Raw genomic sequence first — 57,671 nt, forward strand, 5'->3', positions numbered from 1 at the left:
CAAATTTCATTTGAAATATTCAGTAATTATTCAGGCCCTGGAAGAATAAAAGTGCTTTACAGTACTGATTACACTTCCGGAAGCCCTGAAAGTGCAACCTGGGTTGAATTAACAGATTACGATGCCCAGGCACCTGAAGCAGGATCCAGAACATGGACACCAATAAACCTTGACGTTCAGGGACTGAATGCTGACAAATTTGTTCTGGCATTCCAGTTTATTGAAGCAACATCATCTGCTTCATCTTCATGGGTGATTGATAACCTGTCAATTAATTTGAATTAATATTTATCAACAATCAATAAATTTAAAATGAGAAATCTCAAACACATTTTTACACTTATCATGGCGGTAGCCATTATGATTGGCTGTAAAGAAGAAGAAGCTCCGGTAATACCAGTAGCAGACTTTGTGTCTTCTACATCAATGGTAATGGAAAATTCTACAGGAGGAACAACGATCAGAATCAACCTTGATCCTGAAGCAGGACAAGCTGGTGAGGTGGTAGTTTCCCTTACTCCGGGAGTCAACACAACTATGGATGATTTCACAACTACTCCATCAGCAGTTGATGGAGAAATTATTCTTCCTTTTGACCAGGGGGCGACATCAGTATCATTCACTGTAAGACCAGTTGACAATGATGTTAGAAATGAAGATTTAAGTATATCATTTGCATTAAGCTCAAACTCTTCTCAGGTACAAATGGGTGAAACTATGGAGCACTCATTAACTATCCAGGATGATGAGCCGGAACTTACTATAGTTTCTTTATCAGATCTTAGATCAGTATATGCAAATGACGCAGATAATGATTCAACTTTTGTTGAAGACGTTTACATTGGTGGAGTAGTAATTTCAACTAATGACAACGTAACAAGTAAAAACGTTTTCATTCAGGATCACACAGGAGGTATTGCTCTAAGATTTCAGAGTGATAACACATTAACTCTTGGAGATACTGTTTCAGTAAACATTAATGGAGGTACACTTTCAGATTTCAATGGACTTGTTCAGGTTAACAACCTTCCAAATGCAAATGCAACATCTGAAGGAGCTGGAGTAATGCCAACACCTGCTGTAATCACAATTGAAGAATTAAACTCAGATGCTTACCAAAGTACACTTGTAACTGTACAGGATGTTTACTTTGAAGGTGCTGACGGAACTTCTACTGTAGCTGGAAATACTACTTTTTCAGATGGAGTTAATACTGCTCCTATGAGAGTTGAAAACTATGCTCCGTTTAGTAGTACAGCAATCCCTTATGGCCAAGGTAATTTATCAGGAGTAGCGGGAATCTATTATTCTCCTCAGTTGATTCCAATTTCAGCATCAGATATCTTTGAAAGTAATCCTAGTTCAGAAATAACAGTAACTTCTTCTATTTCTGATTTCGGAACCGTAATAACCAACCAGGTTTCAGCTTCTCAATCATTTACTGTTTCTGGAACTACTTTAATAGGCGACATTACGATCGAAGCTCCAAATAATTTCGAAGTTTCTTTAACAGATGTTAATGAGGGCTTTACTAATCAGGTAACTGTTACAAAAGAAGATGCAGAGGCAGGAGAAGTAACTGTTTTTGTAAGGTTCGCACCTAACACCGCACTTAATCAGGTATTAACTGGAGAAATCGCTATTTCTACCCCAGGTGCTGTAAGCAAATCAATTGCTGTAAGCGGTACTGAAGAAAGTAGGTTTAACACCATCGCATTTACTTCTTTTGAAGAAGGAACTACCAATTCAGGTCGTTATACTGACACATTTGATCCATTAACTGACCATGACCTTATTAATAATGATACTGAGCCATTTGTTGATTATGATGGTTCAGGAAACGAAATGGCTATTGATGCTTATTATTTTAATACGCTAGACAGTGATGGTCTTACTGATGGAGACTACGTTGGTTTTACAAGTTACACTGGAGCTGTTGGTGAATTCGTAGATGGTAGCCAGGCTTATCAATTAAGTGATACAGATGGAATGGTTCAAGTAACATTTGAAACAATTGATGTATCATCTTATGTTGATTCAAGAGTATCATTTTCATATTTCTTAGATGGAACTTTCGGTGAAAATGAATACCTTAAAATCTACGTTGAAACAGGAGATGAAACAATTTCTTTAATCGACACAACTGTTGATGGTTTAGGTGATTTAGGTACCTGGAATGAGTTATCATCTGAATTTAACGGAAAAGCCAGTATCACTTTGGTTGTTGAATTCCAGACTAACGGATCATCAGATGTTTTATATCTTGATAATGTAATTGTTTCGGGAGCAAACTAATCCTGAATACAAAATAAAATAAGTTAAAAGCAGCCTTAATCGGCTGCTTTTTTTATACAAGGGTCTTTTTTATTTGAGCTCAATACACTAATTTTGCAGTTCGTTTAACAAAACCATTAAATTTTATACAAATGGCATTAAAAAGTTTTGAGACAGTATTCATCTTGAATCCCGTTTTATCTGAATCTCAGATGAAGGATGCTGTCGCTAAATTCAAAAAAGTGATCACTGACGGTGGCGCTGAGATCGTAAATGATGAAGATTGGGGACTAAGAAAACTTGCTTACCCTATTCAGCACAAGTCAACCGGATTTTATCACCTGTTTGAATTTAAGGCGGAGCCTTCTCTGATAGACACTTTGGAAACCGAGTACAGACGTGATGAAGCCGTTATGCGCTTCTTAACAGTTAGCCTGGACAAACACGCTATCGAATTCAACGAAAGAAGAAGAAAAGGAGAATTTAACAAGAAAAAAGAGGAGGCAGCAAAATGACACTACAGAACGAACCTATCAACAGAGGAGAAAACAGAAAAAAATACTGCCGTTTCAAAAAACACGGCATCAAATATGTTGATTACAAAGATTCTAACTTCTTATTGAAGTTTGTGAACGATCAGGGTAAAATATTACCTCGTCGTATCACTGGTACTAGTGCCAAATATCAGAAAAAGGTATCACAAGCTGTTAAGCGTGCTCGTCACCTGGCCTTACTACCTTATGTAACTGACTCATTAAAATAATCCAAAGTAATCAAGACAATGGAAATTATATTAAAGAAAGACATAAAAGGATTAGGGTATAAACACGATCTAGTAGACGTGAAGCCGGGATATGGACGTAACTACCTTATTCCACAAGGATATGCTGTTATAGCATCAGAATCAAATAAAAAGATGATGGGCGAAAACGCTCGTCAGGCTGAGCATAAACAAGAGAAGATCAAGCAGGATGCTGAAGCAATTGCTTCTAAATTAGAAGGTGTTTCACTAGAGCTTGGAGCTAAAGCAGGTGACTCCGGAAAAATCTTCGGAACTGTTACTACTCTTCAGATCGCTGATGCTTTAAAAGAAAAAGGATTTGACATCGACAGAAAGCAGATTTCTATTTCTTCTGACGTTAAAAACGTTGGAGAGTACGAAGCAGAAATCGACCTTCACAGAGAGGTTAAGCAAACTATCAAATTTACGGTAGTAGCTGAGTAATCTTTTTACAACAATATTTTAAAAGCACTTCTCAATTCGGGAAGTGCTTTTTTTATTTTCATCTGATGCTGAGTGAATTTATATTTTGTAAATTCCCAAAATGAAGTTCAGAACAGAAATAAAAGCGAAAAAAGCTGATTTTGAATTACTCCCCGGAGAAAAAATTCTTCTGGTGGGCTCGTGTTTTGCTGAAAATATCGGAAAAAAACTGATGGACTACGGTTTCCGGAGTTCAATAAATCCAATGGGCATTATTTTTAACCCGGTATCCCTGGCTAAAATTATTAACAACTCATTATCAGAAGCTTTTCAAATAAATAATGACCACATAATAGAAAGAGAATCTCTTTATTTTAGCCTTGATTTTCATTCTAAGCTTTACGCCAACGATCCTCAAAAATTATTTTTTGAAATCACTAATAAACTCTCTAATCTTAGAGAGGCAGTTACAGGTGCAAAAACCATTTTCATAACATTTGGCACTGCATACATTTACCGGTATCAACCGACAAATAATATTGTGGCCAATTGCCAGAAAATACCTCAATCTTTTTTCACAAAAGCCCTATTAAGGGCAGATGAGATTGTTGAATCCTGGAACTACACTATAAAATCAATTAAAGAAATCAATCCTAATTGCAATATTGTTTTCACTGTAAGTCCAGTAAGACATATTAAAGATGGTTTTCATGAAAACCAACTAAGTAAATCCACTCTTTTGCTGGCTGTAAACAAATTGGTAGAAGAAAACGACTGCTGTTCTTACTTTCCTGCTTATGAATTATTACTCGATGATCTGAGGGATTATCGGTTTTATTCTGAAGATCTGATTCACCCAAATGATCAGGCAGTGGAATATATCAGGGAGCATTTTTGGGAAACCTTTCTCTCTGAAAAAACCATCCAGTTGGTAGGTAAATATGAAAAAATAAAAAGAAGGCTTGAACACAGGCCGCTTCAAAGAGGTACACAGCATTTAACTTTTCTCAAGGAAACAAAGAAAATGCTACTTGTCTTAAACGAACAATTTCCTGTAGAAAACCTTATTGAAGAAGCAGATTATAAACTCAAGAAATATGAGCAACGAGCACACTAATAGTCTTATACACGAATCAAGTCCTTACCTGTTGCAACATGCCCACAATCCGGTAGATTGGGTTCCATGGAGTGAGATAGCCTTTGATGAAGCGAAAAAACAAAATAAACCGCTACTTATAAGTATTGGCTATAGTTCATGTCATTGGTGTCATGTGATGGAAAGAGAATCGTTCGAGGACAAAGATATTGCTGATATGATGAACGAATGGTTTATCTGTGTTAAAGTAGATAGAGAAGAACGACCGGATGTAGATCAACTATATATGGAAGCCGTTCAGGCAATGGGAATAAACGGAGGCTGGCCTTTAAATGTCTTCGTTCTGCCTGACGGCAGCCCTTTTTACGGAGGTACTTATTTCAGACCAGATCAATGGGCCAAAGTTTTAAAAGGCCTTCATGATGGGTTCAATCAACAATATGATGAAATTAGAAAATCTGCCGACAGTCTGAAAAATGCGTTATCAGTTTCTTTACCTGAGAAACTAAACCTGGCACCAATTGAAGAAAAAATACCCCCTTTAAGCAGTTTTGAGGATGGTCTGAACAAACTTTCAGACTTGTTTGATAATGACAGCGGCGGAATAAAAGGTGCCCCTAAATTTCCAATGCCAGTCATCTGGAGATCAATTGTTGCTAAAAACCTTGTGAAAGAAGATCCAAAGCAGTCGGAAAGTACTTTGATCACTTTAAAGAGCATGATTGCCGGTGGCATATATGATCATATCGGTGGTGGTTTTTCGCGTTACAGTGTGGATGGAGAATGGTTTGCTCCTCATTTCGAGAAAATGGCCTATGACAATGGTCAATTATTATCTCTTTACAGTGAGGCTCAACAACTTTACCCCGGGGAGAATTTCAAACCGGTAATCGATGAAACGTTACAATGGATAACTGAAATATTGCTGAGTGAAGAAGGTGGATTTTATACTGCAACTGATGCAGATACTGAAGGTGTGGAAGGTAAATTTTTTACCTGGGAATATGACGAATTAAAATCTATTTTAGATGAAGAAGAATTACAATTTGCAATAGATAAACTAGGCGTAACTGAAAACGGCAATTGGGAAGAGGGAAGAAATATTCTGTATATGAATAAGGAAGCTGTCCTTGATATTCATTCATCTAATGAGACTTTTAATAACATCAGGAAAAAGCTTTATGCTGCTCGTGTACAACGCATCCCTCCCGGCCTTGATAATAAAATTTTATTAAATCAAAATTGTCTTATCAACTCAGGTTTAGTAAAAGCTTACCTGGTTTACAAAGATGATAAGTATTATAAACTGGCTTTAAAAAACCTTCATTACATCAGGGAAAACCTGGCATGGAGTGATAAGCTGATTCATAGTGTAGGTAAAGACACAGAGGCTTTTGCTGATAGCTATGCCCTCTTTATTCTATTATTGCTCGATCACTACAATATAACCCAGGAAGAACATTACCTGAAAGAGGCAGCCCAATATATGAGGCTGGCCTTTAAAAAATTCTACGATACCAAAGAGACATTTTTTAGTTTTTCTGCCGATGATCATAATTCACCAGTAGCTAAACAATTTGAGATCTTTGACCAGGTCATTCCATCGAGTAATTCACTGTTTGCAGAATGCCTCTATAAATTAGGACGCTATTTTGACCAGGAGGACTGGCTTGAAACAGCCTATACGATGGTCGGGAAAGTAGAAAAAATGATTAAAAGTGAATTCCGGTATATGAGTAACTGGGCAAAAGTTTCATTATATATGAATCTACCCCAGGTTGATGTTGTCGTTACCGGAGAGGAAGCTCAGAGTGTAATTGAAAAATTGCAAACTCCTTTTAATCCATTTGTAAATTATATGGCTTCTGATAAAACCGAATCTTCTCTACCTCATTTTGAAGGCAGGTTATCTGATTCAGAAACAAAAATTTATATTTGTAGTGACCGTGTCTGTAAAGCACCGACAAGTAATACAGAAGAAGCGATAGTTCAGTTGTCAACACTTTTTAATAATTAGATTGAGCATAGATCAAAACAGTCATTCGAAATCTTTTGCGGATATAATATTACCGGTACCAATAGGTAAATACTTTACCTACAGAGTACCATTGAGCCTTGAAAATGATATCCAGCCGGGTTGCCGTGTTCTTGTACCCTTTGGAAAAAGAAGAGTGATCACTGGTCTTGTTGTACATCTGCATGGGAGTCCTCCAAAAAAGTACGAGGCAAAATCAATTATTGATCTTCTGGACGAACTACCCATTGCCGAACCGATCCAGTTCCGCTTTTTTGAATGGATGGCAGATTATTATCTGTGTTCCATTGGAGAGGTTATGCAGGCAGCTATCCCTTCCGGATTAAAACTCAGTAGCGAATCTCAAATCCAGCTACATCCGGAATTTAATATCGATAATCATGATAAACCTATTTCAGAAAATGAACAAATAGTTCTGGAAAATCTTTCGGTTGATAAGACACTCACTTATACGGAAGTAAGCGATTTGCTGGGTAAAAAATCAATTCACCCAATTATTAAATCACTGATTCAGCGTGAGGCGATTATTATCTTCGAACAGGTTAAGGAGAAATATAAGCCAAAGAAGGAAAAAAGAATTCGATTAAAATCACCTTTTGATTCAAATACTGATGAACTCGAAGACCTGATGAATTCTCTCGATAGTAAAGAGAAGCAACAAGCAGTATTATTGAGATATCTTCAGAAAGTTCCTGTTTTACATGACAGCAACGCTAATGAAAATGGAATTTTAAAATCAGAGATTACCAAGGATGAGGAACTCAGTAATTCTTCTTTACAAACGCTGATCAAAAACGATGTCTTTGAAGAATATGAAGTGATTATCTCCAGGTTTGATCTTTCGGACAAAGAAGTAGATGATGAACAAAAACTTAGCCTGGAACAGCAAACTGCTTTTGACCAGATCCTTAAAGAATTCGAGGACAAACAAACTGTTTTACTTCACGGAGTTACGGGAAGTGGAAAAACAGCAATATATTCCGAATTAATGAAGTTAGCTCTTTCATCAGACAGACAGGTGTTGTTCATGGTTCCTGAGATAGCCCTTACAACACAGATAGTACAGCGTCTGAAAAAGATCTTCGGCAATAAACTTGGTGTCTATCATTCCCGCTTTTCTGATAATGAACGGGTAGAAGTGTGGCAGGGTGTTAAAAATAAAGCGTACGATATAATAGTCGGTGTCAGATCTTCTATCTTCTTACCCTTTGATAATTTAGGATTAATTATCGTGGACGAAGAACATGATTCGTCATATAAACAACACGACCCTGCTCCACGGTACCAGGGAAGAGATATGGCACATATCCTCGGTCGCTTCCACAATGCTAAGGTTCTCTTAGGTTCGGCTACTCCATCAACAGAAAGCTACCATCATGCGAAGCTTGGTAAATACGGATTAGTATCACTAATGAACCGCTTTGGCGAAAGTCAAATGCCGGACATTGAGTTAGTAGACTTGCGTGATGCCAAGAAAAAGAAAAAAATGAAGGGTGACTTCAGTCTTAAGCTATTAGAAAAGATCGAAGAAACTCTTGCGACTGGTGATCAGGTAATCATTTTCCAGAACAGAAGAGGATATGCACCTTATCTTCAATGTGAAACCTGTGGACACATCCCCAAATGTGAACACTGTGACATCAGCCTGACATATCATCAGTATAAAAAAGAAATGAGGTGCCATTATTGTGGCTATAATGAACCCTTACCACTCGAATGTGATGCCTGTGGTTCGCGAAAATTAAAAACAGTGAGCTATGGTACCGAAAAACTCGAAGAAGATCTCCAGCTATTTCTTCCTGAAGCAAGAGTAGGTAGAATGGATCTGGAAACCACCCGTCGAAAAAATAGTTACGAAACCATAATTAATGACTTCGATAGTGGACAGATTAACATCCTCGTCGGAACCCAAATGGTTACTAAAGGTCTTGATTTCGATAAAGTAGGATTGGTCGGAGTTCTTGATGCAGACAGGATGATGTATTTCCCTGATTTACGCTCATATGAAAGAACCTTTCAATTATTATTACAAGTCAGCGGGCGAACTGGAAGAAGAGAAAAAATGGGTAAGGTCATGATCCAAACCAGTATACCTGAACATCAGATTTTGCACTGGGTTCAAAGCCATGACTATGAAAAGTTTTATTTCAGTGAGATAAAAGAAAGACATTCATTTTTATATCCTCCTTTTTCCAGACTTATAAATATTACTATTAAAAATCCTGATAAACTTAATGCTATCCAAACTTCTGAAGCTATTGCTTTTGCATTGAAGAAAAAGTACGGAAGAAAAGGAATATTAGGCCCCCAGGAACCTCCAGTTAGCAAAATAAGAAATCAGTATCTGATGCAGCTTATAGTCAAAATTGATAGGAAAACTACCAATCTGGGTAAGATAAAGAGTGATATAGACCAAACAATAGCGACTACCCTTCAAGATAAAAACTTTAAAAGGAGTCGTGTAGTAATAGACGTAGATCCTTACTAGGCTTCCTAATTTTATGATCGTTATCCCTCTGTATCTTTAGAATCAATAGCAAAATAGATCTCTTGAGGTATTGCTATATACCTTTCAAAAAATCAAAAAAAAGGAACAAATTACTTAATCTACGAAGTGATTCAATTGATCATGATATGTCTTGATCAGCACTTTAGTGGCTCTCCAATGTGCTGCTCTCAAGCGGAAATTAACTGCACTCTGTGAGATATCCAGAATCTTGGCAATTTGGGACTGTGTAAGACCTTTTAAAGAAAACCAGACAGCTTCAGCGCCCTCATATGACCATCCATCAGTAATGGTATCAACCATAAGAGAAAGAGCCTTCCAGCTAATATTCATTTCTTTAAAAGAGGACCTGAGAGTGAATTGCTGAAATTTACTGAGTTTATCAAGCTCAGTACCGGCAAACCTAAAGGCCTGACCATCTGATGAACCTGCATCTTCACCTAATTGCTCAATAAGTCCGACACCAATTGATACACGGATATCAAGATCAGGTAAAGAATAATACTTTCTGAGCATTTTTATTCTGGCCTTAAGATACAAGGCTACCTCGAGCGCATACTCGGGATTAATCATTACTTTAATGAATGTGTTAGATCGTTGAACCAGAAAATCCAGGTTTTTTTCGTAATCACCGTTCACTTCATCAAATATTTCCCTTAGTGATGAGTCAAAATCTGAACGGTTACTGGAATCAACTCCTGGTGGATTTACCAGATCTCCGATAATAACTGCATGAATTTTACTTATATCTGTCACTATTCCCTCCTATTCCTTGATTACTCTATTAAGTTAACCAAAAATACAGATATAAGTTTATTGACTGCTAATTAATTTTAATAAAAGCTGCCGGAGCTATGGCATCAACCCATAAAGAGTACATTTTAGCAGATGGGTGAAGCTTGTCTGAGGCAATAAGACCCTGATCGAATTCTGCTAATCTACTAATATCAGTGATATCGACATAACTGACACCTTTTGCTAAAGCCTGAGACTTTGCATATGCATTATACTGGTCTAATTCTCTGGCAATTTTTTCGGTATCGCTTGAAGATGCAAAAGGAGTAACTCCATAATCCGGAATGCTTACCACAATTACATTTGAAGGATCTCCTGAAGCAAATTCCACAGCCATATTAAGTAATTGGGTGAATTCTTCTTCATACTGGTTGAACGGATAACCACGATATTGATTATTTACGCCGATTAATAGAGTAACAAAACCGTAGTCAGTAGCAGGATTGTCATCCTCTATAGCTTTTTTAAGTTCATCTGTTGTCCAACCTGTTACAGCAATGATCTTAGGATCTGATATTCCGGCTCCTCTTGATCGTAATTCTTCAACAAGTTGATTAGGGAAATTCAAAGTTGGCTCAACAGCTTCTCCTATTGTATAGCTATCTCCAAGTGCCAGATATTTCGTAGTCATTGGGTTTGAGTTATCAGTTTTTGTTGTCGTTTGTGTCTGTGCATCACTTTCGCATGACAAAAAAGAAGCAATAAGAGTTAATAAGAAAATCAAACGCATAATTTATTTCAGGTTTTTAGGTAAGGTTTTATATACGCAATCATAGGAATGATTTACCAGATCCTTTAGAAATGTATCTGAGCAATCAGGTGACATCTCCACTGTATTCCAGTGTTTCTTATTCATATGATATCCCGGCTTCACAAACTCATACCTTTCCCTCAATTCCAATGCTCTTTCAGGATCGCATTTGAGATTTATCGACTTGAACTCAGATATATCAGTTAAAGCAAAGATCTTTCCGTAAACCCTGAAGGCCAACACGTCTTCTCCAAAAGGCATATCTTCAGAGGTGTGCGGAAGGCTCAAACAATAGGCCCGGAGATCTTCTATGTTCATAACACGTATCTAACAAATAAAATAACCATGCACACAAGAAACATCAATATCGAAATTTTATTGATGGTATGCATCGCTTTCAGATTAAAATTAGAAGGTCTGCTTGGATCTTTCTTTCTGAAAAAATATCCAGCAACCTCTCCCATCTTAAAAAACTCTTTAAAACTATTTCTCTTCTTATCTTCTCCCATAGATCTTAATTTTCAATTGATTGTCCAGGTTCTGTCCACTGACCATCTTCCTTAATTATGTTTATCAGTTCATCTAACGCATGCTCTGAAGGAATATTTCTCTTCATAACATCCTGTCCTTTATATAGAGTAATCTTACCTTTACCCGAACCAACATATCCATAATCTGCATCAGCCATTTCTCCGGGACCATTTACAATACACCCCATAATACCTATCTTCACTCCTTTCAGATGGTCAGTACGCTTTCTGATCATTGCGGTAGTTTCCTGCAAGTCAAAGAGTGTTCTTCCACAACTCGGACAAGAAATATATTCTGTTTTTGTCATCCTCGTTCTTGCGGCTTGAAGGATTCCAAAAGTTGTTTCATTGTGAAACTTAACTGACTTTAATAATGTTTCTTTTTCAGTATAATTTTCCTGATCCCGATTACTGATCATCGCTCCATCACCAAACCCATCGATCAGCAGCCCTCCAATATCAGTAGCCGAATACAACAATAGTTTATCTTCATTTAGATCACCGTAAGTTCTGTGTAAAATCACCGGTGTATCAATACCATTTTCTATCAATTGATAAATAAACCGTCTTTGCTCGGCAAGACCGTGTTTATTTGAGGTGCTTAACAAAACAACAATCGTTTCATCACTTCTCAATAAATCAAGCACTTTATCATCAACTTCAGGCAACGATAACTTTAAAAAGTTTAGTTTCGAATGCTTGACATTAGCCCGATAATAGTCCTCGATTCCAAAAACGGGGAATTTATTTTCCTTATCGTCAAGATCTATATATTTGGTAAAATCAACAATTTCTTTTAGCCCATTAGGCAGCATAAACTGGACAGGGTTGCTACCTGTATAAATATAATCAGCTCCCAGGTCATTCATCGTCCATTTATCTGGTTCAGGCAAATAAAAATGTCCGATTGCTTTAAGGTCAGAAATTTTAATTTCTTTCCTGGCTAAAAATTCAAGGTCTGCTATTACTCTTGGTACGTTATCACCACCAATATTTGCTACTTCCCTGGTTACCCTTCTACTATATCCAAACGGATCCTGAAGAGGGAATTCAACCGGTAATATCTCCTCATGATCTCCCCTGTCATCATATCTTTCAATCAAGGCAGCTGCCACGGGTGCCTCTTCTTCAGGTTCTTCTGTAAGAGAAACTCGGACTGTATCACCTAAACCATCTTCAAGCAAGGTTCCAATACCCACTGCAGATTTGATCCTTCCATCTTCTGCCTCACCTGCCTCGGTGACTCCCAAATGCAATGGATAGGGTTTTAATCCTTCTTCATCGAGTTTTTGAACCAATAATCGATAAGCCTGAACCATCACCTGAGTATTGCTGGCTTTCATACTCAATACAATATTGTAATACTCCATTTCTTCACAAATACGAAGAAATTCCAGAGCAGACTCTACCATACCCAGGGGTGTATCACCATAGCGACTGAGAATTCGGTCAGACAAAGAACCATGATTTGTACCAATTCTCATTGCAGTTCCATGTTCTTTACAGATCTCTACAAGGGGAACAAATCGTTCTTTGATCCTGTCAAGCTCAGCCTGATAGGTTTCATCAGTATATTCAATGGTTTCAAATTTTTTCTTGTCAGCGTAGTTCCCGGGGTTTACCCGAACCTTCTCAACTATTTTGGCAGCTAACTCGGCAGCATTTGGAGTGAAATGAATATCAGCGATCAGGGGAACATCATACCCTCTCTTTCTCAATTCATTTTTAATATTTTCAAGATTTTTAGCATCCTTTATACTAGGTGCTGTAATCCTGACATACTCACAACCGGCTTCGACCATGCGTATCGTTTGTTCAACACTACCCTCAGTGTCCATTGTATCAACAGTAGTCATTGACTGAACCCTGATCGGATTGTCGCCACCCATTTTCACACCGCCTATATTAACTTCAATGGTCTTTCTCCTCTTGTAACTCACCAAGGAGTCGCAGTATTTTTTAAACCTTTCTATTTCAGATGTTACTTGCATAATTCTAATTCCTACCTGATAAACGGATAAACGAGTATAGTGTTTATTAATTCTATGTTATTAAAGATCTCCAAGTTGTGGCCTTAATACAATATCTTCAACTACAGTACCATTAGACATTTTATGTGCTGAAAGGACAGAATTAGCCACATCCTCCGCCTTCATCAATCTGTTTGGATCGATATCTAAACCTTCCCAGCTGGCAGTATAAGTTGCACCCGGCATTACAGCAGTAACTCTGATACCAAATTCCTTAAGTTCTTCGCGGAGATTTTTGCTCATTCCCAGCATTGCGAATTTACTTATGCTATAAGATCCCCCATTTTCATAAGCAGTAATGCTTGCTATTGAACACATATTAAAAATGTGTCCTTTTTTCTGCCTTTTCATTACCGGAACAAGTGATCGGGATAAATGATAAGCACTATACAAATTGGTTTCTACCATTTTTTCCAGCATTCCATCTTCCTCCTCATGGACACTGCCCGGAATAAAAACACCCGCATTATTTACCAGCACTGCAATTGACTGATCTAGAGATTTAATAAATTCTCCAAAGCTTAATACTTCTTCCTTTTTTGATACATCTACAGGTTTAATGTGAACCGTCACCTCGTAAGTTGATTCAACATCCTTTTTGAGACCTTCGAGATCATCAGAGTTTCGACTACATGCTACTATGTCAAGCCCTTCAGAGGCGAAATTTTCAACACACGCTCTTCCTATTCCTTTTGTTGCTCCTGTTACTATTGCTAATTGGTTCATAAAACTCTAAGTCTTTTGTAGTTCTTGTTTTGAAAGTTTCTTATTGAGAAAATCAAACAGATAAAATATTAACATCCCGATTAAATAGCCAGCTAATCCACCACAAATAATATCCAATGGAAAATGTACCCCCAATGCTATTCTGGAATACGCAACAATTGCAGACCAGATGAAAAAATACTTCATCCATGGAAATCTGTCTCTCATAAAAAAGTACCATGAAGAGGCTAATCCAAAGGTTGTTGAAGCATGAGATGACATAAAAGAGAACCTTCCACCACAATAATTATTAATTATGTGAACCATATCTGATAATTGCTCATTATGACATGGTCTCAAACGGCCAAAATAAGGCTTAAAAACACCACTGGCAATCCAGTCTGAAAGACTAACTGAGGCAATAAAGCCCAGAATCATCCACCAGGAATCCTTCTTATACTTCCAGATGGTAAACGCTATTATAAATAAGTATAAAGGAAACCAGGTTTGCTTTTCTGATATTATAAACCAAAACTGGTCACTGATTGGCGAATGGAGTTCGTTAAGTGCTAAAAATAAGGCTGTATCCCACTCTATTAATTTTTCTATCATAACTAAGAATTGATCGCCGTGAAGATAATGAATTGTCAGCCTCTTTTCAATTCGATAATAGTTATTTCAGGTGGCATTCCTATTCTACCAGGATATCCGATATATCCATAGCCGCGGTTCACATATAAATACTGGCCATTATTTTCATAAAGATCTGCCCACTGCTTATACCTATACTGAGCAGGACTCCACCTAAAATCCCCGATCTCTATTCCCATCTGAAAACCATGGGTATGTCCTGCGAACATTATATCTACATCGCTGGTCGGCCTTACTTCTGCATCCCAGTGAGAAGGGTCATGAGATAAGAGTAATTTAGCAGCAGCTTCATCTGTACCCTTTAATGCTTTCGAAAGATCACCGGCTTTCTTAAATCCAAGGCCCCAGTTTTCAACACCTACTATGGCAAGACTATCACCGCTTTCTTTTAATATCCTGTTTTCATTATTTAACAGATCCCAGCCCATATATTCATGAGCATCTTTCAATTTCTGAAGATTAGCTGCCTTTGCTTTCTCACTAGGCCATCTTTTATAATCACCATAATCATGATTACCAAGAGTAGAATATACACCCAATGGAGCTGTTACTCGTTTGAATATCTCTGTATAATCTTTTACCTCATCGGAATCTTCATTAACGAGATCACCGGTAAAGAAAACTACATCCGGCTTTTGATCAAGCAACATTTCTACTCCACCTTCAACTGCTGTTTTATTGAAAAAAGAGCCAGAATGAATATCGGATATCTGCGCGATTCTCAAGCCGTCAAACCCGGAAGGTAAATTCGGTAAGGTGATCACTCTTTTTCTAATGCGATAATCGTGAGCCCCACTCATGATTCCATAGCTCATCGCTGCAAGTGGAACAAGTGAACTGATCACAGCTGATTTAGTTAAAAACTCATTTCTGGAAATACCATCTTCCTTTTTAACAACGCTTTCCGCGACATCTGAAACCTTAGAGCCTCCTCCGTAAAAAACATTATCAACAAGCCAGATCACACCTCTTCTGATATCATCAAAAAACAGGAATAGAATACCTAATACCTTTGATATCACTGTCCCAAAGGCCACCAGAATAATCACTCTTCCCAGTCCATGGCGGTCATTCATGAGAAAAACGTAGATCACTCCTACTGATAAGACAAAAGAAAACATCCAGTAGGTAATTGTGGTGATCCTCTTCGCCACATGTGAACTATCTGCTATTAAGGTCTTTATCGCCTGAAAAAAATATAGATCGATCAACAGCATAAATGCCAGAATGATCAGCAATACAAATATGGTATTCATTATCCGCATTATTAATAGAAAAAACTCCTGCTTCTCATCACAGGTAGCAGGAGTATTTTCTTTAAACTAACGATAAAATTTATATTCGGTTTTTAATACTTCGATAAATGAAATTTATGATTGATCTTATCAAATATCAGGTACATCACCGGTACAATGACCAGGGTGAGGAAAGTAGCGAAGGAAAGACCGAAGATAATTGTCCAGGACATTGGTCCCCAGAAAATAACGTTATCACCACCAATGTAGAAATCAGGCTGATATTCTGTAAAGAACTTGATAAAATCAATGTTTATACCAACAGCCAGAGGTATCAGGCCTAAAACTGTTGTAATCGCAGTAAGGAGTACAGGTCTGAGACGTGTTTTTCCGGCCTCCACGATTGACTCAAGTATATCATGCATACTCAACCTGGCATCGGAATGTAGCTCAGCACGTTTTCTTTCCCTGATAAGTTCAATAAAGTCGATAAGTACAATTGCGTTGTTCACCACGATTCCGGCAAGTGAAATAATACCGATCATAGTCATGATCACAACGAACTTCATATTAAACACGACTAATCCGAGGAATACACCAATAGTACTCAATATCACTGATGTCATAATAATTAATGGAGCAGTGATCTTGTTAAACTGTGCTACAATGATCAGGAAGATCAAAAATACAGCAAGAATTAGCGCACTACTCAGGAACTCCAATTCTTCAGCTTGTTGTTCCTGCTCACCGGTAAACTTGATCTCATACCCTTGTGGTAAATTATATCCCGCAAGAAGATCTTTAAGTTGCTGAGTGATCTCAGTTGCATTATACCCTTGTATTACATTTGAAGTAATAGAAACTACCCTGTCCAGGTTTCTTCTTTTGATTGAACCGTAAGTAGTACTCAGTTCAGCATCCGCAACAGAAGAAATAGGTACCTGATGAATAGAACCGGAAGATTGATCACGGAAAATGATATCCCTGTTCATCAGTTTATTCATATCATACCTGTACTTTTCAGCAAGTCGCAATTCGATATCGTAATCGTCTTCTCCAAGCTTATACTGACCAATCTCTTTACCGAAAATCGATGTTCTCAATTCATTACCTATACTATAAGTTGAAACACCAAATCTTCGTGCCTTATCCCGGTCGATATCAATTATTAATTCAGGCTTACCTGTTTCAAGATCTGATTTTAACTTCTCAATACCTTCAATATCAGAATTATTGATTTTTGTAAGTACATTCTCAGTCACCTCGATCAACCTGTCGTATTCTTCGCCTGAGATCTCAATACTAATCGGTTTACCAACCGGGGGACCATTTCTGTCTTTTGCGACAGTGATTGTCACTCCGGGAGCTATTCCCTTCATTCCTTCTCTTATATCGTTCAGTGCTTCACGAGTATCAATTCCATCTCTGTATTTAAAATCGACAAAATTGACTGTTATCCGTGCCTGGTTAGGAGTTTCGCTCATACTTACGGCAGTAGGGTCCCCAGGATCAGCAGTTCCCTGTCCAACATTAGTTACCACTGATTCTATAATAGGCCGGTATGGCTGAATCAAACTATCAAGTCTCTGATTTACCTTTTGAGTAAACTCGTTGGTTTTTTCAACATCCGTTCCAATTGGAAATTCAATAAAGACGTTGACATATTTTGGTATGTTTTCCGGGAAGAACTCCACTTTTGGCATCTTCCAGGCAAATAGTCCAACAGATAAAATCAATGTGATTATCGTCCCTACAAAGAAGAAAATATAATTATGTCCTCTCAGTGCAAACCTCAATGACCTTTCATAAAAGGCCTCCACTTTTGGCAGGAAGTTCATTTGAAACTTAACTGACAGAGGATTTAATAATAAAATATTGAGCCACAGAAGGACAACTACAAGAATGATCAGGTTTCCTAGGGCTATAGTGACATTGTATTTATCAATAAGTAATCCTGTCGTAATAAGTGCTGCAGCTATACCAACAGCGATCAACGACCGAATTAACATTCTCTTTCTGTTAAATGTCTTTTCCTGTAGCTTCATAAAGGATCCGATGAAAACCGGATTAATAACCAGCGCTACAAATAGTGACGACCCTAAAACAATAATCAATGTGGTGGGGAGATAATACATGAATTCTCCCATGATTCCAGGCCAGAACATTAATGGCAGGAATGCTGCAAGTGTAGTAGCAGTTGATGAAATAATCGGCATAGCAACTTCTCCAACACCATACTTAGTTGCTTCCCATGGGCCATAGCCCTGTTCCATCAACCTGTATACATTTTCAACGACCACAATTCCATTATCCACAAGCATACCCAAGGCCATAATCAGGGCAAAAAGCACCATCATATTAATAGTGATCCCTAACGCTCCAAGGATTGCAAAAGCCATGAACATTGATATTGGAATCGCCATTCCGACGAAAAGAGAGTTTCTGGTACCTAAAAAGAATAATAAAGTCAGGGTAACCAAAATTACCCCAGAGATAATATTATTCTCAAGGTTGGAAACCATATCCTTAGTCATTTTAGATTGGTCATTGGTCAATGTAAGTTCCAATTCAGCAGGATAAGATTCACCTTCCTTATATTCATCCAGAACCTCCATAACCTTCTCAGTTGCAATGATCAGGTTTTCTCCACTTCGCTTCTTTATATCTAATGCAACAACCGCATCTGATTCAAGCCTTGCATAACTGGATTTATCTGCATATTCAAACTGAACGTCTGCAACATCTTTTAGATAAACAATATTGCCTTGCTCACTTTTTACAATGATATCTTCTATCTGTCGGGCACGTTCAAATTCACCGACGATCCTGACGGTTCTTCTAATCTCATTTTGCTTAAGGCTACCTCCTGACATGGTTAGGTTTTCAGCCTTGACAGCATTTTCAATATCTGTAAATGTCACTCGCCTGGCTGCCATTTTATATGGATCAGCAAGGATCTTCATTTCCTTTTCATCTATACCAACAAGTTCAGCCTCAGATATTTCAGAAATATTTTCTATTTCATCTTTAAGATTTTCTGCATGTTCCTTTAATTCCTCCTGGCTAAGATTTCCTGTAAGATTGACCTTCAGAATAGGAAATTCCGAAAAATTGAGTTCAAAAACATTTGGATCCTGTGGCAGATCACCTGGTAACTCTGGTTTGGCTTTATCAACCGCATCTTTTACATCGATAAGCGCCTCCTGTACATCAACATCAGAATTAAATTCTACAATTATGGTAGAATAATCCTGTACAGAGGTAGACCTGATATCCTTGACATCACTAATTGAATTAATTTCCTTTTCAATCGGTCTGGTCACCAGATTTTCAATATCTGCCGGAGAGTTTCCCGGAAAAGGAGTTCCTATGTAAACAGTTGGTAAACTAACCTCAGGGAAATTCTCTTTCGGTAAATTCTGATAGCTCAGAAGTCCCATTACCACTACCAGAAAACTAAGGAAAAAGACTGTCGTTTTATTCTTTATCGCAGCCGTAGTGAGGCCAAAAGATTTCAATACTTCGTCCTTTTTATTTTTTTTATTTTCTTCAGCCATAATTGTAATTACTTAGCAATTTTTACAATACTACCTTCACTTACTTCTCTGTATCCGGTAACTATTACATTATCACCTGCAGAAAGACCTGATTCGATCTCAGCATTACCGTCGAAGGTCTGTCCTACCTCTATATAAACCTTCTCAGCTACAAATTCATCTCCGTCTTTTTTGGCTTTATATACATAAAACCCACGGCTATCTTGTAGGATTACCTTGTCAGGAATTACAACAGCATCTTCATTCTGGTAATCAGCAAGACGAATAGTTGCCATAAGATTTGGCTTTAACAGATCATTATCCTTCGGAAGTTTTACTTGTAAAGAAAACGTTCTGTTAGCCTGGTTAATCACATCTCCAACTGCTGACACAACTGTTTTGTATGATTCATCGAAAGCTGGAAAGAATACTTCCACGCTATCTCCTTTTTTGAAACTACCGATATATCTTTCGGAAACATCCGCTTCGATCTTCAGATCATTTAGATTTACTATTCTGACCATTGGCATACCTGGAGAAGCCACCTCTCCTTCTTTAGCCATCACACCATCAACCTTGCCCGAAAAAGGGGCTGTGATATATGAATTACTTAACTGAGACTTAAGGCTGGCAATTCTTTGTTCAAGTGTCTCTTTTTGAGTCTCAGCATTCAAATAGTCAATCTCACTACCAACACCCTGCTCATATAACTTTTTACGCTTTTCATACATAGTCTTAGCCAGGCTATATGAAGCTTCGGCCTCGCTGATATTGTTACGAAGAACGTCAGTATCTAATACAACAAGGGTTTGTCCTTTTCTAACTCTATCACCTTCAGAGACATTAACCCTTTCAATTTGTCCTCCAGCCTGGGCACTAAGAATGACATTTTTATCGGTAGACACGCTACCATTAATCTCAACAAAATTAGTAAAGGTCTCTTTCTCCAGATCTTTTACCTCGATCTGAATTTTATTGACATTTTTCTCTGCAAATTCAGGATCTTCTTTAATGATCGCATTTTCCAGAGAAGTTATCTTACCCTGAAGTTCGGAAGCTTCCTTTTTTAATTCTTTTAACTCTTCCTTTTTTGCTTCTAAATCCTTTTCACAAGAAGTCAGGGAAATCACTAAAATAAGTGAGAGAAAGGGTATTATATTATTTTTCATTTCTGTATGTGTTTCTTTTATTAGGAAATATTGAATTATAATAGTCCAAGGGCTTTTTCTAGTTCGACCCTTGCCATTAATGCTTCAAAAAGAGCTATATAGTAATTGTTTTGTTCAGTTAGATATTCAGAATTGGCTTCTGTGAGTTCGAGACTTGAACCTATACCTTCTTTGTATTTAAGTTGAGCAGCCTCGTAGACATCTTTTGCCAATTGCATATTCTCTTCCTGGGTATTAAGCGTATTTACAGCATTTTTGACATCGATTTTAGCCTGCTTAATATTCAGGTCAATATTATTTCTCAATATCATTCTGTCTTCATCAAGCTTTTCCAGATCTAATTTTCGTTGCTGTATGATTGAAGACTTTCTCAAACCGTCAAATATTGGAATTGAAATTCTCACACCTACATTTGAATAATCGAACCAGCTTTCTGAAAAATTCATCAAATCGCCAAATTCATTTCTACCCCCTACATAACCATAGTTAGCAAAAGCGTTGATCACTGGTAGATACTGTGCCTTAGTATTTTTCATGTTGTATGTAGTAAGCTTAACCCTGGTATCTAAAATCGAATACTCGATTCTGTCGGTGTATTCAAACTCCTGCATGTTTGACTGTAAAGTCTCAAATTGCATATCCCTGATAGTTTCTTCAATCACCAATTTCTGATCAAGAGGCATACCCATCTGGAACTTTAATAATTCTAATGATATTTCAAGACTTCGCTTATTGTTTTCATATGAAGTTTTAAGGTTGTTATGATTGATCTTTAACCTGCTCACCTCCATCTTCTCAACAAAACCCTCATCATATAACATTTGAGTTTCATTTAAAATTGAATCTACCCTGGAAAGGTTGGCTTTTACCAGGTCTAGTCTTTCAGATGAAACCAAAACAGTATAATAAGCCTTGATCACATTTTCCTTTACATCTACCTGGGTTTTGATATATGATTTATCAGAAAGTTCCTTTAAAGTTTTAGATGCCTGAACCCCACGAAATAACTCCCGTTAAAGATCAATTGAGTCAGTTCAATAGCAGCGTTTCCAGAGTATTTCGTTCCAAGAGCAAAAGTAACGGGTCCATCACCTCCTCCATTTGGTGGAATAAAAGGATTATCACCCTCTACAACCACTTGCTGAAGATTAATGTTATAGGTTAGATTTGCATTCGCATTGATCTGTGGCAACCCCTGGGCAATTACCTCGCTCACCTGTGACTTGGAAATCTCCCTGTCGAGATTTGATTTGATCAATGTCTGATTATGTTCCAGTGCATAATTTATGCATTCCTGTAACGTAAAAACTGAATCAGACTCTGGCTCAGCTTCCTGTTCCTGGGCATGGATAGCTGGCAGGTAAATAATTAAAAATCCGAGTATGTAAATTATTCGATTAGTCACCTCAATTATATGTTTTGTTCTTTCTTAAATTCTTCTACTATTTTTTCGTACCGGTCTGCCCCTTTCTTGGTGAGCAAGCCATGCACGAAAAATCAAATACTTTTATTTGTAAATCAGCCATATTGTACTCCTGAGGGGAAAACTCATCCATATTTAATACAGCATCAAATAGAATCAACCTCAATTTTGATATAACATCTACGTCTATATCGCTTCTGAAATATCCCTGGGAAATCCCCTCTTTTAAAGATCTGATCACTTCCTGTCTGAAGACATTCTCTTTAAAATCCTCAAACAATGCCCATGAATCCGGATAATACTTCTTCATGTCATAAAACATTGTTGGATTCATATATTGAAAACTCTCACGGATATGCCTTGAAACATTACCCATTTCAGTAATCACATCATGATCTGAACCAATACAATCCTTTATTTCAGCTTTTTTTTGAGTCAGCAGATATTTGGTTCCTTCAAATATCAGGTTGTTCTTATCATTGAAATGAGAATAAACCGTCTTCTTGGATATTCCCATACTAGCAGATATTTCGTCCATGGTCACAGAACGAATACCGTATTTCATGAAAAGAGCATAGGCCCCTTCCATTATTTTTTCTCTCTGTGTTTGTGTTTCTGTATTTTTCTCTACTGCCATATCGTCATAATACTTCGGAAACTTTTGCAAGTTTAAAAGTTTCCCTGGTTTCTTACAACGGATATGTCTGTTAATTGTTTAATTTTTTTAAATAAAAACTGCACAATTATTTAAATGGAAGAAAAAATATGGCAAGCGGCAATAAATTAAATGATGTGACTAATATATTTTTTGAAGTACGTTTTATAAATCATGGGTTAATAATACCTTTGCATTGAAATTAAATAACTGCTTATCATCGATGATTCTTTTTTATAAAGGTGTTCACAACAACATATTTGTAATTTCTACAAATCACTTACCATCAGAAGACGAATCTAAAAAACTCAAATGGCTGCTAGGCAATGCAGAAAGAATTGATTCTGAAAGGTTAACAGGCAAATTCAAAGGTCCCAGGACTGAAATGATCACTCCATGGAGTACCAATGCGGTAGAGATCACTCAAAACATGGGCATAGCTGGAATTGACCGGATCGAGCAATTTTATGAAATGAAAGAAGGCGATAGTTATGACAAAATGCTGGAGCATGTTTACGAAGAACTAAACCAGTCAATTTTTGATGTAAATATTGAGCCTGAAAAAATTAAAGAGATCGATGACATCCGCGCCTACAATCAAAAAGAAGGACTGGCGCTAAATGAAGAAGAGATTGTTTACCTGGAGAATGTCAGTAAAGAACTTGGTAGAAAACTAACTGATTCTGAAGTATTTGGTTTTTCACAGGTTAATTCAGAGCATTGCAGGCATAAAATTTTCAATGGAAAATTCATCATTGATGGCCATGAAAAGAAATCATCTCTTTTCCAGTTAATAAAAAAGACATCAAAAGAGCATCCGAATAAAATAGTTTCTGCTTACAAGGATAATGTTGCCTTTGTTGAAGGTCCAAGGGCTCAACAATTTGCTCCTGTAAGACAGGATATTCCTGAATACTTTGAGATAAAAGATTTTGACAGTGTATTATCGCTGAAAGCAGAGACTCATAACTTTCCAACTACAGTTGAGCCATTTAATGGAGCTGCTACTGGGTCAGGAGGAGAAATCAGGGATAGAATTGCCGGAGGTAAAGGATCTATGCCAGTAGCCGGTACTGCTGTTTACATGACTTCCTACTCCAGATCGGAAAAGAACAGGAGCTGGGAATCTCATACCGAACCAAGAGAATGGTTATACCAGACTCCTCTTGAAATACTTATCAAAGCTTCGAATGGAGCTAGTGACTTCGGTAATAAATTTGGTCAGCCACTAATTTGTGGTTCATTACTAACATTCGAACACTCAGAGAACAATACTAACTGGGGCTATGATAAAGTGATCATGCTTGCCGGTGGTATAGGATACGGAAAGAAATCCGACAGTTTAAAGCAAACACCTGATAAAGGTGATCGTGTGATCGTAATGGGTGGTGATAATTACCGAATTGGCATGGGAGGTAGTGCAGTATCTTCTGTTGCTACAGGGGAATTTGCTAATGCTATTGAATTAAATGCTATTCAGCGTTCCAACCCTGAAATGCAAAAAAGGGTTTACAATGCAATCAGGGCAATGGCTGAAAGTGATGAAAACCCGATCGTTTCTATACACGATCATGGTGCAGGAGGCCACTTGAATTGCCTATCAGAACTCGTAGAAGAAAAGGGAGGAAGAATAGAAGTAGACAAACTTCCTGTTGGAGATCCTACCCTTTCAGAAAAGGAGATAATCGGAAATGAATCCCAGGAGAGAATGGGACTTCTGATGAAAGAAAAAGATTTCGAGACACTTAAAAAAGTTTCAGAGCGTGAAAGAGCTCCATTATATAATGTTGGCGAGATCACCGGAGACATGAAACTTATTTTCGAAGGTAAAAATGAGAAAAACCCTATAGATCTTAAGTTGAGCCATTTCTTTGGTTCTTCTCCTCAAACAATAATGGAGGATAAAAGTATCAAGCCTGATTTTGCTCCGATAAAGTACAATACTTCCCTGCTTGGAAAATATATAGAAGATATCCTTCAGATTGAAGCTGTGGCATCTAAAGACTGGTTAACCAATAAAGTTGACCGATCTGTAACCGGAAAGGTTGCCAAGCAACAAACTGCAGGCGAAATTCAGGTTCCACTTAACAACGTAGCAGTTATTGCTGCCGATTACCAGGGAATCAAGGGAACTGCCACTTCAATCGGTCATGCTCCGGTACCCGGATTAATTTCATCCGCTGCTGGTTCAAGATTATCTATAGCAGAAGCATTAACAAATATTGTCTGGGCACCACTTACTGCAGGACTGGAAGGAATTTCCCTCAGTGCCAACTGGATGTGGCCTTGCAATAATCCCGGAGAAGATGCCAGGCTTTATGATGCTGTCGAAGCAGTAAGTGATTTTTGTATCGAACTTGGAATCAATGTTCCTACGGGAAAAGATTCCCTTTCTATGACACAGAAATATAAGGATGGTAAAGTTTACTCTCCGGGAACAGTGATCATTTCGGCTATCGGAGAAGTTGAAAACATAAGAAAAACAATCGAACCGGTATTGCAACCGGATGACGACACTGATATAGTCTATCTGGACTTCAGTAATAAAAAACATCAATTAGGAGGTTCATCTTTTGCCCAGTTGTTAGGTAAAGTCGGAGAACATTGTCCGGATGTTGACGTAAATTATTTTAAAGATGCATTCATTACCCTGCAGCAGCTTATCAAAGATGATATGATCATTGCAGGCCACGATATTTCTTCAGGTGGTTTATTTACTGCGATTGCTGAAATGTGTTTCGGATCTTCTGAGGCAGGTGTAAATATTAATCTTTCTGATATCAAATCTGACTTGATCACTACATTGTTTAATGAAAACCCCGGGGTGATCGTCCAGACAAAAGATGGTGATAAGATAGTCGAAGCATTTAAAGTAAAAGGCCTTAAAGCCGTTGTAATAGGAAACGCTAATTCTTCCGGGAAAATTGATATAACCAAGGAAGATGTAAATATTTCTCAGGATGTAAATTACCTGAGAAAGCTCTGGATGAGGTCTTCTTATTTACTCGACCAGGATCAAAGCGGAAAAGATCTAGCTAAAGAAAGATTTGAAAACATCCCATTCCAGAAACTCTCTTTTAATTATCCTGAAGGATTCAAAGGAAGCTATGAGTCTCTTGGAATTAATCCTGATCGAAGAGAGAAATCAAATGTCAGGGCAGCAATTATCAGGGAAAAGGGTGTTAATGGTGACAGGGAAATGGCCTGGGCACTTCACCTTGCAGGTTTTGATGTGAAAGATGTTCATATGACCGACCTAATCTCCGGACGGGAAACCCTGGAAGATGTAAATATGATTGTCTTTGTCGGAGGCTTCAGTAATTCAGATGTTCTGGGATCAGCTAAAGGATGGGCCGGAGCATTTAAATTCAATGAAAAAGCCAACGAATCACTTCATAAATTTTACGAAAGAGAAGATACATTGAGTCTGGGAGTTTGTAATGGGTGTCAACTCATGATGGAACTTGGATTATTATGGCCTGAAATGGGTGAGAACCATCCGACGATGCATCACAATGACTCCCATAAATTTGAATCAGGTTTCGTCAACATGACGATCCCTGAAAATAATTCCGTTATGCTTGGATCTCTTTCAGGATCTCAACTAGGTATCTGGATTGCCCATGGTGAAGGTAAATTCATTCTGGGTGAAAGCGAGGATGATTTCAACGTTGTTGGTAAATATACCTTTACCGGTTATCCTGGAAATCCTAATGGCTCCGACTTCAATACAGCAGCTGTTTGTAGCAAAAATGGACGCCATCTGGCTATGATGCCACACCTGGAGAGAAGTCTTTTCCCATGGAACTGGGCAAACATTGACTCTGATCACAAATCTGACGAGATCACTCCATGGGTAGAAGCTTTTGTTAATGCACGCAAATGGGTAGAAAATAACAGTTAATGAGCGATAAATTGTTTTTGCTTCCGGGTCCTTCACGCGTAGATCGCAGGGTACCAAAGTACCTTAGCGATGCCTATGATGAAGGATTTATGAGCTATAACCATCGTAGTCCCCAGGTTATTGAATTAATAAAAAAAACCACGGGGATTATGAGAAAGCGCCTCAATATACCGGCTGATTATACCATTACATTCGTCAGTTCAGCCACAGAGTGCTGGCAAATTATTGCTCAGTCACTGATCAAAAAGAAAAGCTGCCACATATACAATGGTTCGTTTGGTGAAAAGTGGTATAATAACACGGTTAAATTAGGCTTTGAAGCCAAACCCGTTGAATTTGACATCAATGAGGATATTCCTGTTGATAAAATACAGGAAATAAAGGCTGATACTTTTTGCATCACCCACAATGAAACATCAAACGGAACGGCCTTAAGCAAAGAAGAAATACTTGCGCTGAGACAAGTGCAGGGAAAAGCAATACTTGCTGTTGATGCAACTTCGTCAATGGCGGGCTACAAGTTACCTTTCAACCTCGCTGATGTGTGGTATGCCAGTGTACAAAAATGTTTTGGACTACCTGCCGGGATGGGTGTTTTGATACTTTCTCCGAGGGCAGTTGAAAGAGCATTCAAACTTAACAATACCAATCACTACAATAGCCTGGTAAACATTATAAATCAGGCATCACAATTTCAAACCACCCACACTCCCAATGTATTAGATATATATTTGATGAACAGGGTGTTAAAGAAAAGAAAGAATATCGACAAAGTGCATGAAGACCTAAAGTCCAGGTATAAGAAAATCGAACAAACAGTATCGGAAAATAATTCTGTTGACTGGCTTGTAACAAATATAGACAAGCGATCGTATACCGTTCTTGCCTTGAAATATTTACCTAATGATATTAGCATATACCAACTTGCTGATGATACACAGATCGTACTCGGTAAAGGATACGGAAAATGGAAAGAAAATACTTTCAGGGTGGCTAATTTCCCGGCCTTGAGAAAAAGGGAAATAAATAAACTACTTAATTTTTTAGAGGTCATTTAAATAATTTCGATCCAGTAATGCTAAATTTCAAAGAGATTATTTCTGTTACTTTGATATTATTTTCAGTAATAGACATTTTGGGAAGTGTTCCAATCATCATCGATTTACGAAGACAACACGGTCATATAGATTCAACAAAGGCCACCCTGGTATCTGCGGGGATTATGATTGCATTTTTATTTATTGGTGAAAGATTACTAAATCTTTTTGGTATCGATGTGCAGTCATTTGCACTGGCAGGCGCCGTAGTAATGATCATAATTGGTATGGAGATGATTTTAGGTCATAGTTTCTTTAAATCTGATGAGATCGATACCTCTGGTGCCAGCATAGTACCGCTTGCCTTTCCACTGATCGCCGGTGCAGGAACTTTAACAACCCTGGTTTCACTTCGAGCAGAATATGAAACTCAAAATATCCTGGCTGGTGTAATTGTTAATCTTATTTTCGTATTTACAGTACTTAAATCTTCGGGTTGGCTTGGTAAAAAGATCGGCCCTGCAGGATTCAGCGTTATGAGAAAAGTATTCGGTATAATATTACTGGCCATCTCAATTAAACTTATAAAATCTAACATCGGATCATTATGATAACTATTTACACAGATGGCGCTTCCAGAGGAAACCCGGGACCGGGAGGATATGGAACCGTTCTTATGCATAAGCAACATAAAAAAGAGTTATCTGAAGGATTCAGGAAGACCACTAACAACCGCATGGAATTACTTGCGGTGATCAAAGGACTTGAACAAATAAAAAAGAAGGCTGGAATGTAACTATCTACAGTGATAGCAAATATGTAGTAGACTCAGTTTCAAAAGGTTGGCTCTGGGGATGGGTAAAAAAAGGATTTAAAGGCAAAAAAAATGCCGACCTTTGGAGAAAATTTATACCTTTATACAATAAACACAATGTGAAATTTGTGTGGGTTAAAGGTCACGCCGGTAACCCAATGAATGAACGATGTGATCAGCTTGCTGTTCAAGCTGCAGATGGAAATAATCTAAAGATAGATGAGGGGTTTGAAGAACAGGAAAGCAATCCGGATATTTTCTAAACTCTTTGAATGGAAGGTAAAAAATTAAAAGTTCCATATCTGTTTATAACCGTCACTACAATTCATCTTGTAGCAATAATTCTTGAACTGGAGATAGTAAGAAATATCTCAAAAGCATTTATTATCCCGGTTATACTTATTTATTATCTGATTTCTTCGAGGTCTTTTGGAATCCAGACCAGTTTTTGGATAATATTGGCTCTGATATTAAGTTGGGCAGGAGATATTCTTTTAATCTTTGAAGAAAACAACTCACAGTTTTTCTTATTAGGGTTGATAGCATTCTTATTTAGTCATTTATCCTATATAATCTCCTACCATAAATTTCAGGATTTTACTACAAAACAAATCTTGAAAAAAGTTCCGATACCGGTGGTTATTGGTATTACTATTTATACGCTATTTCTATTGTATATTATTTTACCTTCAGTAGCAATAGATATGACTTTTCCTGTAACCTTATATGGAATTGTTCTGGCATTTCATGCAATATTCGCAGCGGGATACGGGAATCAGGTAATCCCTCAAAACAAAATTATATTTTTAGGTGTTTGCTTATTTGTTTTATCGGATAGCTTATTGGCAATTAATGCCTTTCGAACGGCATTACCTGCAAGCGGTCTCCTGATCATGACAACATATTGTTTTGCTCAGTTATTCATTATAACCGGGTTTTTAAAAACTGCAGTAAAACTGGTCGATCCACTCAAATAATATTTTGGGTTTTGACCGAATTTTAATATTATTGATAAGAATAATACCATTGTTTGTAATTGATATACCAACTCCATTTTTATGTTCAAAATTGGCTACGACGCAAAAAGAGCTTTTAATAACTTCACAGGATTAGGGAATTATTCCCGGACACTTATCAGAAGCATCGCTGATAATTATCCTGATAATGAGCTTTATTTATTTACTCCGAAAGTTAAAAACAAGCCTGTCGTAGAACAGTTTAAAAACTCTGACCATTTTCAGATCGTTTTGCCAGAAAGCAAAATGAAATCATACTGGAGAACATATGGTATCACTAAACTGCTCAAAGATAAAAACATCGATATTTATCATGGCCTAAGTAATGAACTACCCTCTAATATTCAGAGTGCGCATATAAAAAGTGTTGTTACGATCCATGATTTAATCTTTAAAATTCATCCGGAGCACTTTCCATTCATTGACAGAAAGATCTACGAATATAAATGCCAGAGCGCCTGCATGAAATCGGATAAGATTATAGCGATCAGTGAAAGTGCTAAAAATGATATTATCAAATTTTATAATACCCCTGAAGAAAAGATCGAAGTGATCTACCAGGCATGTGGAGAGCAATATCAAAAAGTGAAACTGGAAGAAGAATTAAAACAGGTAAAGGAAAAGCATAAATTACCAGGTGAATTCATCCTTTTTGTGGGTACCATCAATGATCGAAAAAATCTGAAAGGATTAATAAAGGCCATTGCTGCGTTACCTGAGAATAACAGAATTCCGGTTGTTGTAGTAGGAAAAGGGAAAAGGTATAAAAAAGAGTCTATTGAAATGATCCGTGCCAAAGGACTTCAAAAGTACTTTTACTTCTACAGAGACATTGATGATGATGATTTAGCATCATTCTATCAACTCTCTTCTGCTTTTATCTATCCGTCATTATATGAAGGTTTTGGTATTCCGGTGATCGAGGCTTTAAATAGCAAAACACCAGTTTTAGCTTCAAATACCAGTTCGATACCCGAAGCAGGTGGAGATGCAGCTGAATATTTTGACCCATATAATCCGGATGAAATGGCCAATGCTATTTCAAAAGTCATAGAAAGTGACAGCTTGCAAAAAGAAATGATATCCAAAGGAATCGAACATGCCAGAAAATTTAGTTCAGATAATGCTGCTGAGAAAATTATGGCCTGTTATAAAGAACTTGCTGGTTAATGTTTGATCGATAACCTAGATTTGCCTGATGCAAAAGGCTGATATAATTTTCTTCAATAGTACCAAATCATGGGGTGGCGGTGAAAAATGGCATCTGGAAACCAGCACCTTTCTTCACAATAAAGGGTATAAAGTTTTACTTATCGCCCATCCTGAAGGTGAGCTTATTCAAAAAGCATCAGAAAACTCGGTCCCTGTAGAACCATTTGCAATCAGTAACCTGACCTTCCTAAATCCATTCAAAGTATCTAAGTTATCCAGCCTCATAAAAGAAATTTCTCCGCAAATCATCGTGATGAACATGTCTTCGGATCTCAAAGCTGCGGGTTTAGCTGCGAAAAAAGCTGGTGTTCGAGAGATAATCTACAGAAGAGGAAGTGCTATACCGATAAAAAACAAAGCATTAAACCGGTATTTATTCGGTAATGTACTCACACACATATTGGCAAATTCTGAAGAAACAAAAAGAACACTACTTGCCAACAATCCTGATCTATTTGATCCTGAAAAAATAGACGTGATTTACAATGGTATCAATCTGGATAAATATTTGGATAATCCAGTTGAAGAACAAAAATCACCGGATTTTGTCATCGGTAATCTTGGAAGGGTCGTCCCACAAAAAGCTCAGCATTACTTTATTGAACTCGCTGCAATTCTTAAAGAGAAAGGCATAACTGATTTTAAGATCAAGATTGGTGGAGACGGACCATTACTTCAGGAACTAAAAGATAAAGCAAAAGAAAAAAATGTTTCCGACCATCTTGAATTTACAGGGTTTGTGGAGAATGTTTATTCATTTATGATGTCGATAGATGTATTTGTTCTCACTTCATTATGGGAGGGATTCGGGTACGTGCTCGTCGAAGCCATGGCATGTGAAAAACCGGTAGTATGTTTTGATATAACCAGCAATCCTGAAATAATTAAAGATAAGGAAACGGGGTACCTGGTTCCTTTTGGTGATATTGATTTGTTAGCACAATATATCATTACACTAAAGTCTGATGATGAACTGAGAGAGAAAATGGGTAAAAAAGGCCTTGAAAGAGTAAAAAATAAATTTACAACATTGCAATCAATGCAAAATGCTGAAGAATATTTTAAAAGATTCTTGCTTTCTTAATTCACATTAAATACCTTAATAATACAACAAAGCATAATCATGAAATATTTTATACTGCTGATTTTCTTAGCCTCTTTTACACAGATTGAGGCTCAAACTAATGGAGCTTCTTATAAGATGTCATCCAATACTGTGGATGAAATGGATATTGTAATCAAATATGAGAGGCTTAAACTTAACGGTCGGGATGTTTGGGGAACTGAAATACCATATAATATGGTGTGGAAACCAGGAATCACAAAACCCCCTGTGCTGACTATCGACCGGGCTGCAGAGATCGGTCAAACTAAGCTTACAGCAGGATCGTACAGTATTTTCACAATTCCCGGAAACAGATACTGGACAGTTATGATCACTCCAGAATCTGAAGTTTACGACCAGGAAAAAGTACTCACTACATTACAGGTACCAGTCAAATCAACTCCGGGTAAAGTTGAACAGATGCAATTTAGCATCAATAATTATGGCTATGTCATCTTTGCCTGGGACAATATCCACTGGTCATTTGAAATTGACCCATTATAACCTTAGCACACTCTTCCATCCCCTGGTGGCTAATAAAATCAAACCACTATTAAAAGAGTCTATTTTCTTCTTTAGATAATTCAATTTTTATTACGAGATGTCCGGCTTACGGACTCAAGTGTTCGAAAACATGACACTTTTGCGATATCTAATCATTAGGCCAATCTATTAAAATCTTGATTATCAGGTAATTAAATCCTGTTGGCACACGGTTGGCATTACTGTAAGCAAATAATTTAAAAACAATAAAAATCTTACAGTTATGAAAACCACATCAATAATAAACAAAAAATCAATCTGGTTAACCTTAGGAATAATGGCAGCCATAATGATTGGATTCACTAACAATGCAAAAGCAGCTGATATAAAATTAAACTGCTGCAGTGTTGACACAATCTCAGAAGAAAAAGTTGAAAAAAATGACCTGAAAATGGCCATAGAATTTATAGAGAATGAAATCCTGATGGACCAGCACTTCGGACATTTAAGCAATGCTTCTTACAACTTTGTAGATAAATCTAACAAAGTGATATTTTCTAAAACTTATGAGTTCATGAAAGAGAATGAAGATAAAGAATTAAATAACTTATTGAAAAACTCAGAACTTATAATGAAAGATGGAGACGATCACTACTACTTATTCACAGGTTCGCAAGTTAAATAAGAACCGGAGGTGTCTGGTTTGAAAAATAAAAGCAGACACCTCATACTTTTACTGTGTTAATTCTTCTTTATTCTTACAACGCATTTCATCATAATCACATATCCCGTATCTTTAAAGCTCGACCAACTATTTTTTCAATGGCTAACGATTTTTTCGAGTTTAAAGAATTCAAAATAAATCAAAAAAATGCTGCAATGAAGGTGTGCACTGATTCATGCCTTTTCGGTGCTTTAGTACCAGTTAAGAACGAATATAAGATTCTTGATATCGGTACAGGAACCGGATTATTGTCTCTAATGCTCGCTCAAAAAAAGCAGTTGACATAACTTCAGTTGAATCTGACCCCGATAGCATTAAGGACGCATCAAAAAACATTTCCTCATCTCCTTTTAGTAAACAGATAACCCTGGTTGAAAAACGAATTCAGGATTTTGCCCTTGAATCCCAGGATAAATTTGATTTGATCGTTTGCAACCCGCCTTTCTTTGAAAACCATTTAAAGTCGGATAACAAAAACACAAAAGCTATCCACAATGACGATCTTCCCTATGAAGACCTGGTGTCAATAATCAATAAATTGTTAAATGAAGAAGGTGAAGCATTTATTATGTATCCCCACACCAAATGACAATATTCGAAAGAATTGCTTCATTCTACCATTTGAATGTATTGAAAAGAATTATTGTACGGGATAAAAAGGATAAAAACCGATACGTCACATTTGCTGTTTTATAAAGTCTGAGCCAATAAACGAACCAGTTGAGCAGGAAATAATAATAAAAGAAGAGAATGGAGAATATTCCAAACTCTTCACAGAACTTTTAAGGCCTTATTATCTTAAGTTATAAATCAGTTTTCCTGTGGCTGAAATTTATATTCTTTGAAAACAACTCCCATGTTCTCAAGCTGTCCAAGGATAGGTAGATAAACATCCTTTTTGACAGGCCTGACAACGCCTTTAGATTTGATTTTGCCTTCTAAGATCATTTCAGCTGCAATCCCTAATGGGAGTCCAACAGTTTTTGCCATCGCCGTCCGTTCAGAATCATCTCCTTCAATCACCATAAAAGAGTCTATTCCATGATCCGTATTTCCAGCGGTGTATCTGAATTTATGGACCATAACGATTCGGTCATTATCATCCTGATCCATCGTCCATTTTTTCTTAAGGATATGTTCGAGTATCTGCGCGGGTGTTCCCTTTTGAAGTCCGACAGGAGTATCCTGAAACATATCAAGCCATTTAAATTTATGCATTACTTCCGAATCGAGATCAATTCTCAGGTAATGAGCTAATTTGAGCTCTACAGAATCAGTAGGATTATAGGCTAGAAATGAATTGATGAATTCACGATGTGTCATTTTCTCCACTCCTTCCATCTGGTATGAATCATCTGTTGCACCCAACTGAACAAAAGCATCCCAGGCACGACAGAAACCAGGTCTTCTCAAAGTACCCCGATAAAGTGTTTTAATGTCTCTCAATCCATAAATATCCAGGTATTTAAGCGAATCACGATTAGCATAACCTTCAAAATAACCGTGATCAGGCACTTCAATTATTTCCGTACGCCTGAATAATCTATGGTAAGGTATAAACTTATATTTACCTTCCTGAATAAACTTGACCGTGCCAGTGCCTGCCATGACTACATTCCTGGGGTTCCAGGTGAATTTATACTTCCAGGGATTATTTCTCTCCGTGTCTTCTGAGAGTAGTCCACCCGTAAATGTCTCAAATGCGGTTAATTCATTTTTAGAATCACTTTTAATCTCATCGATAACCTTCATTGCCGACATATGGTCAAGACCTGGATCAAGGCCACACTCATTGAGAAAAATGAGTCCTTTTTCCTTTACCTTTTCATCAAAAGCCATCATTTCATCACTAACATAGGAGGCTGTAATGAGATTCTTAGAATACTCAAGGCATATTGAAGCAACCATCACGTGCATATGTGCTGGCACCATGCTAATTACTATATCAGAAGCACTGATCAACTCACTTAGTTTTTTCTTATCACTCAGATCGAGTTGCACAGCTTGAACAGATTCTTTGCCGGCCACTTTTGATTGTGCCAATTTGAGATCCAGATCGGCAAGAATAAAACTCCATCCTTTTTTATTGCAACAATCGATCAGATAATCGATTAATACAGTAGATGACCTCCCTGCACCTATCACCAGTATTGATTTCATAATATTTTGGGTTTGTTGTAGGAGGCAAATTAGCTGAAATGCATTATCTTGACAAATTGATTTTATTTTTTAATAAGAATTTTTGAATTATGGCTGGCAAAACGAAATCCATAAATATAAACTATACCGAATACGAATCTTTTGATGATCTGACTCAAGACTGGCAAAACCTTGTTAAAAAAGCGGAAGAGGCCTGTGAAACCGCCTATGCACCATATTCTAACTTTAAGGTTGGTGCTGCTCTTGAACTGGAAAACGGAACTATTATTAAAGGAAACAACCAGGAAAATGCTGCTTATCCATCAGGGCTTTGTGCTGAAAGAGTGGCACTTTTTACTGCCCATAGTCAGTATCCTGATCAAAAAGTAAAAAAGATTACCATTTGCGCAATAAATAATGAAAATAAAAAAACAGGAGTTTCTCCGTGTGGTGGATGCAGACAGGTAATGGTTGAGTTTTCAAAAAATAATAATATTGAGGTCCTTTTAAAAACTAAGGAAGGGAAATTTCATCTTTTTACTAGCGCATTAGACCTCGTCCCATTTAATTTTAACAAAAAAAACCTGGACGGTTAATCCAGGTTTTTTATAAAATCTTTTTTTGATCAATTTGCTTTCGGGATGACATTAGCCCTTAATGATACTGCATCTCTGAAGGTGGTAGAGTTGCTTACTACGGTAACTACCTTATTTTGCACCCCTCGCTTATTAGTACTATTGAATACCACGTTGATCGATCCTTTCTCTCCTGGAGGAATCGGATCTTTTGGCCAGTCAGTTGCAGTACAACCACACTGTACAAGAACATCTGATATCAATAAAACTTCATTCCCGGTGTTCTCAAATACAAATTCGTGACTTACTTTTTCACCCTCAGTAATATCACCAAAATCAACTTTCTTTTGTTCGAAAGTTATCTTAGGCCCATTTTCAGTTTCCTGTGCCTGAATTGTTGCCGTAAATGCAAATAGTATCAAAAATAATACTGACAATCTTTTCATAACTGAATATAATTTTTTGATGTAATTAACGTCTAAAATACAAAAATCGTTCCGTTTATTTAGATTTTTCTATTAAATATAATTCTTTTTTAGCCCTGGTCACTGCTGTGTACAACCATCGCATATATTCTTTATCCTGTCTTTCAGGAGGAAGGTAACCTCTATCGAGAAAAACAGCATCCCACTGCCCACCTTGTGATTTATGACAGGTTAGGGCATAAGCATATTTAATCTGTAGTGCGTTGAGATATTCATTTGTCCTGATTAGTTCCTTCAGGTCTTTTTTATTCTTTGCTACCTGCTCAAGTTCTGCCCTGATCGTTATATACAATTCTTTTGAAGTTTCGGCTGAAAGGGAGGCCTCAGGCTGGTGAAGTGTATCGAGTAAAACTTTAGCTTCAACCGGTTCCTGATCCGGATAGTCAAGCATTCTAAACCTCATCCTCGCAAACCTCAATCCATACATTTCTTCTTCGGCATAAACTTTCATCACCTCGATAAAATCTCCATTGGCAATAAATCCTGCAGGAGCATCTTCGGGAAGAAAAAAGTAATTATTTCGGACTACCATTAGTAATTCTCCCGACTCTACCTCATGTTCATACCAATGAATGGTTTGCCTGATAAATTTATTATACTGAACAGCGGCAAAGTTACTACGGCACACAACAGCAGTATTTTCCTGACCGAATTTATCGTAAGCATATCGGAGCCCATCTTCCATTCGTTCAGTGCTCATTTTAAATATATCGGTAAACTTGTTGGTATTAAAAACCGGCTCAAAAACACCCTCATGCATTTTTTGACGGATATCATTGGCGTGAAGCAGAATTCCTGAATCCAGATCCTGACGTGTAACCTGGGTTAATTCTGCCATTTCCGGTTCATAAAAAATTATCTTTTCTATACCTTCCTTCGTCAAAGCAGGACTTTCATTTAATCCCACCGGTGGCAGCTGTGCGGGATCACCGACAATAAGCAGTTTGTTTTTGTTTTCAGGTTTTTCAAAGACATATTCAATCACATCAGTCAGTAATCCCTGTTTACCAAAGTTGAACTCATCACCAATCATGGAGGCTTCATCGACAATAAAAAGAGTTCGCTTAAAGTAATTAGGCTGTCGTTTAAAGCTTAAAGTTCCTGCTGAAGGATCATTTTGCTGCTTATAAATCACTTTATGAATGGTAAAAGCCTGGGAATTACTATAAGTAGCCATAACCTTGGCAGCCCTTCCCGTTGGAGCCATCATCATAATTTTCCATTTAAAAGCTCCCAGACATTTATTAATCATGCTTAGCACCGTAGTTTTTCCTGTACCAGCATATCCTTTCAGAATTAAAACATCCTCTCCCTCCGTACTTTTTATAAACTTTTCAAATACGTCCAGAAACTGCCCCTGATCATCAGTTGGTTGAAAAGGAAAATTCTTTACAATTAGATCTTTAATTCTTCCCAATTGGATTTATTTAAATTTATTGGCAATTTAGATAAATAGATACATGAGTAAAAAGGAAAACATAAGCTTTAAAAATAAGATCCGCAACCGGGTGATGGGATTAATATTTAATGATGAAAATGAAATCCTGGTAATTAAGCAGAAGCATTTATTTTTAAAGAATGAATGGTTTTTACTACCCCCGGAGGTGGTATTGACTTTGGAGAAGAGATGCATGAAGCACTTAAAAGGGAAATTAAGGAAGAAACTTTCCTGGATATAAAAAACTCAGAATATTTATTTATGTCAGAATTTATCCAGGAACCTTATCATGCAATTGAACATTTTTTTCTCGTAGAAGAATTTGAAGGAAATGCCAGGGTTGGATCTGACCCGGAGTTAGATGAGAATAACCAGATGATAATGGGCATTGAATGGCATACCGAAGAAGAATTAAATAATATAAATAACCATAGAAAACATAGGATATTTAATATTATTCCCGAATTCGAAGAATTAAAAAAGGCTTCAGGCTTCTTAACAGTTGTTTCCGACCAAAAGAATACTTAATTTTCGTTGTGATTTGCATTTCAAAATAATATAATTGCAAAAATAAAAATAAACTGGTACACAATGCTTAATAAGATTTTAACTGCTGTATTTACAATTATCGCGATCGTTTTAGCGTGGTTGATATGGGATTATTCTATTAATTCTGAAATTCGATTAAGAAGGAAAATCAAAAAAGTTGAAACCGAGGTAATACAAAATCTCGAGCAAATAAGAGAGGCTCAAAAGGCTTACTATGCTACTCATAAGAAGTATACGGAAAACTGGGATTCTCTGATTTCATTTATCGACACAGGAAAAATCTACATTGTTGAGAGAAACGAGGAAATCATCACATTAGAATATGGTGCTGACAGTGTGGTTGTAGAATTTGATACACTGGGTTCAGTGGGTGTTCAGGATTCACTTTTCAACGAAAGAAAATATCCTGACTTCAAGCTTTCCGAATTAAAATATGTTCCTTACAGCAAAGGAAAAGTATTTGAAATGGAAACTGAGCAACAGATCAAAGGACCTGTTAAAGTATCGTTAATTCAGGTAGTAGATCCGGCTCCATTCGATAAAACAAGAAAAGAGGATAACGATATTCCTGGTCGAAGACCATTGAGATTTGGATCTCTCGTAGATGCAACTCTTTCAGGTAACTGGGAATAATTTTTTCAATAAAAAAATCTTAACATGGCGTACAAGAGCGTAAGAAAAATCAAAGATACACGATTTAACATCGAACACTTAGAGGATTATGCGCTCAGCCTATTAATAGGCAGGAGTGATTTCAGAATGTTCGTAACGAATACTCGAGATAACTCCTGCTTAATCATTGAAGAATTTGAATACCCGACAGTCGATAACTCTACCGAACTCATGCAGGTACTCGATAAGATCTTCGATGAGCATCACTTACTAAAAGCAGGCTTCTGGAAAGTCGTAAAAGTTGCAATTAAGGATTGTCCATTCTCACATGTCCCTAATGATCTTTTCGAAAAGGAAAATGCAATAGACCACCTTTCAATGAATGGTAATGTCGATCAGGAGGACGTTGTACTTTATTACAAACACCTTCAGTCAGACATTGTAACAGTTTTTAGTGTAAATGAAGACCTATCTGAATATTTAAAAGGAGTTTACACAACTATTCCAGTTCACTTTGTTCATCCAAGTGCAGCTTTTATTGAAAACATCTACAAATACGACGATAAAACTGATGAAACTACTGTATTCCTCAATAAATCTAAAGAGGGAATATCTATTGCAGTTTATGAAAATAGTAAGATCGTATTTTATAATGAATTTGTTACTAATACAGCAGAAGCGGTATTAAAATATACCATGTATGTCTTTAATCTTCTTGGTTTGAACCAGCAATCAACCAGGGTTGTAATATGGGGAGATACGGACACTCAACATGAAGACTTCAAACTTCTCTATCAGTACATCAGGAATATTTCATTTGGAAGAAGGCCTCAATATCTTAAATGTGGCTTTGTCTTTGATGTAGCTGAAGACCATCAATACTTTGACCTGATGTCAATTCAGGCTTGTGCATAATCTCCAAAATGAGTAATAAGCAAAAAACAGCTATCTTCCCGGGATCATTCGATCCGTTTACTAATGGTCATAAAGACATCGTACTAAGATCTTTAAAGATATTCGATGTAGTTATCATCGCTATCGGCCATAACACCAGTAAACATAAAAGATACTTTGATATTGACTTAATGGTTCGTAAGATCGAAGAATCCTTCATAGAATATGGTGACCGGGTCAAAGTAGTTGTTTACAATGAATTAACTGCTTTTCTTGCTGATAAACTAGAAGCGAAGTTCCTAATCAGGGGATTGAGAAATACCACAGATTTCGAATATGAAAACAGTATTTCCCAGGTAAATGCGGATATTAATAAGGAGCTGGAAACAGTTTTTCTTATAACCTCTCATGAGTTTGCTGCTATAAGTTCAACTATCATAAGGGAGATACATCGATACGGTGCTGATGTATCAAAATATCTTCCCTACGAAATATAACTCTCTTTTAATCTATTTCAACTTTTTGCTTTTCAAGCACTCTAAGATACTTTTGATAGATATATCTTATTGAACGATAGCTGGTTAGTAATGACCTGTCCATTTCCTTTTTGGTAAACCATTTGATATCGGTAATCTTTTCTTCTAACTGAGGAGTCATATTAGAATCATCCAGGCAATCCATCAGGTACCAGTCTGTCCTTTTTAAAATTCGTTTACCATTCTGCACGTAAGTGTGCCAGGTTTTAACAACCTTTTCTTTTAAGCGCACCTTAATCGCACATTCCTCTTCAACTTCCCTCACTGCTCCTAATTCCGGAGTTTCCTTCTTTTCAAGTTTTCCTTTTGGGAAGTCCCATTTGCCAAGTCTGTATATTGCCAGCGTTTTCCGGTCTTTTTTAACAATACCCCCTGCAGCTTTAATAATCTTAAAATTACTCTTAAAATACTTGACTGCCTTTTCTTTATCTTCAAACAAAAACGTAATCGAATTTAATCTCTTGGCTTTCTTATCAGACAAAATTTCGATCACCTTATCTATGTGATCGATCTGAGCAGAACGCACAAGTAAATTATCTACCAGGTTAGCGTGGGCCAGATCAAATTCAGCTCCATCCACTACGTGATCATAAACATGGTGATCGTCCGATTCCTGGCCTCTGAAATAAACGGGGTTGTCATTTATAAATACCTTCATTTAACCACTGGTAATTTTAAACAATTAAAAAATCTTTCACAGACCTTAAAAATAATCAAGTATCTGAGCTGTCACAAGATTTCGATACTTAAAACACATATAAAAGTATTAATTGCTTAGATGATTTTGATTAATTTCGCGTCATGAGTTATGTAAATATTAATCCGGATACAGCTAAAAGAACAGCGTCTGAATTGATCGAAGTAGGCGCCGTAAAAATATCACCTTCAAAACCATTCGTTTGGGCTTCGGGATGGAATTCCCCGGTATATTGTGATAACCGAATCACATTATCTTTTCCCAACACTAGAAAGTACCTAAAAGATGCCCTTGTAGAAACAATCAGAAAGCAATTTCCAGAAGTGGAAGCTATCGCAGGGGTGGCTACTGCAGGAATACCACAGGGAGCTCTGACTGCAGACATTCTGGACTTACCATTCTTATATATCAGGTCAAAGCCAAAGGGCCATGGAATGAAAAACATGATTGAAGGCAAAGTCGATAAAAAACAAAAGGTAGTATTGGTTGAAGACCTGGTTTCTACCGGTGGCAGTTCCCTGAAAGCGGCAGAAGCATTAAAAGAGGCCGGTGCAGAAATATTGGGAATGGTTTCAATATTTACTTACGGTTTTGAGATCGCTGAAAATAATTTCAAAGAAGCCGGAATCAAGCTCGTTTCCCTCAGTGATTATTCCAATATGCTAAAAGAAGCGCTTGATCGAGGTCTGGTTAAGGAAAAAGATCTTGTATCATTAAAATCATGGAGAACTGATCCTGAAAACTGGAAGGCTTAAATGCCTTCCATCACTCCGAGTCCGAAAAGGGCCAGGTCATATTTCACCGGGTCCTCAGGGTTCATTTTTTTTAGATTTGAAGTAAGTTCCTCGGCAGCAAGCCAATCTGATTGTTTTCTTTTCAATAGATTGAGTGCCTTGGCTATACGCTCCACGTGTACATCCAGTGGACAGATCAGATCAGCGGTACTGATCTTATTCCAAATCCCAAAGTCAATCCCTTCTTTGTCCGATCTAACCATCCATCGTAAGTACATATTCAATCTTTTACAGGCACTTTTCCTTTCGGGAGTGCTGACATGCTTTTTTGTTCTCGAAGGTGAATCGGAAAGTGAAAAAAAAGTTCTGTGATAATTGATCAATCCCTGTTTTACGGGTTGTGAGGAATCGTTCGGATCAACATAGAATAAATCTTCCAGGGAATCATTTTCTGAATACCAGTAATTTAAAAACCGGATGAAATAAAGTAGATCTTCGTTATTGAAGGTCCGATGCTTAAATGAACTCAATCTTTGCAGTTCCTCCTCACTGTGTCCAAGGATAAATTCGTGAGGAGCCCTGTCCATCATGTCCATGAGCTCATTGCATTTGTTGATAATCGTTTTTCTTTGCCCCCACGCCAATGTAGCAGCAAATAAACCTGCAATTTCAATATCCTGCTTTCTCGAGAATGAATGAGGAATCTGAATCGGATCAGAACCTATAAAACCCGGTTGGGCATATTTTATCAGCGCATCATCTAAATGCTCCTTTACATCTCTCAACGATAATTTCATACCTAGTAAGGGAAATAAGAGAGCTGTACCCTGATCTTTTTATCCGCAGCACCCAATCGCTGATATGCTCTTTCAGACATTCTTAAGATCAGGTCCTGACTAGTATTAGAAGGCAACTTACCAATAACTCTGACGAACACTCTTCTTTTATTCGCTTCATTAATCACCTCGAGTAGGGTCCCTACAGGAGCTGTTTTATGCAATCCAAGATACTGATCATTCTTGCCTGTACCTTCGATAACCTCGGCTACACCTTTTTCAACAACTTTTTTGATGTCGTGAGATTGTACATCAATAGCCGGAACAGTAAACACTTCCCTTTCAGATCCGGAATTAGTATTAGTACTGGCTGTTGCGGTATTATCAGCTGTATTGTTGTTTTCTTTATCACTTTCTTTTACTGGCTTGGCTCCGTCAGGAGAAGTAACTACCAATACCTGCCCAATAGATACAGAGTTATCTGGTAAACTATTCCACTTTACCAGGTCCTCAACTTCTACATTATATTTTTTACTAATACTATAAAGAGTTTCCCCTCCTTCAACTTTATGAGTTCCTTTAATTTTTGTGTTTGAATAATTACCGGTATTTGTCGTTGTTTTACTCTGAGAAGAGCTACCCGATGGTGCTGATACAATCAATTCCTGTCCCAGGTCGATACTGTTACCATCGAGGTCATTCCAGGTCTTAATTTCATTGACGGTGATATTGTATTTTCTCGAAATCGAGAATAACGTTTCCTTTTTCTTTACTATATGCTTCTTTGTATTTGAAGATGATGGAGACCCGCTATTCTGTGCCTGGGCATTACCTTTTGGAATCATCACCTCCTGTCCTACTTTGATCACTTTCGAAAATTCAGGATTATATTTTTCAATCTCACTAATCTCAACATCATAAGCTTTAGATATCGAAAAGGCTGTTTGTCCTGCCTCAACTATATGAACAATAAACTTTTGCCCATCTTTCTCTCTGACTTCCTGTGCATTGATATTCAGTGCAGAACAAAATGATAGTAATCCTAAAGCGAGTATTAAAAATTTAGACTTCATAAGTTGAAATAGTATTTTTATCTTCAATCACAAAAAGCTTGCCGTTCATTACAAAATAAGGCTCCTTAGTCAAACCTTTCCCGGCACTTTCAAGTAAAATTTCTTTCAATAAGTTTCCCTCTTCATCAAAGATAAAAAGTTTATGATTAAAGAGCTTACCTATTTTATTATAACCTGAAATTAAAATAAAACTTTCGGTTTCCATGTATTCAACGGCCCCGATAGATGATTTTATATTTTTTGTCTCTAAAAATTCATTGACATCATCAAAATATTCCGAACCTTGGTGATATTGTGTCGGGAATTGTATTTCAGAGGTCCTTCCGGTTATCTTTCCAAAACTTTCATTATCTTTTAATAGCTCTCTGGATTGTGGATCATATAAAAATGAATCTTCGTCACCACCTGATTCTGTAAATACAAATGTATCACTGCCTGAAATTGATCCATTAAAGATCATATCTTCATATTCATCAATAATCTCTCCCTTTCTCCCGATAACCAGTGACCTTGCGACCTCGGGATTGCCTTCACCTTTATACTCATGAAAAACATAGTATTTATCAGACAAAAACATCAATCGCAACCACCATTTATCAGGAAGCTTTACTTCAATCGGGATGATATTCTCATTCTTGATATCGTAGCGGAAAAAATCTACGTCATCTAATCCTTCACCCCTGGCTTCAATTCCAAGACTCTTACCGTCAGAACTTATCACCGTTTGCCAGACCGGAAATTTAAATGTATATGAAAAAGTGGATTTAGGAGCTTGTTTCACTATTTTAGTATTTCAACTTAAAATTAATAAATCGACAGTGGTTAATAAACTGAAACTTTTTACCATTTTATATTTTTTAGTTTTCCTGACTGCCTTTGGACAGGAAACCAGTAAGGTACTAATTCTAACAGTAGACTCCGAGATCGATCCGAGAACAAACAGATATATTGAACTCGGTATGGAGAAAGCTGTGGAAGAAGGATTCGATGCCATCATCCTTGAACTTGATACTTACGGAGGCTTAGTGACCGATGCTAATGACATTCGTGAGAGGATCCTAAGATCTGAAATTCCGGTATATGCTTACATCAATACTGACGCTGCTTCTGCTGGCGCATTGATCTCAATCGCCTGTGATAGCATCTACATGGCTCCAGCTTCGAGTATCGGAGCGGCAACCGTAGTGACCCAGACTGGTGAGGCGGCTCCTGACAAATATCAGAGTTACATGAGAAGCATTATGCGGGCGACTGCAGAAAAAAGAGGCAGAGACCCGAGGATAGCTGAAGGCATGGTAGATGAGACCCTTGAAATTGATAGTATCTCACCAGAGGGAGATGTGATTACCTTTTCAACCACTGAAGCGATTAAGTATGGTTATTGCGAGGCCCAGGTAGATAGTTATCAGGACATCTTAGACCGAACCAACCTTACAGAGGCACAGACAGAAGATTTCACTCTGGGCTGGACTGAAAAAGTAATTTCACTGGTACTCAACCCGGTAGTCTCCGGATTTTTAATCCTGATTATGGTTGGTGGAATTTATTATGAGTTACAAACTCCCGGAATTGGTTTCCCAATTGCAGCATCGATCATTGCAGCAGTTTTATATTTTATACCCTACTATCTCAACGGACTTGCCGCCAACTGGGAGATCCTGATATTTTTCATCGGCATTGTTTTACTCGCATTGGAGATCTTCGTTATACCGGGATTTGGTATAGCCGGTGTGGGAGGCTTGATCCTGATCTTTACCAGTCTAACTCTTGTTATGCTGGATAATGATAACTTTAATTTCGATTTTGTTAATATAGAAAGCATCGTTCGTGCAATAGGAGTTGTCGTTACATCCTCACTGGTAGCAGGAGTAATGATGATAGTCGGGGGAGTTACAATCTATAAGTCTCCGATATTCAGCAAAATCGCTTTATCTTATGAGGCAACTAAAGAACTGGGGTATACTTCTAAAGTAAAAAATGAAGAAGACCTGACCGGAAAGATCGGAACAGCCTTTACCGTATTACGACCAAGTGGGAAAGTTACTATTGGAGATGATTACTACGATGCATATACCCGTGGAGAGTTTATTGCCAGGGGACAAAGAATAGTGGTAATTCGAGATGAAGGAAGTAGTTTACTAGTCAAAGCGAAAGCATAAAATGAAAATAACAGGAATAATACCAGCGAGATATGCCTCCACAAGATTTCCGGGTAAACCCCTGGTTGATATTGGTGGGAAATCGATGGTAATGAGGGTATTTGAACAGGTATCTAAAGTTGAAAAAATCTCTGAAGTAATCGTAGCGACAGATAACGAGGATATCTACGATCACGTTAATTCTAATGGAGGAAAAGCAGTAATGACCCGTGAAGATCATCCCAGCGGGACTGACAGATGTTATGAAGCATTAACAAAGTGTACCGGTGATTTTGATTTCGCAATCAATATCCAGGGCGATGAGCCTTTTCTGAAACCGGAACAAATATCAAGCCTTTGTGATGCTCTCACACCTGAAGTAGAGATCGGGTCGATGATGAAAAAAATCAAAGACAGAAAAGATTTATTCAATCCGAACGTTGTTAAGGTAGTGGTATCAGAACCGGGAAATGCATTGTATTTTTCAAGGCAGACCATCCCCTATCAAAGAAATAGCAAAGAAGCAGTCTGGATGGACAATTACGATTATTTCAAACACCTGGGGATTTATGCCTACAGAAGTGATATATTAAAAAAACTTGCTTCGCTTCCTGAGGGTAAATTAGAAAAAGCAGAATCGCTGGAACAGCTACGATGGCTGGAAAAAGGATACTCAATAAAAATGGTTGAAACTGATATTGAATCAATCGGTATCGATACCCCAGAGGATTTGGAAGAAGTAAAAAAGAAATTAAATTTATAAGAATAGCAGAGCCAGTAATCTATGTTAAGACATTTTTTTATCTCAATTTTAATAGTATTCGGGATTTTTACATCTAGGTCACAAAACCTGGTGGAAATCGCATTTGATACTACCCAGCTTTTCAAAGATAACTTTACCGGCTTCATGCTTTACGATCCGGAATCCGGTGACACGATCTATTCACTCAATGAAAGGAAATTCTTTAACCCGGCTTCTAACGTTAAAATCTTTACATTTTATACATCCACCCAACTAATTCCAGAAAGACTTGCTGCGTGTCATTATTTCTATCGTGGAGACACGGTATATATTCAGGGCACTGGTGACCCGACTTTTTTACATCCCGACTTTGAAGAACAGCCCTTGCTTGATTTTCTGAAGAAAACAGATAAAACCATTGTCTTTTTAACCGGTAACTACGAAGGTCAACATTATGGTCCGGGCTGGGCATGGGATGATTACACCTATTTCTTCAGTAATGAAAGAGCAAGCTTCCCGGTCTGTGGAAATGCAATTAGAGTTGACTTTGACAGGCTTGATAGTTCTTTCAATGTTTATCCCAAATATTTTCTCCCATCTACTAAACTAGACAGAAAAGGTAGTAGAGGGATTTACAGAGTTAGCCGGGATATGGCAGATAATTCATTCACGATCTATCCGTCTATGTTTTACAATGATGACCCGGTTAATGTACCATTGGAATACGACGACCAGGTTCTGACCTGTATTCTTGAAGATACACTTAGAAAACCGGTATTCATCAGGCGGTCGCCATTAGAATTCATGTCTCACAATGAAGACGAAATCGTAATGGAAGGGGTGAGAAGAGATACAGTACTGAGAAAAATGATGATCGACAGTGATAATTTTATCGCTGAGCAGCTCTTAATTAATGCTTCTTCATTTTATTCAGACAGTTTATCGACTAAACTCATTATCAATCTAATGCAGGATAGTCTGGCTGACCGCTGGGAAAAAGCCCCGCTCTGGAGAGATGCAAGTGGATTATCAAGATATAACTTATTCTCTCCGATCCATTTCGTTACCATTCTAAATCTCCTCTATGAGGATTTTGAAGATAAGGAGGAATTGATTTCTTATTTCCCTGTTCCCGGAAGTACCGGCACATTAAAATATTTTCTGGAAGAAGAAAAAGACGATCCCTTCTTATGGGGAAAAACCGGTAGTTTGAATAACAATTTCAACCTGAGTGGTTACATTAAAACAAAAAGTGGTAAAATGCTGATCTTCAGTTTTATGAATAATCATTACACTGAAAGAACCGCCCTGGTTAAAAAGAAAATGGAGAATATTTTCCGTATAATTCACGAAAATTATTAAGCGCTGGCCTGAGGAAAAAAATCTTCCCAGTCTTTGTTTTGGTTTCCCAAATAATCTCTTAAGAAAAGAAGGTAATTTGGCCTGTATGGCTTTTGTTTTAGCCGAAGTCCGACTTCTTCAGGAGTACTATTTCCCTTAACAGTATTACACCTTTTACAGGCTGTTACCAGGTTACTCCATGTGGTTTTTCCGCCTTTGGCCTTGGGTATCAGGTGGTCAACAGTAAGATCAGAAGATTTGCCACAATACTGACATTGATGCTTGTCCCTTCTAAATATATTTTGCCTTGAAAGCATGACATTTTTGTACGGCAGGTAGATATATTTTCTGAGCTTAATAACAGCAGGTTTGGGAAATGTTCTGTCAACAGAATGGAGAGCTTCTCCATCCACTTCGCGTACCATGTCTGCTTTCTCCAGGTATAGAAGAATAAATGCTTTATTTACTGTACAAACTGCCAACGGGCTGTAATCCTGATTTAATAATAAGACCTTCTGGCTCACTATTTACTCCTTTCTTTTTCTTATAACATGTCTTATCGCATGAAGTTTTTTATGTGTATAAATATTCTTCTCGCTATTAAATATACCTTTAGATGTTAGCTCATCTACACGAACCTTACCTGAGGCATGAATTATTTTATTGTTATCCAGAATAATGCCAACGTGATCTACTCTTCCTTTTTCATTTTCGAAAAAGGCTATATCACCCATGGAGGCATCCTCCGGTTTTACAATCTCCTCTCCTACCAATGCCTGCTGGGAAGCATCTCTCGGTAAAAAGTATCCATTTAATTTATAAACAATTTGAACAAATCCACTACAGTCGTATCCAAAAGGACTTCTACCGCCCCACAGATAGGGAGAATTATGGAGTTTCATTGCTGTATTTTTAATATCCTCCTCGGTCCCTTTACTCCCCATACTTTTAGATTCACCGTTAAAAGCGATCTGCTCTTCCATTTTAAACAACTCATTGGTTGATAACGGAAGTACACTTCCCACTACGATATCCAGTGATTGTTTATTAAATAAGATAGTAGAAACCTTTTCTGTTGAAATTCGAAAATCTGAAAAGGCAATCTGATCATAATATTCATTTGAAATACCATGGTGCTGGTTAGCATCTATCCAGCCTTCATAATCATCAAAAGCCATTCTGATCTTCTTCCATTCCTCTTTTTCTTCAATAATTTCGTAATGATCCCCAAAAAGTAATTGAGTAACCATCTCAGCTGCATGCCTGGGTTCACCACGCACAGGGACGATCGATAGTCTGCAAATACCTTTTTTGTTTATTTCCATACTTTTTGTTTCCATTAAATATACAGAACGATAATTAATTATGGCAGGTTGAAAGCGTACAAAAAAAAAGACAGCTAAAATCGCTGTCTTTGTAATTCCCTTTTCATATCCTTCTCTTTTATCGATTCCCGCTTATCGTGAAGCTTTTTACCTTTGGCAAGGGCGATATTTAATTTGGCAAAGCCCCGGTCATTTATAAAAAGTTTGGTCGGTATAATTGCCAACCCTTTTTCTTCCATTTTCCCCTTGAGCTTTTCAAGCTCTCTTTTATTAAGGAGTAACTTTCTGTCAGCTTTGGCTTCGTGATTGTAAAAACTACCCTGCTCATAAGGAGATATATGCATGCTTCTAACCCATAATTCTCCTTTATGGAATGTACAATAAGCCTCCTGTAGGTTAACCTTACCCATTCTTATGGATTTGATCTCGGTCCCCTTTAATACCAGGCCCGCAGTATATTTCTCCAGCCATTCATATTCGTATGAAGCCTTGCGGTTTTTAATATTTACCTGATTTTGTATGTCTTTATCTTTTTTACTCATTTCTGTTTTTAAAACTTTAATCTTGGTTCTGCCGATACAGACAGATCCACAAATTCGTTTGCCTGGTACTTATACCATGCTGCCATGGCTATCATGCCTGCATTATCAGTACAATACTCAAAAGCAGGGATAAAGGTTTGCCAGCCTTTCCTCTCAGCTTCTGATGTAAGTGCTGATCTTAATCCGGAGTTTGCAGATACACCCCCCGCTAAAGCTACCCGGTTAATTCCGGTCTGCTTTACTGCCTTTCTCAGCTTATCCATCAACATATTAATTAAACTTTGCTGAATTCCGGCACAGATATCGTTTAAATTTTCATTGATGAATTCTGGATTTCCTTTGAGCTCATCTCTCAGAAAATATAATATCGCTGTTTTGATTCCGCTAAATGAAAAATCCAACCCGGGAATTTCTGCCGGTGGAAAAGAATATTTTTCCGGATCTCCTTCTTTCGCATATTTATCTATCAATGGACCTCCCGGATAGGGTAATCCCATAATTTTAGCAGCTTTATCAAAGGCCTCACCTACTGCATCATCTTTTGTCTGACCGATGATCTCCATATCCAGAAATTCTCTGACCAGAACCAGCTGAGTATGGCCTCCACTGACAGTCAAACAGATAAACGGAAACTCTGGCTTCGGATCATCAATAAAATGGGCCAGAATGTGCGCCTGCATATGATTTACCTCGATCATTGGAATATTTCTGGCAAGGCTAAGGCCTTTTGCAAAAGAAACTCCGACTAATAATGAGCCTAATAATCCAGGTCCGCGCGTAAAAGCTACTGCATTGACGTCTGAAATATTTATATTTGCTTGTTTAAGTGCTTCGGTAACAACCGGAACAATGTTCTGTTGATGTACACGAGATGCTAATTCGGGAACGACACCCCCGTATTTTTCGTGTATATCTTGTGTGGCAATGATATTATTAACAACCTTTCCATCGGAAATTACCGAGGCGGCTGTTTCATCGCACGAGGACTCTATGGCTAAAATATGAATTGACATAAATTGAATAAGCAAACAAAATTATCGCAAGTTATTAAAAATAAGGTACTCAAATTACTCGCAAGAGTAATTCTTGGGCTGATCATCTTATTTTTAATGTTAACTGCACTTATTCAAATGCCTTTTGTACAGAGTGAGATCACCGGAAGGTTAAAAGCAAAACTGGAAGCAGAAACGGGATACAGGGTCAATTTTGACAAGGTCGGTGTGCTTTGGTATGACGAAATAAGCCTTAATGGGATTCAGGTTTACGATCGAAATGATAGCTTGATGGCTGACATTAACCGCTTGATCGTAAATTTTGACATCACCGGAATAACCAAAAACGGAAGAGTTCACCTCAATAAAGTAGCTCTTGACCGTCCGACAGTCCATATGATCAAGCATCCCGGTGAGGACACACTAAACCTGACAGTCTTTATCCAGTCTCTAAAAAAACTGGCCAGAAAACAGACCAAAACAAAAAGAAGAACCTGGGTAACATTCACAGACGTCTTTATTGATAAAGGATATTTCACCTATAATTATATTGAAAAAGACAGCTTTCCACCCGATCGTTTTGATCTTTTTCACTTTAAAATCAGTGATATAAATGCTCACCTGGAAGATTTCGAAATCTTCAATGATTCCGTTTCATTTTATTCAGACTTTCTGAATACAAGAGATCCGGTGTACAACAGGTTGCATATAGAGGATCTTCAGTCAAACTTTTTGTATTGTGACAACCTGATGTCTTTTAAAGATCTGAATCTGGATATCGGTGAATCAACGATTAAGGACAGCCTGGTATTTACATACAATTCTCCGGCTGCTCTGAGTTATTTCGTCGACTCAGTAAATATTGATGCACGAATTAATAACTCAATTCTCGATGCTAAAGACCTTAGCCTTTTCGCCACTTATTTTAAAGGTCAGAAAGCTAAACATGAAGTATCCGGTGTATTTAGCGGAGGAGTTACTGATTTTTCAGTATATGAATTAAACATAAATTATGCACAGCGAAGTAAGATCAGGGGAAGTATGGAATTTGCCGGTCTGCCTAATGTCGGTGAGACTTTTATGTTTCTGACTCTCGACGAGGCAAATATGTACAACGAAGACTTACAACGGATAATTCCAGGCCAACGTGATACACTTTTGACACCCCTGGGGCAAACTTATATTGAAGGGCAGTTTATCGGCTTTATTAATGACTTTGTTAGTAACGCGATTTTTGAAACTGAAATTGGCTATATCGAAACTGATATTAACCTAAAGCTTTATGAAGATGATAAGGCCGCTCGTTATAAAGGGGACCTGGTATTGAGCAATTTTGATATCGGAAAGTATTTTAACCAGCCTGAGAATTTTCAGGAAGTTTCACTGGTTGGAGAGATAAAAGGTTCAGGCCTTGTACTGGAAAATGCCGACTTTATTTTAGATGCAACGGTCTCAAGCCTGGGTATAAAGGGATATAATTATCAAAATATTGTAACTAATGCCCGACTGGCTAGTGAGTTATTCGAAGGTAAACTAAGCATCGATGATCCAAACCTTCAATTTACAACTGAGGGAACTATTGACCTGAATGAAGACAAAGAACTAATACAAGTTACTGCATCCCTGGACACTGCCTTTTTTCGTGAGCTCAACCTTAGTAAAGAAAAACTTTCTTTATCAGGAGACTTTAATATTGATGCCACAGGCCTTAGCATTGACAGCCTCAGAGGAAATGCTCAATTCAGCAACACTGACATAGAATATAAAAACAACCTACTTCATGTCGATACTTTGTCTGTAATTTCGAGAAAAGACACTCTTGGCAGGGAAATCCTTCTGACTTCCGACCTGGTTAATTTTAATGCTGAAGGAGATTTTAACCTGACTACAGCCTGGAGTGATTTACAGATATTGCTTAAAGAATACAAATACATCTTAAGTAATGAAAAAGAAAAGCTGAATACAATCAAAAAATCAAGTTCCGATGAATCGTATGATATTGATTTCACGGTAACCGGGTTTAATATGATGCCTATTCTGGATCTTGTTGAATCAAATTTGCAGATTCAGGATACAATAGCTCTGGTCGGGACATTTCAGAATGGAGAAACTTCTATTCTCAACGGATTTCTTGAAACGGATACCCTTCAGATCAAAAATTTAATTTTTAAAGATCTGTCAGTAGATCTTTCTACTTCAAAATTCCGTGACAGTACCAATGTGCTGGCATATGCGGTAGTACAATCTTCCAAACAAAAAGTAACTGAAGCACTTAATACCGAGAATCTTTTCTTTGAAGCAATCTGGAGTGAAAATCATATCGATCTCGAGTTTTTTGCAAAGCAGGAGGGTGTAGAGAATGATGCGACCATCATTGGCGAACTGGATTTTCTCACTGACAGCACCCGTTTAAGAATATCAAAAGCAGATTTTAATATTCTAAATAAAAACTGGTCAATAGATCAGGAAAACTCAATATCCTGGATTGACAGAGTCTTCAGAGTGAAAAACTTTGATATTTACCACGAAAATGAACAGATCAGTTTTGATGGAATCATTTCTGATTCAGTTTTTCACGAATTAGATCTCAATGTTAATAATTTTCAGATCAGTACATTAAATCCATTAATGAGGGTTAAATATTACGGAGAACTCAATAGTGACATTACTTTGGGTAATTTATTACAGAGTCCTGAAATTGATGGAGTCTTATCGATTGATTCGTTAAAAGTTGATGATTTCCTTGTGGGAAATGTACGTGGAGTATCTGAATTCAATAAAGAATCGCAGAAAATAGCTCTTGACCTGAATGTGATCAGACAGGGATTTGAAACAATATCTTTAAAAGGTGATATATTCCCTAAAAGTGATCGTAATCAACTGGACCTCGTGGCAACTTTTGACGACGCCAACCTGACAATATTCGAACCCTATCTGAAGAAGATTTTTTCTGATATAAAAGGGACAGCCCGTGGTGATTTCAAGATCACCGGTATGCTGGATTATCCGATCTTACGTGGAAATGGATTTATTGATGATGGAGGGATCAGGATGAATTATATGAATACTTACTATACATTCCGGGGAGCAATATTCTTCGACGAGAACCAGATCGGATTTAGAAATCTAAGATTACGTGATGTTAATAACGCTCTCGGAATACTTAATGGTGGTATTTTCCACGATGGATTTGAATATTTCACTCTTGACCTGAGAGGAGAACTTGAAAATTTCAAAGTTCTTAATACCACACTAAAACAAAATGAACTGTTTTATGGGGAGGCTTTTGCCACAGGAGACCTGGAAATACTCGGTTCTTTTGAAAATTTATACGTCACAGCAAATGCCACCAGTGAAAAAGGAACGCACATTCACATTCCGGTAAGTGATGAAGTGGAAAGTACGACAACCACAGATTTTATCACTATAGAGGATGCTGATAGCGACCCGGTAACTGAAGATGAAGAGGAGATAGAAGAAGAGATCGACCTGAGCGGACTGATCCTCGATTTCAATTTTGATGTTACTCCCGATGCTTACCTGGAAATTATTTTCGATGATAAAACCGGGGATATTCTTCGGGGATATGGTAATGGTAAGATAAAAATGATCATCGATACACAGGGAGAATTCAATATGTTTGGTGATTACCAGATCGAGCGTGGAGATTACAACTTTGTTTTCTATAATGTCATTAATAAACACTTCTCGATTCTTCCGGATAGCCGTATCACGTGGTATGGAGATCCATACCAGGGAGTTCTGGATATTCGCGCATCATATAGTAACCTTGCCTCTTTAAGACCAATCTTAAATATCCCACAAGATGACCAGGTAACAACGACCAATACGGACGTGGCAAGAAAATATCCTGTAAATGTACTGATGGATATCGACGGACCACTTCTTTCTCCGGCGGTAGATTTTGATATTGAGATCGGTGACTATCCACGACAGATGCTCGCAGAAGTACAGGCCTTCCACCGGGACGTTCAAAATAATGAGCAATACCTGAATCAACAGGTGTTCAGTTTACTGGTTCTTGGTGGATTAACCCCGAGAAACACATTTACAGTGGAAAATACTTTTGCCGGAAACAGTATGGGAGAGTTGTTGTCTAACCAAATCAGTTACTGGCTGAGCCAGGTTGATGATAATCTGGATGTAAACCTGGATTTCCAGCAATTTGAAACGTTCAGAGTTCGTTTATCCTATAGTATGCTCGATGGCCGCCTGACAATAACGAGGGACGGGACATTTAACAACGCTGCCAATGCTCCCGGGCTGGATAATAGTAACCAACCTGTTAATGAGCTAATCGGAGACTGGACTATCGAATATGTCCTTACCCAGGATGGTAAACTGAAGGTGAAAATGTATAACAAAACCGACTACAATAATATTTATTCACTTACCGGTTCGGATGTAAATGCAGGCCTAAGCTTACTTTACACAGAAAATTTCGACAACATCAACGAGCTTCTTGGAAGAGATAAAAAGAAGAAAAAAGAAGAAAAGGACTCTGAAGATGATGAAAAAGAAAACATTTCTGCAGGGGAAGCTGTTTTGAGGGAAGAAAATGACCCGGAATAAATGGCTACGGACAAAATAAATATCTTTTGGTTTAGAAGAGATCTTCGCACTGATGACAATCATGGCTTTTATGAAGCCCTGAAGTCAGACAAAAAAGTATTGCCCATCTTTATATTTGACAGAGACATCCTCGATGACCTGGAAGATGAGGATGATGCCAGGGTTACCTTTCTTTCGGACAAGGTCAACGAACTTCACGAGCAATTCAAAAAGCACAATAGTGGCCTTTTAACATTTTATGACACTCCTGAAAAGGCATTTAAATCTCTCGTAAAAGATTATGATATCGAAGCTGTTTATACCAACAGGGATTACGAACCTTATGCAAAAGAAAGAGATAATAAAATAGAAGAGCTGCTAAAGAAAGAAGATATTAGTTTTCATACTTTCAAAGACCAGGTGATCTTTGAAAAATATGAGATCCTGACTAAAACTGATTCGTACTATAAAGTGTTCACTCCATATAGCAGATCATGGCTTGACAAATGGGAAAAAGACAATATTCCTCATTACTGGAGTGAAAATAGTCTTTCGAATTTGTATGAAACCAAAGTCAGGAAACCACATCAGCTCTCAGACATGGGATTCAAAAGAACTGATATAGATATCCCAACTGACAACATCAATGAATCGGTCATCGAAACCTATGATGAAACAAGAGACATTCCTTCTTTGGAGCATGGTACCTCAAGGTTGGGTGTTCATCTGCGTTTCGGAACTATCAGTATCCGAAAGCTGGCTAAGAAAGCAGCAGAATTGAATGAAACATTTTTAAACGAATTGATCTGGAGGGAATTTTACATGATGATCCTGTTTTTCAATCCCAAGGTCGTCAATAACAATTTCAAGCCTAAATATGATGCCGTAAAATGGCAGAATGACGAAGAAAAGTTTAAAAAATGGTGTGAAGGAAAAACCGGTTACCCACTAGTCGACGCAGGAATGAGACAATTAAATAAGACCGGATATATGCACAATCGCGTCAGAATGGTCGTTGCCAGTTTTTTGTGCAAACACCTGCTGATCGACTGGCGTTGGGGAGAAGCTTACTTTGCCCGCAAGTTACTGGACTATGAACTTTCAAGTAATAACGGTGGCTGGCAATGGGCTGCAGGAACGGGCACCGATGCCCAGCCTTATTTCAGGGTATTTAATCCCACTTCTCAACTTAAAAAATTCGATCCGGACATGAAATATGTCTACAAATGGGTTCCGGAAATCAAAAACGGGGACTATCCCTCTCCTATTGTCGAACATAAAGCAGCAAGAGAAAGGGCAATTAAAACCTATGAACAAGCTGTGAAGTAAAAAGGAAGTATTAAGTTTACCAGATGAATGCTTTGGTAAGAATACTTCTGACCTCTCTGATCCTCTTAAGTCCTCTGAGAGGGTTTTCACAATATCGTGATACCGAAACAGACACTACAAAAAACAGGGTGGCACGATTTGCTCTGATCTCTGCAGGCACTTATGCTGCGACAATGACCTACCTGGGAACCACCTGGTATAAAAATGATGAAAAAGTTTCGTTCAGGTGGTTTGATGACTCCAAAGAATGGAAGCAAATGGATAAAGCCGGCCATATAACCGGTAGTTTTTTCATAACCGAACTAATGGTCGATGGACTTCGAAATGCAGGGCTTGAAAATAAAAAATCAGTAATCTATGGTGCTGCTGCAGCCACGGTAGCCATGGCATCAATTGAAATATTCGACGGCTATTCTCCGGATTATGGAGCCAGTGCCACAGATCTGCTAGCTAATCTTGTCGGAACCGGTTTATTCGTTTTACAATCTGATAAGAGCTGGGAAGAGCAATGGGTAAGACCAAAATTCAGCTTTTCAACCTCGGGTTATGCTGAATTACGTCCCGAGCTACTCGGCGATGGCCTCCACGAGCAAATATTAAAAGATTATAACGGACAAACCTATTGGCTAAGCATCCAGACAGATAATTTCGGGGATATTCCGAGGTGGTTGCAATTTGTAAATATTGGTGTCGGCTATAGTGCTGAAGATATGATCTATGCTCGTGACCACATGAATATCGAAGCAGGCCTCGATCCGTACAGGCAATTTTACCTGGCCCCGGATATCGATCTTTCAGCCATTAAAACAAACAAGAAATGGCTTAAATTCGTACTTAAACTAGTTAATTATATACATTTACCGACCCCGGCACTGGAGATTAATACCCGGGGAAAAGTAATTTTTCATCCAATATATTTTTAAACAATGAACATCGGAGATAAAGTAAGGTTCTTGAGAGGGACTGAAAGCGGGGTTGTAACCTCAATAGTTGATAATAAGACAGTGACGGTTGAGATCGAAGATGGATTCGAAATTCCTGTTTTACGATCAGAACTGGTCTTTATAAGCAGGGAAGAAACAACATATTTTAAGAAAGAGGATAAGCCACAGCATGAAAAAGAAGCTGAGAACATAAAAGCAGCTCCTGCAAAGCTTGAGGGGTGGCCTGAAGGAATATATCTGGCCTTTAAACCGGTCAATGATCAGCAAATGTCTCTTCATTTGATCAATTTGACCGGATTTATGATCCTGTTTTCTTTTTCAGAAGTATCCGGAGATAATTCCAAAGGT

Annotated in this window: 54 protein-coding genes and 2 pseudogenes (2 of these 56 only partly in view); 32 read left to right on the plus strand and 24 right to left on the minus strand. The window is 37.7% G+C overall.

Annotation, left to right across the window (positions count from 1 at the left end):
* The 8 genes from DCC35_RS15375 to priA all read left to right on the plus strand — a co-directional run.
* Positions 1–285: the 3' end of a choice-of-anchor J domain-containing protein gene (locus DCC35_RS15375; RefSeq protein WP_137091645.1), read on the plus strand. The gene continues 693 nt to the left of window position 1, outside the view; 285 of the gene's 978 nt are visible here — the last part of the coding sequence; its start codon lies off the left edge, out of view; its stop codon occupies positions 283–285.
* 27 nt (positions 286–312) lie between these two features.
* A complete protein-coding gene (locus tag DCC35_RS15380; RefSeq protein ID WP_137091646.1) occupies positions 313–2,295 on the plus strand; it encodes a DUF5689 domain-containing protein in 1,983 nt (660 codons plus the stop codon).
* Positions 2,296–2,426: 131 nt separating this feature from the next.
* Positions 2,427–2,789: a 30S ribosomal protein S6 gene (gene rpsF / locus DCC35_RS15385; protein ID WP_137091647.1), complete on the plus strand. Its 363-nt coding sequence runs from the start codon at positions 2,427–2,429 to the stop codon at positions 2,787–2,789.
* Positions 2,786–3,037 carry a 30S ribosomal protein S18 gene (rpsR, locus tag DCC35_RS15390; RefSeq protein ID WP_137091648.1) on the plus strand — a complete coding sequence of 84 codons (252 nt, stop codon included), beginning with the start codon at positions 2,786–2,788 and terminating at the stop codon, positions 3,035–3,037. Before rpsF ends, rpsR begins: the two co-directional genes overlap by 4 nt.
* Before the next feature lie 18 nt (positions 3,038–3,055).
* A complete protein-coding gene (rplI, locus tag DCC35_RS15395) occupies positions 3,056–3,499 on the plus strand; it encodes a 50S ribosomal protein L9 (protein ID WP_137091649.1) in 444 nt (147 codons plus the stop codon).
* Positions 3,500–3,599: 100 nt separating this feature from the next.
* The gene (locus DCC35_RS15400) at positions 3,600–4,595 is read left to right on the plus strand and encodes a GSCFA domain-containing protein (protein ID WP_137091650.1); all 996 of its coding nucleotides are present in this window, start codon (positions 3,600–3,602) and stop codon (positions 4,593–4,595) included.
* Positions 4,576–6,591, plus strand: coding sequence for a thioredoxin domain-containing protein (locus DCC35_RS15405; RefSeq protein WP_137091651.1), 2,016 nt, complete (start codon positions 4,576–4,578; stop codon positions 6,589–6,591). The genes DCC35_RS15400 and DCC35_RS15405 overlap by 20 nt, the downstream gene beginning before the upstream one ends.
* Before the next feature lies 1 nt (position 6,592).
* Positions 6,593–9,097: a replication restart helicase PriA gene (gene priA / locus DCC35_RS15410; protein WP_137091652.1), complete on the plus strand. Its 2,505-nt coding sequence runs from the start codon at positions 6,593–6,595 to the stop codon at positions 9,095–9,097.
* Positions 9,098–9,211: 114 nt separating this feature from the next.
* Here priA and DCC35_RS15415 read toward each other — a convergent pair whose 3' ends face one another.
* From DCC35_RS15415 to DCC35_RS15475, 13 genes and pseudogenes are all read right to left on the minus strand, one after another.
* Positions 9,212–9,871, minus strand: a complete 660-nt coding sequence (locus tag DCC35_RS15415; protein ID WP_137091653.1) for a hypothetical protein — start codon at positions 9,869–9,871, stop codon at positions 9,212–9,214.
* A gap of 67 nt (positions 9,872–9,938) precedes the next feature.
* Entirely contained in the window at positions 9,939–10,640 is a 702-nt protein-coding gene (locus tag DCC35_RS15420; protein ID WP_246070041.1) for an SGNH/GDSL hydrolase family protein, read from the minus strand.
* A 3-nt stretch (positions 10,641–10,643) separates the two neighbouring features.
* Positions 10,644–10,979: an MmcQ/YjbR family DNA-binding protein gene (locus DCC35_RS15425; protein ID WP_137091654.1), complete on the minus strand. Its 336-nt coding sequence runs from the start codon at positions 10,977–10,979 to the stop codon at positions 10,644–10,646.
* Positions 10,976–11,170, minus strand: a complete 195-nt coding sequence (locus DCC35_RS15430) for a DUF6728 family protein (RefSeq protein ID WP_137091655.1) — start codon at positions 11,168–11,170, stop codon at positions 10,976–10,978. Before DCC35_RS15430 ends, DCC35_RS15425 begins: the two co-directional genes overlap by 4 nt.
* 5 nt (positions 11,171–11,175) lie before the next feature.
* Positions 11,176–13,182 carry a (E)-4-hydroxy-3-methylbut-2-enyl-diphosphate synthase gene (gene ispG / locus DCC35_RS15435; protein ID WP_137091656.1) on the minus strand — a complete coding sequence of 669 codons (2,007 nt, stop codon included), beginning with the start codon at positions 13,180–13,182 and terminating at the stop codon, positions 11,176–11,178.
* 60 nt (positions 13,183–13,242) lie between these two features.
* Positions 13,243–13,947 (minus strand): SDR family oxidoreductase, encoded by a 705-nt coding sequence (locus tag DCC35_RS15440; RefSeq protein WP_137091657.1) that lies wholly within the window; start codon positions 13,945–13,947, stop codon positions 13,243–13,245.
* A 6-nt stretch (positions 13,948–13,953) separates the two neighbouring features.
* A complete protein-coding gene (locus tag DCC35_RS15445; protein WP_137091658.1) occupies positions 13,954–14,538 on the minus strand; it encodes a phosphatase PAP2 family protein in 585 nt (194 codons plus the stop codon).
* Between the two features lie 35 nt (positions 14,539–14,573).
* Positions 14,574–15,833, minus strand: coding sequence for a metallophosphoesterase (locus tag DCC35_RS15450; protein ID WP_137091659.1), 1,260 nt, complete (start codon positions 15,831–15,833; stop codon positions 14,574–14,576).
* 92 nt (positions 15,834–15,925) lie between these two features.
* The gene (locus tag DCC35_RS15455; protein ID WP_137091660.1) at positions 15,926–19,369 is read right to left on the minus strand and encodes an efflux RND transporter permease subunit; all 3,444 of its coding nucleotides are present in this window, start codon (positions 19,367–19,369) and stop codon (positions 15,926–15,928) included.
* An 8-nt stretch (positions 19,370–19,377) separates the two neighbouring features.
* A complete protein-coding gene (locus tag DCC35_RS15460; protein ID WP_137091661.1) occupies positions 19,378–20,517 on the minus strand; it encodes an efflux RND transporter periplasmic adaptor subunit in 1,140 nt (379 codons plus the stop codon).
* Between the two features lie 35 nt (positions 20,518–20,552).
* Complete coding sequence (locus DCC35_RS15465) at positions 20,553–21,206, minus strand: TolC family protein (RefSeq protein ID WP_394347735.1); 654 nt, start codon at positions 21,204–21,206, stop codon at positions 20,553–20,555.
* 54 nt (positions 21,207–21,260) lie between these two features.
* Positions 21,261–21,922 (minus strand): annotated as a pseudogene (locus DCC35_RS15470) (TolC family protein); the annotation flags it as partial.
* Positions 21,923–21,959: 37 nt separating this feature from the next.
* A complete protein-coding gene (locus tag DCC35_RS15475; RefSeq protein WP_137091664.1) occupies positions 21,960–22,607 on the minus strand; it encodes a TetR/AcrR family transcriptional regulator in 648 nt (215 codons plus the stop codon).
* Between the two features lie 211 nt (positions 22,608–22,818).
* Between DCC35_RS15475 and purL the strand changes: the two genes are divergently transcribed.
* The 11 genes and pseudogenes from purL to DCC35_RS22125 all read left to right on the plus strand — a co-directional run bounded on the left by purL (position 22,819) and on the right by DCC35_RS22125 (position 33,479).
* Positions 22,819–26,499, plus strand: coding sequence for a phosphoribosylformylglycinamidine synthase (gene purL / locus DCC35_RS15480; RefSeq protein ID WP_137091665.1), 3,681 nt, complete (start codon positions 22,819–22,821; stop codon positions 26,497–26,499).
* Positions 26,499–27,557: an aminotransferase class V-fold PLP-dependent enzyme gene (locus DCC35_RS15485; RefSeq protein ID WP_137091666.1), complete on the plus strand. Its 1,059-nt coding sequence runs from the start codon at positions 26,499–26,501 to the stop codon at positions 27,555–27,557. Before purL ends, DCC35_RS15485 begins: the two co-directional genes overlap by 1 nt.
* A gap of 17 nt (positions 27,558–27,574) precedes the next feature.
* Positions 27,575–28,147 carry a MarC family protein gene (locus tag DCC35_RS15490; RefSeq protein WP_137091667.1) on the plus strand — a complete coding sequence of 191 codons (573 nt, stop codon included), beginning with the start codon at positions 27,575–27,577 and terminating at the stop codon, positions 28,145–28,147.
* A pseudogene (rnhA, locus tag DCC35_RS15495) lies at positions 28,144–28,613 on the plus strand (ribonuclease HI). The gene DCC35_RS15490 and the pseudogene rnhA overlap by 4 nt, the downstream one beginning before the upstream one ends.
* A gap of 9 nt (positions 28,614–28,622) precedes the next feature.
* Positions 28,623–29,327 (plus strand): lysoplasmalogenase, encoded by a 705-nt coding sequence (locus DCC35_RS15500; RefSeq protein WP_137091668.1) that lies wholly within the window; start codon positions 28,623–28,625, stop codon positions 29,325–29,327.
* An 81-nt stretch (positions 29,328–29,408) separates the two neighbouring features.
* Positions 29,409–30,536, plus strand: a complete 1,128-nt coding sequence (locus DCC35_RS15505; RefSeq protein ID WP_137091669.1) for a glycosyltransferase family 4 protein — start codon at positions 29,409–29,411, stop codon at positions 30,534–30,536.
* A gap of 28 nt (positions 30,537–30,564) precedes the next feature.
* Positions 30,565–31,662, plus strand: a complete 1,098-nt coding sequence (locus DCC35_RS15510) for a glycosyltransferase (protein ID WP_137091670.1) — start codon at positions 30,565–30,567, stop codon at positions 31,660–31,662.
* A gap of 39 nt (positions 31,663–31,701) precedes the next feature.
* Positions 31,702–32,187, plus strand: a complete 486-nt coding sequence (locus DCC35_RS15515; RefSeq protein ID WP_137091671.1) for a DUF2911 domain-containing protein — start codon at positions 31,702–31,704, stop codon at positions 32,185–32,187.
* Between the two features lie 262 nt (positions 32,188–32,449).
* Positions 32,450–32,851 (plus strand): hypothetical protein, encoded by a 402-nt coding sequence (locus DCC35_RS15520; protein ID WP_137091672.1) that lies wholly within the window; start codon positions 32,450–32,452, stop codon positions 32,849–32,851.
* 137 nt (positions 32,852–32,988) lie between these two features.
* Positions 32,989–33,177 (plus strand): hypothetical protein, encoded by a 189-nt coding sequence (locus DCC35_RS15525; protein WP_137091673.1) that lies wholly within the window; start codon positions 32,989–32,991, stop codon positions 33,175–33,177.
* A complete protein-coding gene (locus DCC35_RS22125; RefSeq protein WP_394347736.1) occupies positions 33,174–33,479 on the plus strand; it encodes an RlmF-related methyltransferase in 306 nt (101 codons plus the stop codon). Before DCC35_RS15525 ends, DCC35_RS22125 begins: the two co-directional genes overlap by 4 nt.
* A 221-nt stretch (positions 33,480–33,700) precedes the next feature.
* On the opposite strand, the gene DCC35_RS15535 is transcribed toward DCC35_RS22125, so the two are convergent.
* A complete protein-coding gene (locus DCC35_RS15535) occupies positions 33,701–35,050 on the minus strand; it encodes a saccharopine dehydrogenase family protein (protein ID WP_137091674.1) in 1,350 nt (449 codons plus the stop codon).
* 89 nt (positions 35,051–35,139) lie between these two features.
* On the opposite strand from DCC35_RS15535, the gene cdd reads away from it, so the two are divergent.
* Positions 35,140–35,625 (plus strand): cytidine deaminase, encoded by a 486-nt coding sequence (cdd, locus tag DCC35_RS15540; RefSeq protein ID WP_137091675.1) that lies wholly within the window; start codon positions 35,140–35,142, stop codon positions 35,623–35,625.
* A 29-nt stretch (positions 35,626–35,654) separates the two neighbouring features.
* On the opposite strand, the gene DCC35_RS15545 is transcribed toward cdd, so the two are convergent.
* The gene (locus DCC35_RS15545; protein WP_137091676.1) at positions 35,655–36,050 is read right to left on the minus strand and encodes a DUF1573 domain-containing protein; all 396 of its coding nucleotides are present in this window, start codon (positions 36,048–36,050) and stop codon (positions 35,655–35,657) included.
* Between the two features lie 55 nt (positions 36,051–36,105).
* The gene (locus tag DCC35_RS15550; RefSeq protein WP_246070043.1) at positions 36,106–37,506 is read right to left on the minus strand and encodes an ATP-dependent DNA helicase; all 1,401 of its coding nucleotides are present in this window, start codon (positions 37,504–37,506) and stop codon (positions 36,106–36,108) included.
* Positions 37,507–37,671: 165 nt separating this feature from the next.
* On the opposite strand from DCC35_RS15550, the gene DCC35_RS15555 reads away from it, so the two are divergent.
* From DCC35_RS15555 to coaD, 4 genes are all read left to right on the plus strand, one after another.
* Complete coding sequence (locus DCC35_RS15555) at positions 37,672–38,055, plus strand: NUDIX domain-containing protein (protein WP_137091678.1); 384 nt, start codon at positions 37,672–37,674, stop codon at positions 38,053–38,055.
* Positions 38,056–38,118: 63 nt separating this feature from the next.
* Positions 38,119–38,709: a hypothetical protein gene (locus tag DCC35_RS15560; protein ID WP_137091679.1), complete on the plus strand. Its 591-nt coding sequence runs from the start codon at positions 38,119–38,121 to the stop codon at positions 38,707–38,709.
* A gap of 24 nt (positions 38,710–38,733) precedes the next feature.
* Entirely contained in the window at positions 38,734–39,603 is an 870-nt protein-coding gene (locus DCC35_RS15565; RefSeq protein WP_137091680.1) for a DUF3822 family protein, read from the plus strand.
* An 8-nt stretch (positions 39,604–39,611) separates the two neighbouring features.
* Entirely contained in the window at positions 39,612–40,079 is a 468-nt protein-coding gene (gene coaD, locus DCC35_RS15570; RefSeq protein WP_137091681.1) for a pantetheine-phosphate adenylyltransferase, read from the plus strand.
* A gap of 7 nt (positions 40,080–40,086) precedes the next feature.
* Here the strand turns inward: coaD and DCC35_RS15575 are convergent, their stop codons facing one another.
* Positions 40,087–40,776, minus strand: coding sequence for an NUDIX hydrolase (locus DCC35_RS15575; protein WP_137091682.1), 690 nt, complete (start codon positions 40,774–40,776; stop codon positions 40,087–40,089).
* A gap of 143 nt (positions 40,777–40,919) precedes the next feature.
* On the opposite strand from DCC35_RS15575, the gene pyrE reads away from it, so the two are divergent.
* Positions 40,920–41,570, plus strand: coding sequence for an orotate phosphoribosyltransferase (pyrE, locus tag DCC35_RS15580; RefSeq protein ID WP_137091683.1), 651 nt, complete (start codon positions 40,920–40,922; stop codon positions 41,568–41,570).
* On the opposite strand, the gene DCC35_RS15585 is transcribed toward pyrE, so the two are convergent.
* From DCC35_RS15585 to DCC35_RS15595, 3 genes are read right to left on the minus strand one after another with little or no spacing between them, the layout of a single operon-like run.
* On the minus strand, positions 41,567–42,346 hold the full coding sequence (locus DCC35_RS15585; RefSeq protein WP_137091684.1) for a TIGR02757 family protein: 780 nt from the start codon (positions 42,344–42,346) through the stop codon (positions 41,567–41,569). The two genes, pyrE and DCC35_RS15585, sit on opposite strands and share 4 nt — an antisense overlap.
* A gap of 2 nt (positions 42,347–42,348) precedes the next feature.
* On the minus strand, positions 42,349–43,398 hold the full coding sequence (locus DCC35_RS15590; protein ID WP_137091685.1) for a LysM peptidoglycan-binding domain-containing protein: 1,050 nt from the start codon (positions 43,396–43,398) through the stop codon (positions 42,349–42,351).
* Positions 43,388–44,179, minus strand: a complete 792-nt coding sequence (locus tag DCC35_RS15595; protein ID WP_137091686.1) for a hypothetical protein — start codon at positions 44,177–44,179, stop codon at positions 43,388–43,390. Before DCC35_RS15595 ends, DCC35_RS15590 begins: the two co-directional genes overlap by 11 nt.
* A 37-nt stretch (positions 44,180–44,216) precedes the next feature.
* Here DCC35_RS15595 and DCC35_RS15600 point away from each other — a divergent pair, with 37 nt between their 5' ends.
* From DCC35_RS15600 to DCC35_RS15610, 3 genes are all read left to right on the plus strand, one after another.
* Positions 44,217–45,557 (plus strand): NfeD family protein, encoded by a 1,341-nt coding sequence (locus tag DCC35_RS15600; RefSeq protein WP_246070044.1) that lies wholly within the window; start codon positions 44,217–44,219, stop codon positions 45,555–45,557.
* Position 45,558: 1 nt separating this feature from the next.
* Positions 45,559–46,299 (plus strand): 3-deoxy-manno-octulosonate cytidylyltransferase, encoded by a 741-nt coding sequence (kdsB, locus tag DCC35_RS15605; protein WP_137091687.1) that lies wholly within the window; start codon positions 45,559–45,561, stop codon positions 46,297–46,299.
* A 90-nt stretch (positions 46,300–46,389) separates the two neighbouring features.
* The gene (locus tag DCC35_RS15610; protein WP_175402839.1) at positions 46,390–47,640 is read left to right on the plus strand and encodes a D-alanyl-D-alanine carboxypeptidase; all 1,251 of its coding nucleotides are present in this window, start codon (positions 46,390–46,392) and stop codon (positions 47,638–47,640) included.
* Here the strand turns inward: DCC35_RS15610 and DCC35_RS15615 are convergent.
* The 4 genes from DCC35_RS15615 to tsaD all read right to left on the minus strand — a co-directional run bounded on the left by DCC35_RS15615 (position 47,637) and on the right by tsaD (position 50,499).
* Entirely contained in the window at positions 47,637–48,143 is a 507-nt protein-coding gene (locus DCC35_RS15615) for an HNH endonuclease (RefSeq protein ID WP_137091689.1), read from the minus strand. The two genes, DCC35_RS15610 and DCC35_RS15615, sit on opposite strands and share 4 nt — an antisense overlap.
* 3 nt (positions 48,144–48,146) lie before the next feature.
* Positions 48,147–48,944 (minus strand): C40 family peptidase, encoded by a 798-nt coding sequence (locus tag DCC35_RS15620; protein WP_137091690.1) that lies wholly within the window; start codon positions 48,942–48,944, stop codon positions 48,147–48,149.
* A gap of 74 nt (positions 48,945–49,018) precedes the next feature.
* Positions 49,019–49,486, minus strand: coding sequence for an SsrA-binding protein SmpB (gene smpB, locus DCC35_RS15625; RefSeq protein WP_137091691.1), 468 nt, complete (start codon positions 49,484–49,486; stop codon positions 49,019–49,021).
* Positions 49,487–49,494: 8 nt separating this feature from the next.
* Positions 49,495–50,499 carry a tRNA (adenosine(37)-N6)-threonylcarbamoyltransferase complex transferase subunit TsaD gene (gene tsaD / locus DCC35_RS15630; protein ID WP_137091692.1) on the minus strand — a complete coding sequence of 335 codons (1,005 nt, stop codon included), beginning with the start codon at positions 50,497–50,499 and terminating at the stop codon, positions 49,495–49,497.
* A 96-nt stretch (positions 50,500–50,595) separates the two neighbouring features.
* On the opposite strand from tsaD, the gene DCC35_RS15635 reads away from it, so the two are divergent.
* The 4 genes in view from DCC35_RS15635 to DCC35_RS15650 are tightly spaced (at most 23 nt apart) and all read left to right on the plus strand, a layout consistent with a single transcriptional unit that may run on beyond the window.
* On the plus strand, positions 50,596–55,071 hold the full coding sequence (locus DCC35_RS15635) for a translocation/assembly module TamB domain-containing protein (protein WP_217495857.1): 4,476 nt from the start codon (positions 50,596–50,598) through the stop codon (positions 55,069–55,071).
* Entirely contained in the window at positions 55,072–56,379 is a 1,308-nt protein-coding gene (locus tag DCC35_RS15640; RefSeq protein WP_137091694.1) for a cryptochrome/photolyase family protein, read from the plus strand. It begins immediately after the preceding gene.
* 23 nt (positions 56,380–56,402) lie between these two features.
* Positions 56,403–57,302 (plus strand): DUF2279 domain-containing protein, encoded by a 900-nt coding sequence (locus DCC35_RS15645; protein WP_137091695.1) that lies wholly within the window; start codon positions 56,403–56,405, stop codon positions 57,300–57,302.
* 3 nt (positions 57,303–57,305) lie between these two features.
* Positions 57,306–57,671 carry the 5' portion of a Smr/MutS family protein gene (locus DCC35_RS15650; protein ID WP_137091696.1) on the plus strand. The gene runs 615 nt beyond the window's last position, so the window shows 366 of its 981 coding nt (coding positions 1–366); its start codon is at positions 57,306–57,308; its stop codon lies beyond the right edge, outside the window.

It is taken from the genome of Mangrovivirga cuniculi, from assembly GCF_005166025.1.
GTDB classification, from domain to species: Bacteria; Bacteroidota; Bacteroidia; order Cytophagales; family Cyclobacteriaceae; genus Mangrovivirga; species Mangrovivirga cuniculi.

Coding starts and splice junctions, on each gene's coding strand:
- DCC35_RS15380 (WP_137091646.1), top strand. CDS start 313: ATGAGAAATCTCAAACACATTTTTACACTTATCATGGCGGTAGCCATT.
- rpsF (WP_137091647.1), top strand. CDS start 2,427: ATGGCATTAAAAAGTTTTGAGACAGTATTCATCTTGAATCCCGTTTTA.
- rpsR (WP_137091648.1), top strand. CDS start 2,786: ATGACACTACAGAACGAACCTATCAACAGAGGAGAAAACAGAAAAAAA.
- rplI (WP_137091649.1), top strand. CDS start 3,056: ATGGAAATTATATTAAAGAAAGACATAAAAGGATTAGGGTATAAACAC.
- DCC35_RS15400 (WP_137091650.1), top strand. CDS start 3,600: ATGAAGTTCAGAACAGAAATAAAAGCGAAAAAAGCTGATTTTGAATTA.
- DCC35_RS15405 (WP_137091651.1), top strand. CDS start 4,576: ATGAGCAACGAGCACACTAATAGTCTTATACACGAATCAAGTCCTTAC.
- DCC35_RS15420 (WP_246070041.1), bottom strand. CDS start 10,640: ATGCGTTTGATTTTCTTATTAACTCTTATTGCTTCTTTTTTGTCATGC.
- DCC35_RS15425 (WP_137091654.1), bottom strand. CDS start 10,979: ATGAACATAGAAGATCTCCGGGCCTATTGTTTGAGCCTTCCGCACACC.
- DCC35_RS15430 (WP_137091655.1), bottom strand. CDS start 11,170: ATGGGAGAAGATAAGAAGAGAAATAGTTTTAAAGAGTTTTTTAAGATG.
- ispG (WP_137091656.1), bottom strand. CDS start 13,182: ATGCAAGTAACATCTGAAATAGAAAGGTTTAAAAAATACTGCGACTCC.
- DCC35_RS15440 (WP_137091657.1), bottom strand. CDS start 13,947: ATGAACCAATTAGCAATAGTAACAGGAGCAACAAAAGGAATAGGAAGA.
- DCC35_RS15445 (WP_137091658.1), bottom strand. CDS start 14,538: ATGATAGAAAAATTAATAGAGTGGGATACAGCCTTATTTTTAGCACTT.
- DCC35_RS15450 (WP_137091659.1), bottom strand. CDS start 15,833: ATGAATACCATATTTGTATTGCTGATCATTCTGGCATTTATGCTGTTG.
- DCC35_RS15455 (WP_137091660.1), bottom strand. CDS start 19,369: ATGGCTGAAGAAAATAAAAAAAATAAAAAGGACGAAGTATTGAAATCT.
- DCC35_RS15460 (WP_137091661.1), bottom strand. CDS start 20,517: ATGAAAAATAATATAATACCCTTTCTCTCACTTATTTTAGTGATTTCC.
- DCC35_RS15465 (WP_394347735.1), bottom strand. CDS start 21,206: ATGGGTATGCCTCTTGATCAGAAATTGGTGATTGAAGAAACTATCAGG.
- purL (WP_137091665.1), top strand. CDS start 22,819: ATGATTCTTTTTTATAAAGGTGTTCACAACAACATATTTGTAATTTCT.
- DCC35_RS15485 (WP_137091666.1), top strand. CDS start 26,499: ATGAGCGATAAATTGTTTTTGCTTCCGGGTCCTTCACGCGTAGATCGC.
- DCC35_RS15490 (WP_137091667.1), top strand. CDS start 27,575: ATGCTAAATTTCAAAGAGATTATTTCTGTTACTTTGATATTATTTTCA.
- DCC35_RS15500 (WP_137091668.1), top strand. CDS start 28,623: ATGGAAGGTAAAAAATTAAAAGTTCCATATCTGTTTATAACCGTCACT.
- DCC35_RS15505 (WP_137091669.1), top strand. CDS start 29,409: ATGTTCAAAATTGGCTACGACGCAAAAAGAGCTTTTAATAACTTCACA.
- DCC35_RS15510 (WP_137091670.1), top strand. CDS start 30,565: ATGCAAAAGGCTGATATAATTTTCTTCAATAGTACCAAATCATGGGGT.
- DCC35_RS15515 (WP_137091671.1), top strand. CDS start 31,702: ATGAAATATTTTATACTGCTGATTTTCTTAGCCTCTTTTACACAGATT.
- DCC35_RS15520 (WP_137091672.1), top strand. CDS start 32,450: ATGAAAACCACATCAATAATAAACAAAAAATCAATCTGGTTAACCTTA.
- DCC35_RS15525 (WP_137091673.1), top strand. CDS start 32,989: ATGGCTAACGATTTTTTCGAGTTTAAAGAATTCAAAATAAATCAAAAA.
- DCC35_RS15535 (WP_137091674.1), bottom strand. CDS start 35,050: ATGAAATCAATACTGGTGATAGGTGCAGGGAGGTCATCTACTGTATTA.
- cdd (WP_137091675.1), top strand. CDS start 35,140: ATGGCTGGCAAAACGAAATCCATAAATATAAACTATACCGAATACGAA.
- DCC35_RS15545 (WP_137091676.1), bottom strand. CDS start 36,050: ATGAAAAGATTGTCAGTATTATTTTTGATACTATTTGCATTTACGGCA.
- DCC35_RS15555 (WP_137091678.1), top strand. CDS start 37,672: ATGGTTTTTACTACCCCCGGAGGTGGTATTGACTTTGGAGAAGAGATG.
- DCC35_RS15560 (WP_137091679.1), top strand. CDS start 38,119: ATGCTTAATAAGATTTTAACTGCTGTATTTACAATTATCGCGATCGTT.
- DCC35_RS15565 (WP_137091680.1), top strand. CDS start 38,734: ATGGCGTACAAGAGCGTAAGAAAAATCAAAGATACACGATTTAACATC.
- coaD (WP_137091681.1), top strand. CDS start 39,612: ATGAGTAATAAGCAAAAAACAGCTATCTTCCCGGGATCATTCGATCCG.
- DCC35_RS15575 (WP_137091682.1), bottom strand. CDS start 40,776: ATGAAGGTATTTATAAATGACAACCCCGTTTATTTCAGAGGCCAGGAA.
- pyrE (WP_137091683.1), top strand. CDS start 40,920: ATGAGTTATGTAAATATTAATCCGGATACAGCTAAAAGAACAGCGTCT.
- DCC35_RS15585 (WP_137091684.1), bottom strand. CDS start 42,346: ATGAAATTATCGTTGAGAGATGTAAAGGAGCATTTAGATGATGCGCTG.
- DCC35_RS15590 (WP_137091685.1), bottom strand. CDS start 43,398: ATGAAGTCTAAATTTTTAATACTCGCTTTAGGATTACTATCATTTTGT.
- kdsB (WP_137091687.1), top strand. CDS start 45,559: ATGAAAATAACAGGAATAATACCAGCGAGATATGCCTCCACAAGATTT.
- DCC35_RS15620 (WP_137091690.1), bottom strand. CDS start 48,944: ATGGAAATAAACAAAAAAGGTATTTGCAGACTATCGATCGTCCCTGTG.
- smpB (WP_137091691.1), bottom strand. CDS start 49,486: ATGAGTAAAAAAGATAAAGACATACAAAATCAGGTAAATATTAAAAAC.
- tsaD (WP_137091692.1), bottom strand. CDS start 50,499: ATGTCAATTCATATTTTAGCCATAGAGTCCTCGTGCGATGAAACAGCC.
- DCC35_RS15635 (WP_217495857.1), top strand. CDS start 50,596: ATGTTAACTGCACTTATTCAAATGCCTTTTGTACAGAGTGAGATCACC.
- DCC35_RS15640 (WP_137091694.1), top strand. CDS start 55,072: ATGGCTACGGACAAAATAAATATCTTTTGGTTTAGAAGAGATCTTCGC.
- DCC35_RS15645 (WP_137091695.1), top strand. CDS start 56,403: ATGAATGCTTTGGTAAGAATACTTCTGACCTCTCTGATCCTCTTAAGT.